The organism is Spirillospora sp. NPDC047418 (assembly GCF_040643275.1).
GTDB lineage: Bacteria > Actinomycetota > Actinomycetes > Streptosporangiales > Streptosporangiaceae > Spirillospora.
On the sequence record NZ_JBEYTW010000008.1, the window covers coordinates 1 to 55913 of the forward strand.

Genomic DNA, 55913 nt, shown 5'->3' on the forward strand with positions numbered 1-55913 from the left:
GTGAGGCCTCTATATCTCATCAAAAAACCCCGGGCTCCCCCCCCCGCCAACACTCAAAGGGGGGCGCCGGCGGGCCCCCCCCCGCGGGGGGGCCCCCCACGCCGGTTCGTGTCGGACGCTAGACCCGGAAGCACTCCTCCGCGGGCTTGCCGGGCCCGTCTCCGCTGGTCACGGAGCACATGAAGCCCGAGCCGGGGGCCATCGCCCCGACGATGAGGTCGAGGTCGTCGTCACCGACGAGCTCGACGACGCCGGTGTCCTCCGGGACAAGATCATCGATCCGGAGCTTGTTCATCTTTCCTTCCCTCCTAGCGTGCGGCACGGGACCCGTACCGCTCTGGTCTCGCTCCGAATGGTCTCCGCGCACCCCGGGCGGGCGCCTGAGTAGTGACTACTCAGACTCGTGTGGCGTACGTCACACCGCAGCCGCCGACCATCATTGTGATGACGGCTTTCACTCCTAGAGCAGGGCCGAGTCCGGGCAAATCTTGCGGGTGCGTAGATGATCGGCAACGGGTACCGGGTGCCGCGCCAGTCTTGATCACGGTTCTGTATCTCTAAATTTCTTAACAGCGCCTGTCCGGAGCCTGTCAGGAACAATCTCCGCTTATGGACTCCGGGGGGCGGGCTGACGAGCAATCGAGGTTGATGCGTACCGGAGTGCGAACTCGGGTGGCGCGTTTGGCCGGTTCGGCGGGCGAGGGCGCACGGCGGTGGTCCTCGCCGATTCTGCTGTCGTTACTGGCGTCGGGCGCGGTCGCTCCGCTGCTGACCTCGGGCGTGGGCGGGGCGGCGGTCGTGTCGGCCGGGGTGGGGGCGGTGACGGCGGTCGGCGGGAATGTGCTGACCGACGTGGTGAAGGCGGGCGTCGCACGGGTAGGGGACGGCGGTGGTTCGGCGCCGCCTTCGCAAGAGGAACTGGCCGCGGAGCTGGAGCGGGGGATCCGGCAGATCCTGGAGGCCGGCGGGGAGCGGGCCGATGGGCTGCGCGCCGAGATCGCCGAAATACTGCGGGCCGTCGGAGCGGTCGGTGTCGCGATCGAGGCCGCCGTCGAATCGGGTGACCGTGAACTGCAGACTCGGCTGGCCGAAGGATTGGCGACGGTCGGTCGGGATTTCAGCGAGTTCGGGTTCGTGCTTTCCGATGTGCACGAGCAGTTGGAGTCGGTCGGCCGGGGCATCGAAGACCAGAGCGGGCAGTTGCGGGAGCAGAGCGTCCGATTGCAGGCCGCGGTGGATCTGGGTTACCGGCAGACGGCCGACATCCGGCGGCTGCTGCAGCTGGTCACGGCGATCGAGCAGCAGACGCGCCCGGGACGGCAGGCTCCGCCCGATCGGGAGGGGCGGGCCGACCCTGGTCCGGGCGGCTGCCCGTACCGAGGGCTGGTGGCCTTCGGCGAGACCGACGCCGGAATCTTCTACGGGCGGGAAGAGGACACCGCCCGCGTCGTGGCCCGGCTGGCGCGGCGGCTGACCGGCCCGGGAATGATGGTGGTCACGGGCGCCTCGGGGGCGGGAAAGTCCTCGCTGCTCCGCGCGGGAGTACTGCCGGCGATCGCACGCGGTGAACTGTCGCCCGAGGTCGCCGAGTGGCCTCGGCGCGTCCTGGCGCAGCCGACGAGAACTCCGCTCGTGCAACTCGCGATGGTGCTGGCCGGCCTCGCGGGGGTCGACGTCGCGACGGTGCTGGACCGGTTGACCGCGCAACCGGAGCGGGCGCACCTGCTGGTGCGCCAGGCCGTCGAGACCGACGCACGCCGCCGCGGACTGCCCGAGACGGCCGTGAGCGGTGCGCGGCTCGTGCTGCTGGTGGACCAGTTCGAGGAGATCTTCACGCTCGACGACGTCCTGGAACGATCCGGGCAGGAGCAGCGGCACGACCACGATGGGGCGGCGGCCGAGCGCGCTGCGTTCATCACCGCGCTGCACGCCGCCGCGACCACCCCGGTCGGGCCGGGGGGCGCGCCGGCGGCGCTGGTCGTGGCGGTGGTGCGGGGGGACTTCATCGACCGCTGCGCCGAGTACCCCGAGCTGGCCGAGGTGCTGCGGGACGGGGCCTACGTGCTGGGGCCGATGTCGGGCGGGAACCTGCGGCGGGCGGTCACGGGACCGGCCGACGCCGTCGGCCTGGAGATCGAGCCCGGTCTCATCGACGCCATCTTCAGCGAAGTGCGCTCGGCCCGCGGCGGATACACGGCCGGGGTACTGCCGCTGCTGTCGCAGGCGATGCTGACGGTCTGGGAGCACCGCGAGGGCGACCGGCTGACCAGCCGCGGATATGCCCGGACCGGCGGCGTCAACCGCGCGGTGGCCACCAGCGCGGAGGAGGCCTTCGGGAGCCTGGAACCCGCCGACCAGGACCTTGCCCAGCGAATCTTCCGTCAGCTGACCGCGGTGTCGGGCGAGGGCCCGCTCACCCGCCGCGCAGCCGGCCGTCCTGCCCTGGACGAGGGCCGCACCCCCGACGAGCGCGCCGGTATCGGCCGCGCTCTGGACGCCTTCGCCCTGCGGCGGCTCATCGTCGTCGACGACACCGGCGTGCAGATCGCCCATGAGGTCCTGCTGCACGCCTGGCCCCGGCTCCGCGGTTGGCTGGAGGCCGACCTGGCCGGCCATGCCCTCTACCACCAGCTGTTGGAGGCCACGCGGGAGTGGGATGCGCACCAGCGGGCCTCGTCCTACCTGTTCCGCGGGGAACGCCTGGCCGCCGTCCGGCACGCCGAGGCCCGATGGCGAAGCGACCCCGGCCGGCACCCGGCCCTGCCGCCGGCCGGCCGCGAGTTCCTGGACGTCTCCATTCACGCCCAGACCCGCACCCGGCGCCGCATCCGAGCCGTCGCCCTGATGCTCGTGGCGGCCACGGCACTGTCGCTGACGGCCACCGGATGGGCGGTCAGTTCCCAGCGGAAGGCCACCGAGCAGCGCGACATCGCGGCCGCGCGGCAGCTGGCCGCACAGAGCCGGCAATCCAGCGGCACCGACCCCGTCAAGGCGGCGCAGTTGGCCGTCGCCGCCCAGAGCGTCCGGAAGACGCCCGAGGGGTGGGCCGCACTACGCAACGTTCTCGGCCAAGCCGCCCGAGACGTCCTGAACGGATACCAGGGTGAGCCGGTCACACTCGCCTCCGACCTCAAGGGACATCTACTCGCAATCGGCAACAATGACGGCACGGTCGCCTTGTGGGACGTGCGGAAGCACCGTCAACAGGGCGTGGTGCAAGCTTTCAATGCCCCCGAGCGCATCGTGGTGGCGCTGAGCCCGGACGGCCGAACGCTTGCCGCTGCAGAATCTACCGACAGTAAATCCAAGATCCGTTTCTGGAACGTGCAGCCCCTCAAAGAACTGGGCGGCCTTCCCATTTCGTCCAAGCTCGAGTCGATGGCCTTCACTTCCGATGGGCAAGGCCTGGCCGTTGACGATGGCAAAGGCGTCGGACTCTGGAAAATGCGAACCGCCAAATCTGACGGCTACGGCTCACCTGCACCCGGCAACTACATTCCCTATACGAAGACCTATTTAACTCAGGTCGCGATCGCCGCCGACGCCACGGCTGCGGCCATCAGTAAAAAGTCCAGCAATGGATCCACCTTGAAACTGTTCGACCTTACCGCCGGCGGAAACGGAAAGGAAGTTGAAATAGAAGGGCATGTAGTAGCATTGAGTCCCCGTGGCGGCAGATATGCCGTAACAGTGCGGTCGGATTCAAACGGTGCATACGCCTATATTCGCGACCTCCATGCCCGCAAGCCGGCGCTTCCCAATTCCATTCCCCTGGGCGGCTATCCCGATGACAGCAAGGTGGGACCATTCAGTGCCGACGGCGAGTCCGTCGTCATCGACAACAAGTTGTGGGATGTCGCGAGCGGTGAACTTGTCGGACCTATCGACATGGGCGTCTGGACATCGTCACGAGTTGCATCATTCGTCGGCGAGGACGCCGTGGCCTCCATCGATGTCGGCGTTGGGCAACCCAAGATTCGACTGTGGAATATTCGCACCCACCAGCCATGGAAACACCCTAAGCATCTGATGGTGGGACTATATACTTTTGGCCTGGATGGGCGAACCGTAATCAGCGGCACCAAGGAAAGTGAGCAAGTACTTCTTCAACTCTGGGACGTGATCGGCAGGAGTAAAGATGAACTCACCAACCCGAAACCGGGTAATACTCAATGTGGATACCCGTACGCGGCAACTGTGGACAAAAAGATCTTCGCACTTGGTTGCGGAGACCGCAGAATCGAAATCTGGAAGCTGGATGCCGGTACCGGTGACCGGTTCGTTCTCGACAGTGGTCTGGACGGCACGATAACAAAGGCAGCCTTCAGTCCAGACGGGCACACCTTGGCAACCGTCACGCAGGAAAAAGGCAAGGTGCAGTTGTGGGATGTGGATAACCGGACTCTGAAAAATGAGTCGCCGCTTTCGAAACCAGATCAGGCAGTGAGAGCCCTTGCCTTCACTGCCGACAGTAAGGCGCTGGTCGTCGGTTTCGGTAAGACCCTCAAGACCTATGACGTCTCGGACGGCGATGAAATCCGCTCACCCGACAACATCCCCTCCGGAGGAGTCACCGCACTCGCCTTCAGTCCCGACGGCAGGACGCTTGCGATCGGCGGCAAGAAGACGATCATTTTGTGGGACACCCGCAAATGGAGGCAAAAGGGCCTACCCATCACCGGACACGCCGGAATGGTGATATCCATGGCCTTCAGTCCCGATGGGAGTACACTGGCCAGCGGTGATGATGGGGGAACACTGCCCGACGAGCTTGCCGAGGGCGCTCAGGTCAAACTGTGGGACACCGCCACTCAGAGTCAGATCGGTGCAACGCTCGCCAGCGTGGGCGACGTAGAGTTTCTGGCCTTCCCCGACTCCAACTCCTTGGTTACCGGAGAAGATAACGAATCCGATGACAGCCTTACCGTGGGACACTGGAACATCGCCGTACCACGGGATCCCGAGGCCGCGGCCTGCGCGATAGCAGGCAGCCCCCTCAGCCGGGACGAATGGCGCCAATACGTTCCAGCCGGTGTCGGCTATCGGGACATTTGCGCACGAAGGTAGCCGCTCGTGAGCGGCAGATCGCCGGTCATGCCGGGGTGTTCACCCTGAACTCTGCGTGCCGAAACAGTTGGCCTCGCCCGTCGGCGATGCGGCCGTGCGGCCGCCGAGGGCGGTGAAGAACAGCAAAGCGACCTCCTCGCCCGCCGAGCGAGTACCCCGCCAGGTGGTAGGGGCCGTGCCGCTGGACGGTGCGCAGGTGCGTCACGTGGTCGCGGGCGGCCTCCTCGACGGAGGCGGGCAGCGGCTCGCCGGCGTCCAGGAAGCCGTTCGCCTGGAGCCCGTAGACCGGCCGGCCGGCCGGCGGGCAGGTGCCGGATCAGCCCGAAGTACGGCCAGGCCAGGCCGCCGGCCGGTGGAAGGCAGAACAGCGGGGGCCGGTCGCCGTCCGCGCGGATCGGCAGGACCGCGCCGAGCCCGAGCCGCCCGTCCTCGGGACCGCCGCGGGCGGCGGCGAGGGCTTCGACGGTCTGGTGGGTGAAGACGGCGCGCGGCGGGATGTCGAGCCCGTCCGCCCGCGCGGTCCAGCTTGCCATTGGGGGTGAGCGGGAATTCGGGCAGGAGCGCGTAGGCCGACGGCACCATGTACGACGGGAGGCGCCGGGCGGCGTACCGCCGCAGCCGCACGGCCAAGTCCGGACCCGGGGCATCGCCGGTCGCGGGGACGATATAGGCGACGATGCGCCGGCCGCCCGCCCGGCCGGCGTACTCCAGCAGCCCGGCCGGGGTCCTACGGACCAGGTCGCCCTTCCAATACATGCGGGCGCCCGGTTCCGCGAACGGGCACGCGACGAACCGCTACGCCGTCATCGCGGGACGGCCCCCTCGGCGCGGCGCAGGAACCGGGGAGAGCCGATCTTGCGGCCGTCCGGCAGCACGGCGAAATGCTCCAACCCCAGGTCGATCCCGACCTCGGCCGTCGTGTCGGGCGGGTCTTGCACGTCGGTGGTCTCCACGACGAACGAGGCGAAGTACCGTCCGGCGGCGTCCTTGATCACGGTCGCGGTCGAGGGCGTGCACGGCAGCCGCCGCGACCACCGCACCGTCACGTCGCCGACCTTGGGCAGCGCGAGTTTGCCGCCTTCGGTGATCTGCCAGCGGGCGTTGGCGGTGAACCGGATCGCCTGCCGGGCGTCCTTGCGGGACTTGAACCTCGGCGCCCCCGTCCGGGGGCGTTTGCCGGCCAGGCCGTCGAAGAACGCCCGGTAGGCCGCCTCCAAGTCCCGCAGCGACTGCTGCAGCACCACCGACGACACCTCGCCCAGCCAGCGGCGCTCCGGCGTCTTCTTCGCCGCCGTCAGCCCCGCCGACAACTCCGCCGCCCGCACAAACGGCAGACCCGCCCGGCGGGCGTCCTCCCGCGCCCGCAACGCGTCGTTGTAGACCACGCGGGCGCAGCCGAACGCCCGTGCCAGGGCCTGCCGCTGCCCGGCGGTGGGGTAGAGACGGAACACATACCGCAACTGCGTGCCGTGATATTATCAATACTTTAAGCTACTGTCGGGTTGGCGGAACGAGGCGCGCAGGTTGGCGTTCGGCTGCCGGGACGTGCTCGCGGGGCCTCCCGCTCTCCGGAGTGGGCGTTGGCGATGGGCGGCGGCGCGGCTCCGGGCCAGTAGTGGGCGTCCGGGAGGGACCGGGCACCGAAGATCGCCTGCCCGACGCGGACGACCGTGGCGCCCTCCTCCACGGCGGTCTCGTAGTCGCCCGACATCCCCATCGACAGCTCTCCCGGGCCGGCGAGCCCGAGGTCGCGGGCCTGGTCGCGGAGGGTGCGCAGCAGGCGGAAGCACTCCCGGACCCGTGCGGTGTCCCGGGTGAAGACGGCGAGGGTCATCAAGCCCCGGACGCGCAGCGCCCCGTAGTCCGGCAGCCGCTTCAGGAAGCCGAGCAGGTCGTCCGGCGGCAGGCCGTACTTGGACTCCTCGGCGGAGGTGTTCACCTGGACGAACACGTCCAGGCCCCGGCCGGCGGCCTGGAGCCGGCGGTCCAGGGCCTCGGCGGCGCGCAGGTTGTCGAGGGCCTGGAACTCGGCGGCGAAGGCGGCGACGTCCTTGGCCTTGTTGGTCTGCAGGTGGCCGATCACCGACCAGGACACGTCCAGGTCGGCGAGGTTCCGCCATTTGCGCTTGGCCTCCTGGACCTTGTTCTCCCCCAGGACCCGGCAGCCCGCCTCGACGGCCACGCGGATCCGCTCCTCGGGGACGGTCTTGCTGACCGGCAGCAACCGCACCTCCGCGCCGGGGCGGCCGGCGCGTTCCGCCGCGGCGTCGATGCGCGCGCGAACCTCGGCGACGCCGCGGGCGAAGTCCGCGACGCTCTCCGCCCGCGGGTACTGGGATGGATCACTCATCAGGTCTTCCTCTCGACGGTGATGAGGGTACGGCGCTTCGAAAAGCAGATGCGGGGGCGGTGCGGGGGTGGCCATGCTGTTGACCATGGGTGTTCATGTCGATGATCCCGTCCGGCTGGGCGAGGTCCGGCTGGCTGATGGACGGTCGCTCGGCTGGGCGGAGTGGGGGCCGCCCGACGGGGTGCCCGTTCTGCTGTGCCCGGGTGCGGCTACGAGCCGGTGGCTCGGCTTCGGCGCGGGTGTCGTCGAGGCGGTCGGTGTGCGTCTGGTCTCGGTGGACCGTCCCGGGCTCGGTGTCTCCACGCCCGCACCCGGGCGGACCTTGTCCGACTTCGCCGGTGACATGCGTCGGTTCTGCGCGCTGCGGGGGCTGGCGAACCCGGCCGTGGTCGCCAACTCGCAGGGCGCGCCGTTCGCCATCGCCTGCGCCGAGGCGGGCGTCGCGTCGGCGATGGCCGTGGTCTCCGGCGCGGACGAGGTCTCCGCGCCGCAGTTCGCGTCCGTCCTGCCGGCGGACCTGCGCGGCCTCGTCGACCGGGCGGCGTCCGACCCGGACGGCGCCGAGGAGTTCTTCGCCGGCTTCACCGCCGAGGCCATGTGGAACATGGTCATGGCCGCGAGCCCCGAATGCGACCTCGCCGTGTATCGGGAGCCGGACTTCGCCGCCGCCTACCGCAGGGCCCTGGACGAGGGCTTCGCCCAAGGCGCCGCCGGTTACGCGCGCGACACGGTCCTCGCGATGGGGAACTGGCCGTTCGACTTCGACAAGATCGGTGTTCCGGTCGACATCTGGTACGGCGAGCACGACACCAGCCATTCACCCGACCACGGAGCACTCCTCGCCACCCGAATGACCACCGCTCAGCGCAACGTGGTGCCGGGGATCGGCGGCGCACTTCTCTGGACGCACGCCGAGCCGATCCTCACGTCCCTCCTCGCGAAGGCCGACCAGTCACCGAAGCCGGTCAGGGGGTTGGGCGGATGAGCATGAGGGCCTTGGCTTCTAGGATCTGGGCGCCCTCGGCGTTGATCGCGGTCCAGGTGTAGTGCTGGAGCAGCTTTCCGGAGGAGGTCTGCTCCGTCTCGCCTGGTGTTAGGTCTACGTGCAGCGTCGTGCCTGCTTTCAGCATCTTCAGGAAGCGCACCTCGCGTAGTTCCAGGAGGGCGATCGCTTGGTCCAGCAGGCCCGACTGCTCGACCAGGCCGCCCATCAGCAGGAGGACGCCCTGTCCCGGCATCGGGGCGGCGGCGTCCTCGGCGCCGGGGTTGAACAGCGGGTGCGTGTAGCCGCCGAGGGCGACCAGGCCGTCGATGAGGGGCTGGGTGATGTCGACCGCGGGGGTGCTGAACGTCTCGGTCATCGGCGGTTCCAGACCGGGCGGCGCTTCTCCACGTAGGCGCGGTAGCCCTCGTCGGCGTCGGCGACCTCCTCGTGGAAGCGGGTGAACAGCTCGCGCTCCAGGCGGAGGCCCTCGGCGAGGGTCACGTCCGGGGCGGCGTTCAGGAGCCGCTTGATGATTCCGGTGACGGCGCGGGAGCGGTTGCCGAGCGCGCCGGTGAGGCGGTCCACCTCGGCGGGCAGCTCCGCCGCCGGGACGCTCGCGAGGGCGAGGCCCCAGTCGGCCATCTCCGGGCCGGTCAGCCAGCGGCCGGCCAGCAGCAGCGCGCGGGCGCGCTGGTCGCCGAGCTTGCGCGGCGCCCGCTGGGACGCCCCGGCGCCGGGCACGATGCCGAAGTCGCTGTGCGTGTCGCCGACCTTCGCCTCGTCGGCCGCGATGACGAAGTCGCAGGCCAGGAGCAGTTCGAAGCCGCCCGCGCGGGCGAGGCCGTTGACCGCGGCGACGCTCGGGAGCGGGCACGCCTCCAGCCGGTCGAGGAATTCATGGAAGCGGCGGATGAAGGGCAGGAACACGCCGGGCGGGTCCGCGAAGCACTCGCCGAGGAAGTCGATGTCCATGCCGACGCAGAACGCCCGGCCCGTCCCGGTGATCACCAGGGAGGTCAGCGTCGTGTCCCGCTCGGCCGCGTCCAGGGCCGCGTTCAGGCCGTCGAGGGCGTCCGGGTCCAGGCTGTTCATCTGGTCGGGGCCGTTCAGGGTGATGGTCATGACCGTTCCGGTCACCTGCGTGTCGACCTGGGTCATCGGTTCTCCTCCGTGTCGGTGAGGTCCCGGGCGAACTCCAGCAGCGCCGCGGCGTAGCGGTCCGGGGAGCGCAGGTGCGGCTGCCCGTGCAGGCCGTCCAGGACGGCGAGCCGTGCGTCGCGCGCCAGTTCCAGCGCGAGCGGGTCCTTGGACGCGAGCATGTCGAACTCGGCGTCGAGCAGCAGGACCGGCACGTCCGCCGCCGCGAGCGGGCCGGACGGGTCGTACCGGAACGCCGCGCGGTAGCCCCACTCGTAGCGGTCGGCGACGCGCATCAGCTCCGTCACGGCCAGGTGCAGCATGTCCTGCGGGACGTCCGCCCCCCAGATGCGCAGGTAGCGTTCGACGGCCCACCCGAACTGGGAGCCCGCGCCGTCGATCGGCGCGCCGGGCGTCCAGTTCGCGAGGAAATCGGCTCGCTCGTCCGCGTCGAACAGCGGGACGCCGCTCAGCACCAGCCCGGCGGCGGGCAGGCGCGCGGCGGTCGCGATCGCGAGGGACGCGCCGGTGTGGACGCCGCCGAGAACGGGGCGTTCCATCCCGATCCCGGCGGCCGCCTGGGCGAGCCGGCCCGCGTAGTCGGGGATCTCGAAACCGGGGCCCGGCGGGGGGTCGGACGCGCCGTAGCCGGGCGTGTCGAACGCCACGGCCCGCGCGGACCGGCCGAGTACGGGCAGCACCTCCTCGTAGACCCGGCACGAGAGGGGCGACTCGTGGAACAGCCCGATCCACGGGCCGGAGTCGCCGTTGATCCGGTAGTGGACCTGGCCCCAGTCGGTGTCGGCGTAGCCGCCCTCGGTCCTCACCGGGCGCTCACCTTGACCAGGAGACGCGCGCCGTCGCCGGCGGCGATCGCGGGGCCGTCGAGACCGGCCGGGATGTTGATCAGCGAGCAGGGTCCGAGGGCGGCGCCGCCGGCGGTGACCGCGCCCTCCGTCAGGACCAGGAACCGCTCGTGCGGGGCGGCCGGGACCGGCCGCGCCCAGCCGGCGGGCAGGTCGACGAGCACCGAGACGCCGGCCGCGGTCGCGTTGCTGCTCAGCACCTTGGACCGCAGGCCGGGGACGCCGGGCTCGGCGAGCCGGGTCACCGTGTCGTCGTGGTCGCGCCAGACCGTGAACCGGCCCTCCTTCCGGCGTACATACCCGCGCGGGCCGATGGGGTCGGACGTACCGGGGCGGACGTGGCGTCCCGCCTCCTCGTCGCGGCGCACCACCCGGGAGACGCGGCCGCTCCCGTCGGGCGCGGACTCGCCCTCCATCATCAGGAGGCACTCGAAGCCCTCGTCGGACGACGCCGAGTGCACCCAGCCGGGAGGACGCCAGAAGTAGTCGCCCGCCTGGAGGTCGCCTTCGGCGGTGAGCGTCACCCGCCCGCCGAGGAACAGGGCCTCCTCCACGCTGTCGTGGTACGCCTCGGACAGGTCGCGGTAGCCGGGGTCGGTCCGGACGTGGTCGATGCGGCGGGACGTCGCCGGGTCGTTCCACAGGGCGCGCATCCAGTACTTCGAGAGCAGTTCACCGACGCGTTCCGGGTCTCCGAGGTTCTCCCGGAACGCCGGTTCCATCGCGTCGTACGCCTCCCGCCCGTTCACCCACGGCATCGCGGGACCGTCGACGATCGTGACCTCAGCCGGCACCCGTACCCCTCTCCGGTGCGAATACATCAGACATAAAGATATCCTGCTTGTATGAGATGATGTCAATGACCATGTACCTGGTAGTAGACGCTTGACAGTCGGTAGGCGATACATCAGATTTATGGCCATGCAGGGAGGGGGAGGCGTGCTCGGCACGAGACCGTTCGAGGAGACCCCGGAACGCGGCGACCTTCGCGACATGGTCGGCTCGCTGCTCGCCCGGGAACTGCCGCCGGAACGCGCGCTCGCGCTCGACCGCGACGGCCGGTTCGCCGCCGACGCCTGGGCGGCGCTCGGCGGGGCCGGGCTGCTCGGCCTCGGCGGGGACGAGTCCGCGGGCGGGACGGGCGGGACCGTCGGCGACGCGGTCGCCGTCACCGAGGAGATCGCCCGCGTCCTGCCCGGCCTGGCCGTCGACTACGTGACCTGCGGCATGGCCATGCGGATGCTGGGCCGCGACATCGCGGCGGGCACGGCCGCCGCCGGCTGGCTGCCCCAGATCGCGTCCGGCGAGATGATCTGCTCGTTCGGGATGAGCGAGCCCGACGTCGGCACCGACCTGCTCAACCTCCGCACGTCCGCCCGCGCCGAGGACGGACGCTGGCTGCTGCGGGGCCAGAAGCTCTGGATCTCCCTCGCCCACAAGGCCGAGATCGTGTTCGTGCTGTGCCGCACCGACCCGCCCGAGGAGGGCCGGCGGTCGCGCGGCCTCAGCGTGATCGCCGTGCCGCTCGGCCAGCCGGGCGTCACCGTCAACCGCGTCCACCTCGCCGGGATGCGCTCCGCGGGGACCTGCGAGATCTACTTCGACGACGCGGTCGCGCCGCTCGACCACCTCGTCGGTGTGCGGGGCCGCGGCATGGCCCTCCTCGCCCAGACCCTCGACGTGGAGCGCGTCCTGGCCGCCGGGATCAGCCTCGGCATCGGACGCGCGGCCCTGGACCTGCACCTCGCCCACCTGCGGGAACGGGAGGCGTTCGGCGGGCCCATCGGCCGCTTCCAGGCGCTGCAGCACGCCGCCGCCGACTCGCTCGCCGACCTGTCGGCGGCCCGGGCGCTGGTGGGCGCCGCCGTCCGCGCCATCGAGGACGGCCGCCCGGCGACGGCGCTGACCGCGATGGCCAAGCTCGTCGCCGGCGAGTCGACGGCCCGCGTCGTCGACCGCGGGATGCGCGCGATGGCCGCGCACGGCCTCGCCGAGGAGTCGGCGATGCAGATGTACTTCCGGGACGCCCGGCTCCAGCTGTTCAGCCCCGTGAGCAACGACATGATCCGCAACATCCTCGGCGAGTCGCTCGGCCTGCCGAGAAGCTACTGAGTCGGGAGGGTTTCCGTGGAGATCACGAGAGAGAACACCGCGCTGCTGGTCGTCGACATGCAGAACAGCTTCACCGAGCCCAAGGGCTCCATGGCGGCGATGGGACTGCCGCACGAGGAGCTCCGCCCCGCGATCGCGGGCTGCCGCACCCTGATCGACGCCGCGCACGCCGCCGGCGTCCCGGTGATCTACACCCGGTACGTCTTCCAGCCCGGCTACGCGGACGGGGGCCTCGTGCCCAACCACATCGTCCCGGCCATCAAGGACGTCAACGCGCTCGCGGCGGGCAGCTGGGACGGGGAGATCTGCGCCGAACTGGCACCGGCCGAGGGCGACATCGTCATCGACAAGTCGCGGCCCAGCGCCTTCTACGGGACCCGCCTGGAGCCGATCCTCACCGGCCTCGGCGTCCGCTCGCTGGTCATCTGCGGGGTGACCACGAACATCTGCGTCGAGACGACCGCGCGGGACGCGGGCCAGCGCGACTACGCCACCCACGTGATCAGCGACGCGACCGCGGAGTTCGACAAGGCCCGGCACGACTACGCGCTGAACGGGATCGGCTTCATCTTCGGCTGGATCAACACGGTGGACGACGCCGTCCGCGCCTGGGCCTGACCCCACGATCCGCCCGCGGCGCGCCCCCCGGTCTTCTCAGCAGCCGGAGCGGGGGGCGCGCCGCGGGTCCTTTCGGCTGCGCCGTGCGCCGGCGGCGGGCGAGTCAGCGGGCGAGGGCGGCGACCAGCGCGCGGGTGGCGGCCCGCTCGCCGGGGGTGCCGAAGATCTTGGCGGCGAACGTGGTCACGCCCAGCTCGGCGAACGCGGCGATCTTCGCGGCGACCGTGCCGGCGTCGCCGATCAGCGCCATCCGGCCGGGCGTCGCGCAGCCCTCGCGGTCGAGCATCGCGCGGTAGGACGGCAGCGTCCCGTACCACTCCAGCTCCGCCTCGGCGCGGGCCAGAGCGGCGGGGGCGTCGCCGGTCACGCAGACCGGCAGCGGGACGACGATCTCCGGTGCGGGCCGCCCGGCCGCGGCGGCGGCCTTCCGGATCGTCGGGACCGTGAGCTCCCGGAGGGTGCGCGGGCCGACCATCCAGGTGATGGTGCCCGCGGCGAGGGCGCCGGTGATCTCCAGCATCCTCGGGCCGAGCGCGGCGACGAGGACGGGCGGCACCGGCGCCCCCGGGATGTCCAGGTCGCCGCGGGCCGTCAGCACCTCGCCCCGGAAACGGACGCGCTGGGTCAGCGCGCCGGTCAGCGCCTCCAGGTACTCGCGCATGTAGCGGGCCGGACGGTCGTACGACATGCCCCAGCACGGTTCGACCACCGACGGGTGGGACGGCCCGATGCCGAGCGCGAGCCGTCCGTCCACGAGCAGGTTGGTGGTCAGCGCCTGCTGGGCGAGCGCCATCGGGTGCCGCGGGTAGACGGGGACGACGGCCGTGCCGACCCGCAGCCCCGGCAGGTCGCGGGCGACCGCGCCGAGCACGCCGAGCGTGTCGGTCCCGAACGCCTGCGTCAGCCAGTAGCTGTCGATGCCGTCCCGCGCCGCCGCGCGCAGGTCGGCGGCGGTCGCGGCGATGTCGTCGACCTGGTCGAAGATGCCGATCTTCACGACCCGCTCCCGGACCGGAACGCGAGCAGGTCGCGGTCGGCGGCGCGCTTGAGGAGCGCCAGGCCGAGCGCCTCGGCGCGGGCCCGCTGGTCCTCGACGGCCGTCCAGAGGGTCTCCAGGCTGTTGGCCAGGATCCCGGGAGGGTGCTGGGCCATCACGTGCGCGATCTCCAGCGCGCGCGGGACGAGGTCCGCCGGCGGGACGACCTCGGTCACCAGGCCCAGCTCGCGGGCCCGTTCCGCGCCCAGCCGGTACGCGCGGCCGCTGGCGACCATGCGGGTGACCTCGGTGAGCGGCAGGCGGCTGAGCAGGCCCACGGCCTCGACGGGGTTCGCCAGGCCCACATCGACGTGGGTGTCGAAGAACGTCGCGTTATCCGAGCAGAGGATCACGTCGGCGTCGTTGACGAAGTGCCATCCGCCGGCGCAGCAGTGGCCGTTGACGGCGACGACGATCGGCTTGAAGACGCGCAGGTCGCGGGACGTGAGCGCGACCCGGCCGTCCTCGTCCAGCGAGGGGCTGGCCACGCCCGTCGCGAGGGTGTCGTCCACGTCGAGGCCGGTGGAGAAGCTGCGGTCGCCCGCGCCGGTCAGCACCGCGACGCGCAGGCCGTCGTCGTCGCGGAACGTCCGCCAGACCTCGCGCAGCTCCCGCACCATCCGGGCGTCGTAGGCGTTGAGGACCTCGGGCCGGTTCATCGTCACGAGCAGGACGCGGCCGTCCCGGGTGACGTCGAGGGTGTTCACGCGTCCGCCGCGATCGGCTTGAGCAGGTAGCCGCGGCGCATGGTGAGGACGGCCGTGCCGTCCTGCTTGCGGACGACGTCGCGGACCCGGCCCACGAACCCGGACCCGCCCGGCGTCGGCTCCAGGGTGCGCACCTCGATGTGCACGGTGATCGTGTCGTTCTCGAACACCGGGGCCTCGTAGCGCACCTCGTCGATGCCGAGGGCCGCGTGGCAGTCCAGGCCCGCCGCCGCCCAGCTCGCGTACATCGTGGGCGAGCTCAGCCCGGCCGCGATGGCGAGCAGGCAGGGGCCGCCGAGGATGCGGCGGCCGAACCCGGTCGCCGCCATGTACTCGTCGTCGGTGTGCAGCGGGCCGTTCTCCCACGTCGCGTTGATGATCGCGGCGAAGTCGCCGGAGGTGAGGGTGCGGCCCGGGGTGCGCAGCGCGGCGCCCGCGGCGAACGCCACCGGCAGGACGGGCTTCCGGTCGGTCAAGGCACTCACGCTCCGTACCCGTCGCGGATGACGCGCTTGAGGATCTTGCCGTTGCTGTTCTTCGGCAGCTCGTCGACGGCCTTCCACACCCGCGGGGCCTTGTAGCCGGCGAGGCGTTCGCGGACGGCCGCCTCCATCGCGGTGAAGTCGACCGCCCGGCCTTCGCGCGGCACGACGAAGGCGCCGACGGTCTCGCCCCACTTCTCGTCGGGGAGGCCGACGACGGCGACCTCGGCGACGAAGTCGAAGCCGTGCAGGACGCTCTCGATCTCGCGGGGGTAGATGTTGGCCGCGCCAGAGATGATCATGTCCTTCTTGCGGTCGACGATGGAGATGAAGCCCTCCTCGTCGCGGACGGCGATGTCGCCGGAGGACAGGTAGCCGTCCGGGAGGATCGCCTCGGCGGTGGCCTCCGGGTCGTCCAGGTAGCCGAGCATGTTGAACGGGGAGTGGCCGAACAGCTCGCCGGGCTCGCCCGGCCCGACCTCCCGGCGGTCCTCGTCGAGCAGCTTGATGTGGGTCATCCACCAGGCGTGCCCGACCGACCCGGGCTTGCGCAGCGCGTCGCCGGGACGCAGGTTCGTCACGACGCCCGCCTCGGTGGAGCCGTAGATCTCGTGCACGCCGACGTGCGGGAACGTCTCCATCACCCACTCCTTCAGCGGCACCGGCAGCGCGGCGGCGTTGAAGTAGAAGGTCTCCAGGCTCGACAGGTCCCACTTGCGCGGCGACTGCTCCATCATCTCGCGCAGCATCACGGCGTGCGTGGGCACCAGGAAGACCGTCTGGAGCCGGTCGCGTTCGATCATGTCGAGGAGCTGTTCGGGGTCCCAGCGGTGCAGCATGGACGTCTGGCCGCCCATGAACGGGCCCGCGTAGGCGAAGGCGAAGCCCGCGCCGAGCGCCATCGGGGCGACGGCGGCGGTGCGCTTGCCGGGGCCGACGCCGAAGTCGACCGCGCAGCCGAACATGGTGAGGACCCGGGACCGGTGGGTGAGTAGCGCGCCCTTCGGCCGGCCGGTCGTGCCCGACGTGTACTGCACGCAGAACGGGTCCGTCTCGCTGACCTCGACGCGCGGGTCGACCGCCCGTGCCCCCGCGAGGGTCCGCTCGTACGGACGGCCCCAGTCCTGGGAGCCGAGGGAGAGGGCGAGCGCCAGGTCCTCGGCCAGGTCGGGCACGTTGTCCTGGAACGCCGCATCGGCGATCAGGCCGGACGCGCCGGAGCGTTCGATCAGCGAGCCGTGCTCGGTGGCGGTGCCGCGCGGGTTGAGCGGGACCATCGCGACCCCGGCCTTGGCGGCGCCCGCCGCGACCTCCACGTACTCGAGCTGGTTGCCGAGCAGGACGGCGACGCGGTCACCGGCGGTGAAGCCGGCCTCCATCAGCAGGCTCGCGACGCGGTTGCTGCGGTCGTCGAGCTCGGCGAACGTCATCCGCCGGTCCCCGTCGATCAGCGCGGTGGCGCTCGGCGTGCTGATCGCGAACTCGCGGATTCCGCTGGCGATGTTCATCTGTGCCATGGCTGGCCCCGCCTCTTTCCCTTGCGACTCGCGTTCCCAAGTTGTCGTCAGATCTATCTCTCGACCACGGTTGACTACGTTCGCCCTGCCCGATTCTCGTGCAGGCAGGGTACGCCATTTATATGTCTGATCTATTTCGGAGTGGTGATCGGCCCGCGACCGGACGTGGCCAGCGTGCGGCGCGCGAGCCGGATCACCGCCGCGTCGATCAGCCGGCCCTCGGCGTCCAGCGCGACGCCCGACCCGGCCCCGGCGGCCGCCTCGTACCGGGCCAGGACGTCCGCCGCCCGCGCGACCTCCGGCGCCGACGGGGTGAACACCTCGTGGACGACCGGGAGCTGCGCGGGGTGGATGCACGCCCGTCCCGCGAACCCCTGCCGCCGGACGCGCTCGGTGGACTCGGCGAGCGCCGCGGGATCGGCGGTGATCGCCGACACCGGGCCGACCGGCGGGTGAAGCCCGGCCGCGGCGCTGGCCATGACGACCATGCTCCGGGCGAACGCCAGCTCCGCCTCGTCCGGGCCCGGGTCGAGCCCCGCGTCGGCGGCCAGGTCCACCTCGCCGATCTGGAGCCGGTGCACCCTGGGCGCCCGGGCGATGTCCCGGACGTCCAGGATCGCCCCCGCCGTCTCCAGCAGCGGCATGAGCGCCGTCGTCACGTCGCCGAGCCCGGCCAGCAGCCCGGCGACGGCCGCGACGTGCGCCGCGTCCTCGGCCTTGGCGAGGACGAGCCCGGTCAGCGCGGGCAGCCCGGCGAGCGCCCGCACGTCCTGCTCCCCCGCCGCGCCGCCGTTGACCCGCACCCACAGCTCGGCGCCGCCGGTGTCCAGGCCCGAGCGCAGCCAGGCGGCGACCGCGCGCCGCGCCGCGTCCCTGCCGTCCGGCGGGACCGCGTCCTCGAGGTCGACGATCAGCGCGTCGGCGCCGCGCGCCAGCGCCTTGCCGAGCTTGTCCGGGGCGTTGCCCGGGACGTAGAGGTAGCTGCGCGGCAGCCGCGCCGGGGCGGTCACCGCACGACCGTCTCGCCGCGCAGCAGGGACTTGGCCACGACCGTCCGCAGGACGTCGTTGGTGCCCTCCCCGATGCTCATCAGGATCGCGTCGCGGTAGAGCCGCTCCACCTCGTACTCGGTGGAGTAGCCGTAGCCGCCGTGGACCTTCATCGCCTCGATCGACGCCTGCAGCGCGACCTCCGAGCAGAAGATCTTCGCCATGCCCGTCTGCCCGTCGGCGCGCCCCCGGCGGACCGCGTCCGCCGCGAAGTAGGCCATCAGCCGGGCGGCCTGGAGCTGGGTCGCCACGCTCGCGAGCTGCAGCTGCACGGCTTGGAACTCGCCGATGGACTGCCCGAACGCCCGGCGCTGACCGGCGTAGGCCAGGGCCTCGTCGTGGGCGCGCTGGGCGATGCCGACCGAACGGGCGGCGATGTTGACCCGGCCCCACTCCAGCGCGGACAGCGCGTGCTGCATGCCCTTGCCCTCGACGCCGCCGAGCAGGTTCTCCCTCGGCACCCGCACGTTGTCCAGGACGATCTCGCAGGACTCCGTGCCCTTGTAGCCGAGCTTCGGGATGTCCTTGGTGATCTGGTAGCCCTCGGTGCCCGCGTCCACGAGCAGGATGCTCATGCCCTTGTGCGCGGGGGACGCGGAGGGGTCGGTCTTCACCAGCACCGGCAGCGGGTCCGCGTACCGCGCGTTGGTGATCCACATCTTCGCCCCGTTGACGACGTAGTGGTCGCCCTCCAGCCGGGCCGTCGTGCGGATGCCCTGCAGGTCGGTGCCCGCGTCCGGCTCGGTGAGGCCGATGCCGGTGCGGCGCTCACCGGACGCGAGGCCGGGCAGGTACTTGTTCTTCTGCTCCTCGGTGCCGCGCATGGCGATCATGCGGCAGGCCAGCGAGTGGCTGCCGAGGATGCCAGCGATGCCCATCCAGCCGCGCGCGATCTCCTCGAAGACCAGCGCGAACGAGACGGGGTCGAGGTCGAGGCCGCCGTACTCCTCCGGGACGGTGATCCCGAACAGCCCCATGTCCCGCATGCCCTTGACGATCTCGGTGGGGTAGCGGCCGGACTGCTCCCAGTCGCGCGCCACCGGGATGATCTCGTTGTCGACGAAGTCGCGCAGGACGGCGCGGAACTCGCGCTGGTCCTCGTTGAGCTGGAAATCCATTCAGTTGCCTCTCTCGGTCTCGGGGGACGGCGCCTCGTGCGGGACGAACACCGGCAGGGCGCGCCCGTCGTCCAGGTCGACCCAGGCGACCCGGACCGGGTCGTCAATGCGCCATGCGTCCGGCTCCCGCTCCTGGAGGCGGGTGAGGAGGACGACGCCCTCGTCCAGCCGGACCCGTGCGATCACGTACGGGACGGCGAGGTCCGGGCGCGGCGCGCGGTGCACCACCGTGCAGGCGTCCACGACGCCCGTGCCGGCGGACGCGGCCCAGTCCAGTTCGTCCGACCCGCAGTGAATACAGAGCGCACGCGGCGGGTGCTGCGCACCCGGCCGGTCCTCCCGGACGCAGCGCGCACAGGTCTGCAGGACGAGGCGGTGCTCCCGCGTCGCCTCCCACCACGGGCCCGTGATCTCGTCGGGCGCCGGGACGTCGGGCTTGAAGCCGTCGAGGCCGGTCATCCGTCCACCCCCAGGATCACCGTGGCGTGCGTCGACAGGATCCCGCCCGTGCCGTGCGCGACGGCGAGCCGCGCGCCGTCGACCTGCCGGTCTCCGGCCTCGCCGCGCAGCTGCCGCACCGCCTCGACCAGCAGCAGGATCCCGAACTGGCCCGGGTGGCAGTAGGACAGGCCGCCGCCCGAGGTGTTGAGCGGGAAGTCGCCGCCCGGCCTGATCCGGCCGCCGGCGATCCAGTCGAGGGCCTCGCCGCGCCCGCAGAAGCCGAGCCCCTCCAGCGTCAGCGCGACCGTGATCGTGAACGAGTCGTACACCTGCACGACGTCGATGTCGGCCGGGGTGACGCCGGCGCGGGCGAACGCGTCCGCGCCGGAACCGGTCGCGCCGGTGACGGTCGGGTCGGCCACCGCGGTCATCGAGGTGTTGGTCGTCCGCTCGCCGTATCCGAGGACCTCGACGGGCGTGCGGCGCAGGTCGCGGGCGCGCTCCAGCGAGGTGAGGACGACCGCGCCGCCGCCGTCGGTGACGAGGCAGGAGTCCAGCGCGGTGAGCGGGCTGGAGATCATCGCCGAGCCGAGCACGTCGTCCGCGGTGAGCGGGCCCTTGCCGTAGCGGAACGCGGCCGGGTTCAGCAGCGCCCACTCCCGCGCGGCCACCGCGACCTCCGCGAGCTGCTCGCGCGTCTTGCCGTACGCGTGCAGGTACCGCTGCGCCGCCATCGCGTAGTACGACAGCGGGAACAGCGGCCCGTACGGCGTCTCGAACTGCGCTTCGGGCGTGTGGTCCTCGACGACGCCGCCGAGCGAGCGGGACCGCGCCGACCGCTGGTTGGACGCGAAGCTGATCACGATGGTCTCGGCCTGGCCCGCCTGGATCGCCTGCGCGGCGCGGGCGACGAACATCTCGAACGCGGAGCCGCCCGCGTAGGTCGAGTCCGTCCACGTCGGCTCGATGCCGAAGTAGTCGGCGAGCTGGGTCGCCGAGAACCGGGCGACGCCGGTCGTGGCGATGCCGTCGACGTCGCGCAGGGTGAGGCCCGCGTCGTCCAGCGCCCGCGAGACCGCCTGCGCCTGGAGCCCGAGGATCGACCGGTTCGTCACGCCGAGGTCGCACTCGGCGGCGCCGGCGATCGCGACACCCGTGCTCATCGTGCCCCCTCTCCCCCCGGCCCGTCGGCCGTACCGAGCAGGACGCGGGCGCTCGCCGGTGCCACGGCGACGCGGTCGATCTCGCCGCCTGCGCCGACGACGACCACCCGCAGGTCGAGGTCGAGGCGGCCGTCCCCGGCCTCGGTGACCGTGCCCTCGCAGCGGACGGTCTCCTCCGCGAACACCAGCGCCTTGAAGGTGAACTCCAGCGTGCGGACGAAGCACCGCGGGCCGAGCCAGTCCTGGATCTGCTCGACGAGGAGGGCGCCGAACACCTGGCCGTCCACGACGACGCCGGGCAGCTTGGACGCCCGGATGAAGTCGAGGTCGTAGTGCAGCCGGTACCAGTCCCAGGTGGCCCCCGCGTAGGCGATCATCTCCGGGAAGGTGATCGTCCGTTCCAGCGGGGGCACCGTCTCCCCGACCTGGTGTACTGCCGTCGCGGCGGTCATGCCTCCACCTCCAGCGATACGTAGATGATGGTCTCCTCGTTCTCCGCGAGCAGGTCCCCGTCCTGCTGGGTGTACGTCGCCCGCGAGGTGATGATCAGCATCTCCGCGCCCGCCCGGTTCCGCTTGCCGACCACCTCGGTGATCTCCCAGGTGGCGGTGACGATGTCGGACGGGAGGACGCGGCGGTGGAACACGTAGCGGTTGCCGCCGCGCACCTGCCGGGTGCCGGGCAGGTCGATGCCCCAGGTATGGCCCGCGTGGCCGTCCGGGTCGATCGGCAGGTTCGCGTACTGGTTCGTCTCGCAGATCAGCGTCGGCGGCGCGGTCACGTCCGCCAGGCCCTGCGCCCGCGCGTACTCCGGGTCGGAGTAGAGCGGGTTGTGGTCGCCGATGGCCAGGCCGAAGTAGCGGCCGGCCGCGGCGCCGAGCGGCTCGGGCGCGGTGTAGACCTTCGTGCGGCCGGCGAGGGCGCGCATCTCGTCGGTGAGCAGCGTCATGACGCCTCCTTCACGGTCGGCGCGCCCTCCGGGTACAGCGCGGTCGGGAACACCTCGAGGAGGAACTCCGGACGCAGCAGCCCCGCGCAGATCGCTCCGGTCGACGCGGGCCAGGGCGGCGACAGCAGCCGCTCCCGGACGGGCGCGACCGCGCGGTACTGCCGCAGCGCCGACTCGACGCAGAACTCGATGGTGGACAGCAGGTCCGCCGGGCCGAGGCCCGCGTACTCCAGCAGGTGCAGGACGGAGCCGTAGGTGGCCTCCGCCTGCGCCCCGATGTCGTCCGGGTGCAGCGCCTCCTGCGTCTCCATGTCGAGCGCCGCGAACCCCGCCATGAACAGGGTCCGCCCCGCGCGGACGCCCGGCGCGTAGGTCAGCGTGTCGTACCGGGACCAGCCCGGGTTCACGAGTTCGAGCGGGTGCCGCGACGCGGTGACGTCGATCGCGACGAGCGACTCGGGGTGGTGCAGCCGGCTCATCAGGATGCCGCCGGCCCCCGGGTACACGCCCGCGCCGCCGAGCCGCTCCTTCCGGACGCGGTGGGTCTTGCGGTAGACCTCGCGCGTGGCGGGCGTCGAGTAGTCGTAGGTCGTCACCGCGTTGTCGAGCGACAGGCCCGCCTTGCGCAGCAGCGCGTCCGCCCGGTCGAGGCAGTAGGCGTACTGGCCGGCGAAGTCGCCGGGGCTGACGATGTCGCCCGACTCGTCCAGCGGGACCATGGTCGGCAGGTGCACGGTGCCGTCGTGGCCCTCCCGGACCGGCGAGGGGACCCACGTCCCGGCCTCACGCCGCTCGCTGGCCGCGAGCAGCTCGGCGCCGCCGCCGCGGACGGCGTGCAGCTCGACCTCCAGCAGCGCGGCCGACCGGACGAGCCGCTCCACGACCACCGTCGTCACCGTGGGCTCGTGCTCGCCGAAGACCTCCCTGCGGACCGCCGCGGCGGCCTCGTAGTCGGCCAGCCCGGCGATCGTGACGTTCTCCGTCACGTGCACGACGTCACCGGGGCCGTACCCGGCCGCCTCGATGATCGTCATGGTCTTCCGGTAGGCGGTGCGCGCCTGCTCGGCCATCGTCCCCGAGACGGTCATCTTCCCGACCGCCTCGTCGAACGCGGCGGACGTATGCCCGGACGACCACGCGCCCCCGTCCTCCGACAGACCGAGGCAGAACGTGAATCCCTCATAGGGGAACCACGGGAAGACGGCGGGCTTGATCGCTTGCAGTGTCATTGGTCCTCCTGCCGGTTGAACTGGGCGAGGCCGGCGGCGGCCCCCATGACGGCGGCGGCGTCCGGCTGCGCGCCGAGCGACTCGACGGTCCGCGCGAACCCCTCCGCCTCCGCCGCCGGGACGCCGGCGGAGCCCGCGAACTTGGCGAGCAGTGCCGCACGGCTCAGCGGGCGGTCGCCGCCGCCCGCGCTGCGCGGGACCGAACCCGTCACCTCGCGGCCGTCGGCGAGGGTGATCGTGACGCGGCCTGGTGCGTCGGCGGCGTTGACGCCGGGCGGCGCGGCGACGTCCCAGCGGACGCGCGCGGCGAGCCGGGTCACCGCGGGCCGGGCGATCGAGCCCGGCGCGAAGGTGTCCAGCGCCAGTCCCCCGTCGGTGATCAGCGCCGCGACCGTCCACGGCAGCGAGAACTTCGCCGCGTACGGGGTCGCGGGCCGGGTCAGGTCGCGGGAGGTGTCGCAGACGGTCGGCTCCGAGTCCGGGTGGACGACGGCGTGGACGCTCGCGATCTCCTCCGGGACGAGCCGCTCGCGCGCCATCGCGTCCAGGACCGCGTCGATCGTGGCGTGCGACAGCTGGCATGCCGCGTACGGCTTGATCCCGATCCGGGTGGTCTCCCAGCGCTCCCCGAGCCCGGCCACGATGGACGCCGGGTCCGCGGGCCTGCCGGAGAGGGCGTCGAACACGCCGTGCGGGCCGTCGAAGACGGTCTCCGGCCCGGTCGCGCCCGCCGCCGCGAGCCGCGCCGCGATGATCCCGGACTGCGACGCGAACCCGGGGTGCAACTGCTTGGTGGACGCGCCCGTGCCGAGGAAGGCGAGCAGGCCGCCCGCCTGGCTGCCCGCGATGCCGAGCGCGCCGGCGGTCCGCTCCTCGTCCAGGCCGAGAAGCCGCGCGGTGATCAGCGCGGACGAGAAGACCCCCGCGACCATGGTCGCGTGCAGGCCGCGGGCGTGGAAGCCGTGCGGCGCGGCGGCCGCGACGCGGCAGGCCGTCTCGTACCCGGCGACCGCCGCCGTCAGGATCTCCCGGCCGGAGGCGCCGGTCTGCTGGCCGACGGCGAACGCGGCGGGCAGCACGACCGCGGTCGCGTGCACCAGCCCGCCCGCGTGCGTGTCGTCGAAGTCCAGGGCGTGCACGAGCGTGCCGTTCGCGAGGGCGGCGGCGGGTGCCGACAGCCGCTCCCCGGTGCCGAGCACCGCCGCCTCCGGCGGGCCGCCGAGCCCCCGCGCCACCTCGATCGCGGGGGCCGCCGCGCCCGTCCGAAGGGCACCGAGCGCGGTGCCGAACCCGTCGAGCAGGTGCCGCGTCGCGGCGGCGTCCACCTCCCCGGGCACCTCGGCCAGGCCGAGCGCCCAGGCGGCCAGTTCCCGTGCGATCACCGTGACGCCGCCTCGGGCTCGGGGCCGGTGGACGGCGCGCTCCGCGCGGCGGGCGGGTCGCCGAACGCTCCCCCGGCCCGCAGCCGCTCCACCGCGGCGTCGTCGTACCCGGCGATCTCCCGGACGACCAGGTCGAAGTCCTCGTTGCGGTGCGGCGCCCTGCGGTACTCGACCGGCTCGGAGCCCACCCGGACCGGCGAGGCGAGCTGCTCCACCGTCCCGAACCGCGGGTGCTCGGTCGTGACCCGCAGCCCGCGGGCCTTCGTGTGCTCCTCCCGCATGGCCTGCTCGACGTCGTTGATGGGGCCGCAGGGGATGGCCGCCGCGTACAGGTCAGCCAGCCACTCGGCCACGGTGCGCCGCTGGAAGATCTCCTCCAGGAGCGGGATCAGCGTGTCCTTGTTGTGCCGCCGGTCGGCGAACGAGCCGAACCCCGACGCGGGCTCCGCCCACTCGGGATGACCCACGACGGAGGCCAGCCGCGTCCAGAACTTCTCCTTCGCGCAGCCGACGATGAACCAGCCGTCGCTCGCCTCGAACGCCTGGAACGGCACCAGCGACGGGTGCGCGGAGTGGCTCGTCCGCTCCGGGGTGAACCCGGCGTTCAGGTGCCAGACCGCCGGATAGGTGAGCAGCCCGATCGCCGTGTCGTACAGGCTGACGTCGCAGTCCATGCCGACGCCGTCGCGGCGCGCCGCGTGCAGCCCGGCCAGCAGCGAGATCGCCGCGACGAACCCGCCGGAGTAGTCGACCATCGACAGCCCCGACTTGGTGGGCGGGCCGTCCGGCTCGCCGGTCAGGTCCATCCACCCGGCGAGGCCCTGCAGGACGTAGTCGTAGCCCGGCTCCTTGCTGCGCGGCCCGGTCATGCCGAACCCGGTGAGCGAGCAGCACACGATCGCCGGGTTCAGGTGCTTGAGGTCGTCGTAGGTGATGCCGATCTTCTTCGGGACGTCGCCGCGCAGGTTGGAGTAGACGACGTCGGACACCTTCACCAGGTCCTCGAAGACCTGGCGGCCCGCGTCCGTCGACAGGTCGAGGGACAGGCTGCGCTTGTTGCGGTTGAACGTCTCGAAGAACAGGGAGTCCTCGCCCTCGCCGTACGGGGGGACGTAGCGGCCGACGTCGCCGCCGGACCGGGGCTCCTCGATCTTGATCACCTCGGCGCCGAGGTCGGCGAGGTGCATGCTGCCGAACGGGCCGGCGCCGTACTGCTCGACGGCGATGATGCGGACGTCTTCCAGAGGTTTCACGAAGCGCTCCCTGTGAGATCTGGCAGCAGCGAGATGAGTTCGTCCTGCGCCGCGCGCGTCTCGGCGACGCCGAGACCGTGGGTCGGCGGGCTGAGCTTCACCGAGTCGGCGAGGCCCTCGTAGGCGGCGATGCGCTCGGCGACCTCCGCGCGCCCGCCCGCCATCGTCAGCGCGTCGATCATCTCGGCAGAGACCGTCTCGGCGAGGTGCTCGGCGCCGGTGCCGTTGCGGAACGCGCCGATCACGGCCTGCTGCTGCTCGGCCAGCCCGTGGAAGTCGAAGAAGTCGGCGTAGGTGCGGACGCTCGCGTAGAAGCCGACCAGCCCGGAGACGCGGCGGCGCGCGGTGGCGCGGTCGTCCGACACCGAGCAGCACGCGGAGACGACGACGTCGACGTCCGCGCGCTTCTTGCCCGGGGTCCGGGAGATCCCGGTCTCCAGCTCCGGCAGCACCCGCTCGGCGAGGTAGCGCGGCGAGCACAGCTCGTGGCTGATCCAGCCGTCGCCGATCTCGCCGGCCAGCCGGGTCATGGCCGGGCCCATCGCGGCGATGTGGACGGGGATGCCGGTGCGGCGGACGGCGAACGGGCGCTGGTAGCCGCGGATCCGCATCGGCTCCTCCTCGCCCGGAAGGTCGATCGGGTCGCCGGTGGTGCAGGTCTCCCAGAAGTGGCGGACGTTGCGGACGACCTCGCGCATGTGCCGGACGGGCTTGCCGAACGGCACGTTGTGCCAGTCCTCGTTGAGCCGCTGCACACCGGAGCCGAGGCCGAGGACGAACCGCCCCTCGGACAGGTCGTCCAGGTCCAGCGCCTCCAGCGCGGTGATCATGGGGCTGCGGGTGAACGCCAGCGCGATCCCGGTGCCGATCCGCGCCCGCTCGGTCGCGGCGGCGAGCGCCGCCGCGGCGACCGTGGCGCTGCGGTGCAGCTCGGGCACCCAGATGACCTCGGCGCCGCCCGCCTCCGCGCGGCGGGCCGCGTCGGTCAGCTCCGCGAGCGTCTCCCCCCACGGCGCGAAGGTGATCTTCATGCGCGCTCCCGCTCGGTGTCGAGGGTGAGCGGCTTCTTCGCCTCGGGGAACAGGTCGTTCAGCGGCTCGGCGCCCCGCTTGTAGACGTAGAAGGTGCGGCGGAACGTGCAGACCTCGTCGCCGTCCTGGTTCAGGGTGCGGGTGCGGATGGTGACGATGCCGGCGTGCGGGCGGCTCGACGACTCGCGCTTCTCCAGCACGATCGACTCGCTGAACAGCGTGTCGCCGGCGAAGACCGGGTGGGGGAGCTGGATGTCCTCCCAGCCGAGGTTGGCGAACGCGTTCTGCGTGGTGTCGATGACACTCTGCCCGACGGCGATCGCGACGGTGAAGGTGGACACGACCAGCTGCTTGCCGAACTCGGACTTCGCGGCGTACTCGCGGTTGAAGTGCATCTGGTTCGTGTTCATCGTCAGCAGCGTGAACCAGGTGTTGTCGCTCTCGGTGACCGTGCGACCCAGGGGGTGCCGGTAGACGTCGCCCACCTGGAAGTCCTCGTAGAACCGTCCGTTCCACCCGTCCTTGAGCGTCATGGCCGTCCTCTCGCATCGCACTGGGAGTCGCTAAAGTCAGACATATCGATTCTAGGGTACGGCCAGCCTGGATGTCCAAGCCGGGACGGCCTCCCGTTCCGGCTCTCGCCACGGGCCGTACCTGCACTTTTACGATGACAACCGCGCCGGTCGCGGCCAACCTCGGTCACTTTGGGGCAGGGTGGGCGCGCGGGGGAGTTGACTCCCGCGGGGGTCCCGCTGATACTCCATCATGTTGATACATCAGATATATATCGGGCGGGGTCTCGCCCGAAAGGAGGGCGGGCCGGTGCCGACGCTGGAGACCATGAGCCTCGACGTGACGGGCCGGGTGGCGCGCATCACGTTCACCCGGCCCGAGTCGATGAACAGCCTGACCGAGCGCGTCTTCGACGAGCTGGAGGCCGCCATCGACGCGGCCGAGGCCGACCCGGGCGTCCGCGTCCTCGTCATCGGCGGGACGGGCCGCGCGTTCAGCGTCGGCCTCGACCTCGCCCTGCTGGACGAGGCGTTCGCCGACCCCGCCGTGTGGGAGCGCCTCGCCAAGCGGCTCGCCGCGCTCACCCTGCGGCTGGAGGGCCTGTCGATGCCGGTGATCGCCGCCGTCAACGGCCTCGCCCGCGCCGGCGGCTTCGAACTGCTACTGGCCTGCGACCTGGTCCTCATCGCGGACTCCGCGCGCATCGCCGACGCGCACGCCGAGTTCGGCGTCATCCCCGCGGGCGGCTCCACCGCGCGGCTGCCCCGCATCGTCGGCCGCCAGCGCGCCAGGGAGATCTTCCTCACCGGACGGTGGATTCCCGCCGCCGAGGCCGTCGAACTGGGGATCGCCCTGGCATCCGTCCCCGCGGACGAACTGGACGCCGCCGTGGCCGACCTGGCCGGCCGCCTGGCCACCCGGTCCCGCGCCTGCATGGCCGCCATGAAGCGCCAGTTCGCCGCAGTGGAGGCACTCCCCCTGGCAGAGGCGGTGGTCCCCGAGATCGAGGAGTTCATCTCCTACACGACGCCGCCGGACTCCGACGGCCAGGAAGGCTTCCGCGCCTACCGCGAGAACCGCCCCCCGACCTGGGCCTGACCACCCCGCGCCCGACCCACTCTGCGCCCGGCCACCGGAACCCGCGCGGGCGCCGGAACCCGCGCGGGCGGCGGGAGGGCGTCAGGACTCGCGGTAGGCGCCGCGGATGTGGCGCAGGTGGGCGCGCATGGCGGTGGAGGCCGCCTCGCCGTCGCCGGCTTCGAGAAGGTCGATGATCTGGCCGTGCTGGTCGTCGACCTGGGCCCAGAACTCGGCCGGGGAGTCGGCGTTCAGGAAGCGCGTCCGCAGGACGTGGAAGACCGGCTGCGTCATCATCGTGAGCAGCCCGTTCCCGGTCGCCTCCATGATGATCCCGTGGAAGTGCCGGTGCTCCTGGAACTTCACGCTGCGGCCCCGGGAGCGCTTCTCCCGCTCCATCGCGGCGCGCAGCGCGTCGAGGTGGCGCTGCTCGCGGCGCTCGGCCGCGATGGCGGTGGCGGGGACCTCCAGTAGTTCGCGGGCCTCCAGGATCGCCGACAGCGGCAGCGCCGCCGAGCCCGACATCAGCCCGATGCCGGCCTCCAGGAACTCGCTGATCTGGTCGGGCTCGATGCGCGAGACGAAGGTGCCGCCGGTGGTGCCGCGGACCGTCTTCACCAGGCCCTGCGAGGCCAGCACGCGCAGCGCCTCGCGGACCGTGCTGCGGCTCACCCCGAAGTTGCCGCCGATCTCGCCCTCCGGGGGAAGGCGGTCGCCGGGGGCCAGCGATCCGTCCAGGATCAGTTCGCGCAACTGGTCCGCGACCTGCTGGTAGGCGGGGCGCAGCCGGCTGACCGGGAGCGCGGTCGCCGTCCCCGTGCCGGAACGGCCGGAGGTGCTGCCTTTGGTGCTGGACACGTCGCTGTCCCCCTGGTCTGGCTTCGAGGTGCTGGTACTTGGGTGCGGGAACTCCGTGCCGCCGGGACTCACAGCACGCTTGAGCATACATCGGACATCACGCGATGCCGCGCCCGGCGGGAGCGGTGCTCGGGCCGGGGGCGCCGGCCCGGCCGGCGCTCTTCGCCCTGGCGGGTGCGGTGGAGAAAACCTCCGACACCTTACCGGAGACCGGCCGGTGGGCCGGTGACGGTGCAAGGTGTCCTGCCCCACGTTCCGATCCGCTGGCTTTGATACCCTTGCCGGTAATACATCAGACTTTAGCGGGCCGGTTCCGGTTGCGAAGCGGTGGCGGCGATGGGGGTCGGGGACGTGTTCGACGGTATCGACATCGTGGTCCTGCCGGTGGCCGGCACCGGTCCGCTGCTCGATCTGTACGTGGGCGCGATGGGCTTCGAGGTCATCGAGCAGGGGCCGGTGCGGGAGCCCGCGCTGTGGCGGCGGCTGTGGGACCTGCCGGCGCCGCCCGCGGCGTCGGTGCTGCTCGGCAAGCCCGGGAGCAGGGGCGGATGGATCAGGCTCGTGGACGTGCCCGGCCTGCCGCGCCCCGACGCCGCCGGCGTCCCCGACCGCCCCGGGCCCTACGCCCTCGACTTCTACCTGCGCCACCCGGACGCCACCGAGGACGCGATCGCCGAGCTGGGATGGACGTTCGTCAGCGACCCCATCGACTACCTCCTGCCGGGCACCGAGTACCCGGTCAGGGAGCGGCTGCTGGATCAGACCCGCTCGGGCCTGCGCCACGCGTTCGTCCAGTACCGGGAGGGCCGGACGCGGTGCGTCCTCGGGGAGCGGCCCGAGGTGGACGTCAGCGAGGTCAACGCGGTCGTGTTCGCCACCGCAGACCTTCCGGGGGCGCGGGCGTTCGTGACGGACGTCCTCGGCGGCCGCGTCTACTTCGACGGCCGCTTCGACGGCCCCGCGGTGGAGCGGCTGCTCGGGCTGGCGCCCGGTGACGGCTTCGACGCGGTCATCGCCCGCGGACCGGCGTCGCGCAACGCCCGGCTGGAGTTCCTCCAGCACGTCGCCCCCGCGGCGCCCCGGCCGCCGCACGCCGGTCCGCGGGTCGTCGCGGGCTGCGCGATGGACGACCTCGACGCGCTCGCGGCGCGCCTGGCCGGGGGCGAGCACGGCGTCTCGACCGGTGTCGTCGAGACGGCCGAGGGCCCCCAGCTCGGGCTGCGCTCCCGCTACGGCGCGGCCTTCCAGTTCTGGCAGCGCTGAGGACCGGCCGGTCACGGGAGGCGGTGTCACAGCAATCGGGCGATCTCGTCGAGCATGACCTCGGTCGACCCGCCGCCGATGGCGAGGAAGCGGGCGTCCCGGGCGATGCGCTCGACCGCCGACCCCGTGACGAACCCGTTGCCGCCGTTGAACTGGACGCACTTGTACGCCAGCTCGTTGACGATCTCCGGCACCGAGGACTTCAGCACGGCCGCGTGCGTGCGGGGATCCTGGCCGCCGTCGGCCAGCGCCGCCGCGTGGTACAGCAGGGTCTTCACCGACGCCAGGCGCGCCGTCAGCCGGGCCACCTCGTGCCGGAGGGCCTGCAGGTCCCAGAGCCGCCCGCCGTAGCCGGGCCGCGCGTGCAGCCAGGCGACCGTCTCGGCGAGGGCGGCCTCGCCCAGGCCGACGGCCTGCGCGGCCAGGCCGATCCGCTCGTGGTCGAGGCCCGCCATCATCCAGCGGAAGCCCTCCCCCTCCGCGCCGAGGCGGTTGCGGACGGGGACGCGGCAGCCGTCCAGCACCAGCTCACCGGTGTCGCACGAACGCCAGCCGGTCTTCTCGAACGTCCGCCCGTTGGACAGGCCGGGCGTGCCGCGCTCCACGGCGAACAGGGAGAGCCCGTGCCGTCCCGGCTCGCCGGTCCGGGCGACGACGAAGAACAGGCCGGCGATGTTCGCGTTCGTGATGAAGGTCTTGCGGCCGTCGAGGACGTAGGAGTCCCCGTCCCTGCGTGCGCGGACGGCGAGCCGGGTCAGGTCGGAGCTCGCGTCGGGCTCGGTGACGGCGAGCGCGCAGATCGTCCGGCCGGACAGGATGCCGGGGAGGAACCGGCGCCGCTGCTCCGCGTCGCCCGCGCGGGACACGTGCAGCGCGGAGTAGTCGGTGTGCACCGAGATCGAGGTGGCCACGCCCCCGAACGTGGAGCGTCCCAGCTCCTCGTTGAAGACGACCGCGCCGCGCGTCCCCGCGCCGCCCCCGCCGTGCTCGGCCGGGAACGACAGGCCGAGGAAGCCGAGCGAGCCGAACTCGGTGAACACCTCGTCCGGGACCCGCAGCTCCGACTCCCACTTCGGTGCGCGCGGGACGACGCGGTCCCGCACGAACCGGCGCAGGACGTCGCGCAGCGCGCGGTGCTCCTCGTCGAGGAACGTGTCATCGAGCCGGAGGGAGTCGATGACACGGTTGCTAGCGGACATGGGCCCGGGGCGCGCTCGCCGCGAACGTCGTCATCGCGCCGACCAGCGTCGCGTCCCGGCCGGGAGCGGCGACCCACTGCAGGCCGAACGGGAGGCCGTCCCGGTCGGTGCCGAGCGGCTGCGTCCCGCAGGGCAGCGCGGCCAGGTTCGCCAGGACGTTGTACCGCAGATGCGCGGCGGCCATGGTCACCTCCGTTCCGCCGACCGGGACCATCCCGTCGGCGACGGCGTCCGCCTTCGGCGCGACGCAGGGCATCGTGGGCATCGCCAGCAGGTCGACGCCGGACAGCGCGGCGAGCGCCTCGCCGCGCAGCAGGTGCCGCACCCGCTGCGCCCGGACGTAGGCGCCGGCGGGGACCTGTTCGGCGAGGTCGAGCATGGCGCGCACGTCGGCGCCGAACAGCGCGCCGGCGCCGGGCCCGCGCCGCTCGCGGTGGTAGTCGAGGCACTCCCCGAGGATGATCGTCATGCCCGCGGCGACGGCGGCCCAGCCGTGCGGGATCTCCACGTCGACGACCTCGCCGCCCAGGTCGCGGACGGTGCGCAGGGCCCGCTCGACCGCCGCGCCGATCTCGGGGTCGATGGGCTCGTCCAGCGTGCCGGCCGGGACGCCGACCCGCAGTCCCGCGAACCCGGCGGGCCGGGCCGCGCCGCCCGCCGCGGAGATGATCCCCAGGGCGGCCGCCGACAGCGCGATGTCGGCGGCGGTCGCGGCGATCAGCCCCACCCGGTCCAGCGACCAGGCGAGCGGCAGCACGCCGTCGCCGGGGAGCCGCCCGGGGGACGGGACGAACCCGGCCGTCCCGCAGTAGGACGCGGGGATCCGCACCGATCCGGCGGTGTCGCTGCCGAGGGCGAGCCGTACGTGCCCCGCGGCGACGGCCGCCGCGGAACCGCCGGACGAGCCGCCCGGGATCCGCGCGGTGTCGCGGGGGTTGCGGGTCGGCGGCGTGGTGCCGCCGAACGCGTACTCGTGCGTGGTGGTCTTGCCGACGATCACCGCCCCGGCGGCACGGAGTCGCGTGACGCACCCGGCGTCGGCGGCGGGGACGCGCCGCCGGGGGCCGCTCAGGTGCCGGGACCCGCCGGCGGTCGGCAGCCCGGCCACGTCGATCAGATCCTTCACCCCGACCGGGAGGCCCCGCAGCGGCCCGCGTCCGCCGTTGCGCTCCGCCTCGGCGCGGGCGCCCTCGGCGTCCACGAGCGCCCAGGCGCGGATCTCCCCGTCCGTGGCGGCGATCCGCTCCAGCGCCCGCTCGACCGCCTCGACCCGCTCGACCCGCTCGGCCGGATCGGGATCCTGCGCGGCGGGGACGGGCAGGGCGGTGTCGTCCGGCGGGTCGCCCTGGTAACACGCGCCCGGCAGGCTCGCCTCCCCCAGCGCGATGCCGTAGAGCCGTTCGAGATCGGCGTTGAGCGGGCCGCCCGAGAGCGGAGCCCCGGTCCCCGAACCCATCACGCCCCCAGGTAGGCCGAACGGACCACTTCGTCGTTGGTCAGCTCCTCGATGTCCCCCTCGACCACCACCTCGCCCTGCCGCAGCAGGTAGCCGCGGTCGGCCAACTCGAAGGCGAGCGGCGCGTTCTGCTCGATGAGCAGGATCGACAGCCCGCCCTTGCGCAGCGCGGCGAGCGCGTCGAACACCTCGCCGGTGATCTTGGGGGAGAGCCCCATGGACGGCTCGTCCAGGATCAGGATCTCCGGCTCGGCCATCAGCGCGCGGCCCACCGCGACCATCTGCTGCTCGCCCCCGGACATCGTCGACGTCTCCTGCCCGGCGCGCTTGCGCAGCACCGGGAACAGGTCCATGACCTTCTCCAGGCGCTCCTCGACCACCGCCTTCGGCACCTTGCCGTGGTAGCAGCCGAGTTCCAGGTTCGTCTGGACGGTCTGCTCCACGAACAGGTGCCGGCCCTCCAGGACGCTGCCGATGCCCCGCGCGACCGCCTCGTGCGGCTGCCGCGGCATCGGCTCGCCGTTCACCCGGATCGTGCCCCCGGCCGGCCGGTACAGGCCGCCGGCGAGCCGCGCGAGGGTCGTCTTGCCCGCGCCGTTCGGCCCAATGACGCAGACCGCCTCGCCGCGGTCCACGTGCAGGTCCACGCCCTTCAGCGCGCTGATCGCCCCGTACCGGTAGACGACGCCGCTCAGTTCGAGCAGCGGACCGTCCTGCGCCCGTGCCATCAGTCCTCCTCGCTCGTCGGGACGGGGGCGGCGACGTCCGCCGTCCGGTGGTGCCGGCCGCCCAGGTACGCCTCCAGGACGGCGGGGTCCTGGGTGACCTCGTCCGGCGTGCCGCGCGCGATCACCTTCCCGAAGTCGAGCACCGTGCAGTTCTGGCAGACCGCGTGGACGAGGTCCATGTGGTGCTCGACGAGGATCACCGTGACCCCCGAGTCGCGCATCTCGCGCAGCATGTCCGCGAGGTCGCCGCGCTCCTGCGGGCTGAGCCCGGCGGCGGGCTCGTCCAGCAGGACCACCGCGGGGTCGGCCACCAGCACGCGGGCCAGCTCGACCCGCCGCTGCAGCCCGTAGGACAGCGCGGCGCCCGGCTCGCCGGCGAGCCCGGCCAGATCCAGCCGGCCGAGCACCTCCTCGACCCGCTCCCTGGCCTGCGCCGGAGCGGTCGTCGTCCGCGCCGCGACCAGCAGGTTCTCCCGGACCGACATGCTGCCGAACAGCCGGACCGTCTGGAACGTCCGCACCAGCCGCGCCCGCTTCACCAGCCGGTGGCTCGGCCAGCGCGTCACGTCCTCGCCGCCGATGAGCACCGCGCCGCTGGAGGGACGCTGCAGCCCGCTCAGCACGTTCAGCAGCGTCGTCTTCCCGGCGCCGTTCGGGCCGATGATCCCGTGGATCTCGCCCTTGGCGGCGGTGAAGCTCACGCCCGCGACGGCCGTCAGCCCGCCGAAGCGGCGGGTGATGTCGCGCGCCTCCGCGGTTCCCGGAGTCCTCACTTGGACACCTCCGTGATCGTCGCCCCCGAGCCGGGCCTGAGCCGGGTGAACCGGGCCAGCAGCGCGCGGGCGATCCGGGTCAGGCCGGACAGCCCGTCCGGCAGCACGGCCATGAAGACGACCACGACGACGCCGAGCACGGTCAGCGCCCAGGAGCCGCTGCCGGGCACCTCCGCGATCAGCCAGGTCACCAGCGCCGCGCCGAACACCGCGCCGTAGATGTTGCCGAGGCCGCCGAGGATCACCATGACGAACAGCTGGATCGAGATCGCCGTGGAGAACAGCGACGGGTCGATGGCGGTCTGCAGCGGCGCGTTGACGCCGCCCGCCAGCGCGCCGATCGCGGCGGAGATCGCGAAGATCTGCACCTTGCGCGCGGTGATGTTCACCCCGACCGCCCGCGCGGCGACCTCGTCGTCGCGCAGCGCGGCCAGTTCCCGGCCCATCCGGGCGGCCAGCAGCCACCGCGACCCGAGCAGGACGAGGACGAGCGTGACCGCGACCAGCAGGTACTGGTCGCGCGGATCCAGGAGCTTGTGCCCGAAGATCTCCGGGAACGGGATCGGCGCGTACCCGTTCGCGCCGCCGAGCGGGCCCGGCAGCATCAGGAACGCGTGGATGGCGGTACCGACGGCGAGCGTCGCCATCGCGAGGTAGTGGCCGTGCAGCCGCAGCGCGATGTAGCCGACGAGCACGCCGACGACCAGTGCCAGCACGACGCCGAGGACCAGCGCGGGCAGGAACGCCATCTCCCGGTCGAGCATCAGGTAGGACGTCCCGTACGCGCCGATGGCCATGAACCCGGCCTGGCCGAGCGCGAGCTGCCCCGCGCCGCCGATGGTCAGGGTCAGCCCGACCGCGGCGATCGCGGCGACGCCGATGTTCACGCCGAGGGCCAGGTCGGTCACGCTCGGGTTGGTGAACGCGTAGCCGAGCAGGATGACGGCGGCGACCACGGTGGGAGCCAGGTGCCGCCCGGCCCGGAGGGCGAAGGCTTTGTCAGGCAAGGCGCTGCCTCCTCAGGCCGAACAGGCCGTTCGGCATCACTAGCAGGACGATGATGAGGGCGATCAGCACGATCGGGTCGACATAGCTGTTGGAGATGACCGCGGCGAGCTCGCTCTCGAACACGCCGAGCAGCACGGCGCCCACGATGACGCCCCGCGTGCTGGCGAGCCCGCCGAGCACCGCGCCGGTGAAGCCCTTCAGCGTCAGCGCGGTACCGAGCGTCCCGCCGGCGAGCGTGATCGGCGCGACCAGCACCCCGGCGAGCGCGGCCAGCCCGAAGGCCAGCGCGAACGCGATGGCGCGCATCCGCGAGACGTTGATGCCGACGGCCTGGGCGGCGAGCTGGTCGGTCGCCGCGGCGACCATGCCGCGGCCGGTCCTGGACCGGCCGAGCAGCAGCGACAGGCCGATCGCGACGGCGATGACCACCGTCCAGATCAGCAGGTCCTGGTAGCCGATCCGCATTTCGCCGATCTCCAGGACGCCGCGGTGGACGGGCGGGAACGGCTTGCCGTCCGGACCCCAGACGAGGTGGCCGCCGTTGGCGAACACGAGCATGATCCCGACGGTCGCGGCGATCGTCGCGATGTGCCCGTTGTTCTGCGTCGGCAGGATCACGAGCGCGTCGTAGGCGATGCCGAGCAGCAGCCCGGCGATCAGCACCAGCAGCGCGACGAGCAGGATCGTGTCCAGTCCCTGCCTGACCAGGGTCAGGCCCAGCAGGCCACCGATGATCACCTTGTCGCCCTGGGCGAAGTCGAGTACCCCCGTCATCCGGTAGACGAGGTGGAAGCCGAGGGCGACGAGCGCGTAGATGGCGCCGAGCGTGAGACCGGAGACGAGAAGGTCGATGATGCGCACGGGCGGATTCCTTAGGGGCGAGGGCGGTGGCCGGGCCGTCGTCCGGCCCGGCCACCGTCATCTGCTGGTCGAGGTCAGCCCTTGTCCGGGACCGCGTACTGGCCGTTCTTGAACGTGACCGGCTTGAAGGCGTCGGCGTTCGGGCCGCCGCGCCAGTCGGCGGTGTAGGCCAGCTTTCCGACGATGCTCTCGAAGTTGAGCGACTCGATCACCTTGGAGAGCTCCTCGCCCGTGTAGGACGGGGCCTTCTCGATGGCCGCGGCGGTCAGCTGCACCGCCACGTAGGCGTAGGTGCTCAGCACCGAGGGGGCCTCACCGAACTTGGCCTTGTACGCGTCGAGGAACTTCTTGGTCTTCTCGTCGGGGTTCCCGTAGTCGACGGCCGTCAGCGAGACGACCTTGTCGGCCGCGTTCCCGCCCGCGGTCTCCGGGACGAAGTCGGAGGAGTACGCGAGGTCTCCGATGATGAGGCCCTTGTAGCCCGTCGCGGCCACGCTCTTCAGCACCAGGGCGTCGCTGGACCCGCCGGCGCCGTACAGGAAGATCGCGCCGGGGTTCGCCGCGGCCGCCTTGCCCGCCTGCGCGGTGAAGTCGAACTTGCCCGGGTCGAAGCCCTCGGAGTTGACGATGTCGATCCCGGCGGCCTTGGCGGCGTTGCTGATGTCGGTGTTGCCCGCCTGGCCGTACGGGTTGTTCGCCCAGATGATCGCGGCGTTCTTGGCGCCCTGCTCCTTGGCGTAGTTGACCATGGCCTCGGAGTTGGCCTTGCCCGGCAGCGGCACCTCGAAGACGTGCTTGGTGCCGTTGGCGACCTCGGGCTGCGCGACGAGGAGGATCTGCGTGACGCCGTACTGGTCGGCGAGCGGGGCCACCGCCTTGGCGTTCGCGGAGATGCCCGGCCCGATCACGACCGGCACCTTGGTCTCGGTGGCGAGCTTCTTGAACCCGGCGGTGGTCAGGTTCACCGAGCCCTGGTCGTCCACCTCCTCCAGCTTGAGCTTGCGGCCCTTCACGCCGCCGGCCGCGTTGATCTCCTCCACGGCCAGCTGCATGCCCTTGGCCTCCTGCTGGCCGACCGCGCCGAGCGCACCGGTGGTGGAGTTCACGACGCCGATGGTGTAGGTGTCGCCCGATCCATCTGATGTATCCGATCCGGATGACCCGCAGGCCGTCACGGAAACGGCCAGAGCGGTCATTACCGCGATGGCCGCGTGGCGACGCATGGCTGCTCTCATGATCTCTCCTCGATGATCCCCTTGGTCGGGCGATGCAAGCACCCCCACCCACACCAGGGGGTGAATACGTCAGAGTTTGCACGATGGGATCCGGTTACGACAAGCCCCCGATGCCGGTGTTTTTACTGGTAGGCCGGATCCGTACGGGGTGGCGCAGGCTCGGTCCAGCGGCCCGCCTTCGGCTAGTGTGAGAATACATCAGTCTTTTACACACGAGTCTGAAGGAGGCCGGTGTGCGTCCGACACCCTCGGCGGCGGAGCTGGACGAGCTGCGCGAGACCGTCCTGCGGATCTGCCGCGAGTACGGGCACGAGTACTACGTCCGCGCGTCCGACACCGGCGACAACGCGCGCGAGCTGTGGCGCGCGCTCGGCGGGATCGGCGCGCTCGGCGCCGGCGTCTCCACCGAGCACGGCGGGGCCGGCGCGGGCGTCGAGGCGCTCGCCGCGGTCGCCGAGGCGATCGCCGAGGCGGGCGTGCCGCTGATGCTCATCGCGCTGTCCCCCGCCGTCTGCGCGACCATGATCGACGGGTTCGGCTCGCCCGCCCAGAAAGCCGCGTGGCTGCCGGGCCTCGCGGACGGCTCCCGGGTGCTCGGCTTCGCCATCACCGAGCCCGACGCCGGCTCCAACACCCACAACATCCGCATGCGGGCCCGCCGCGACGGCGGCGGCTGGCTGCTGTCCGGCCAGAAGTACTACGTCTCGCACGTCGACAACGCCGACGCGCTCCTCACCGTCGCCCGCGTCGAGGACGAGCTCAAGGTCTTCCTCGTCCCCACCGACGCGGCGGGCCTGACCACCAGCCCCATCGAGGTCGAGATCCTTTCCCCCGAGCGGCAGTACAGCGTCTTCTACGACGACGTCCGCGTGGACGACTCCGCGCTGGTCGGGCCGGACGCCGGCATGGCCGTCCTGTACGCGGGCCTCAACCCCGAGCGCATCGTCAGCGCCGCCCTCCTGAACGGCATCGCCCGCTACGCGCTCGCCATCGCCGTGGCCTACGCCCGCGAACGGACCGTCTGGGACGTCCCCATCGGCGCGCACCAGGCGGTCTCCCACCCGCTGGCCCGCGCCGAGACGGCCCTGACCGCCTCGCGCCTGCTGACCGCGTCCGCCGCCCGCGCCTTCGACCGCGGCGAATCCGGCGGCGTGGAGGCGGCCATGGCCAAGTACACCGCCTCCGAGGCCGCCTCCACCGCGCTCGACGCCGCCATGCAGACCCTCGGCGGCAACGGCATGTCCCGCGAGTACGGGCTGGCGACGCTGCACGGGCTGGTCCGCCTCTTCCGGATCGCCCCGGTCAGCTCGGAGATGCTGCTGAACCACATCGCGCACAAGCGGCTGTCGCTGCCGAGGTCCTACTGATGCGCGTCCGGCGCGACGGCGCCCTGGTCAGGGCGACGCTGTCCCGTCCTCCGGTGAACGCCCTGGACTCGGCCGCCTACCGGTGGCTCGCCGAGACGTGCGGGGCCATGCGCCCGGACGAGTGCCTGCTGCTCGACGCCACCGGCGACGTCTTCAGCGCCGGCCACGACCGCGGCGAGCCGGCCGCGGGCGACGCCCTGACCGCCGGTACCGCCGCCCTGACCGCCGTGCTGCGCTGCCCCGCCCCGGTGGTCGTCGCCGCGCAGGGGCCCGCGATCGGCGCCGGCGCCCTGCTGCTCGCCGCCGCCGACGTGCCCGTCATCGCCTCCTCCGCCTGGCTGCGGCTCCCCGAACTCGACATCGGCGTGACGATCGGCCAGGCGATCCTGCGCCGCCTCCTGCCGCCCGCCATGGCGAGCCGCGCCTTCCTGACCTCCGAGAAGATCCCCGCCGCGAGCCTCGGTACCGCCGTCGTCTGCGCGCCGGAGGACCTGCCCCGGGTGGCGGCGGACGCGGCCCGGGCCGTCCTCCGCAAATCCCCGGCCCTGGTCTCCCTCGCCCGCCGGACCTGGGCCGAACGAGAAGAGGCCGCGACCGCCTACGAGGCCGAACTGGCCGCCTTCCTGTCCACCACCTGACGCCATCACAATCGGTGATCATGCGATCACTAGACTGAGAGGTGATGCGCACCTCGAACGACGCGGACGGCCCGGACGGCGCCACGAGGCGGGCCGATCGCGCGGCCCCGCTCTCGTGGCCCGCCGTGATCCTGTGGCTCACCGGGATCACGGCGGTCCTGGCGGCGACCGGTGTCATCCTCAGCAGGGAGACGGGCTTCGCGCCGTTCCTCGTCTTCCTGCCCATCCTGATCGCCGGGCGGGGCACCGCCCGCCAGACCGCGGTCGCCGCCGCGTGGGCGACCCTGGTCATCGTCGGCTCCCTGATCCGCAGCCCCCTGGACACCCCGGCGGCCAACGCGAGCGTGCTCGTCTTCGCCGTCGCGCTGAACGGCCTGAGCATCACCCAGGCGCTGCAGCGCGTCCGCAACGAGGGGAAGATCATCCGGCTGCGGTCGGCCGCCGCCGCGCTGCAACGCCAGGTCCTGCGCCCCTTCCCCCTCGTCACGGGCGAGCTCCTCGTGCACGGCCTGTACGAACCCCTTGAGGAGGACAGCCAGGTCGGGGGCGACATCTACGAGGTCGTGGCGACCCCGTACGGCAGCCGGGTGCTCATCGGCGACGTCCAGGGCAAGGGCCTGCCCGCCATCAGCACGGCCTTCGCCGTGCTCAACTCCTTCCGGGAGGCGGCCCTGGCGCAGCCCACCCTCACCGCCGTCGTGGACGCACTGGAGAGTTCGGTGCAGCACCACAACTCGTTCGCCGCGCAGGCGGGCGACGCGGACCGGTTCGTCACCGCCCTGGTCCTGGACATCGGCCCCGACACGAAGATCCAGGCGATCGACTGCGGGCACGTCCCGCCCTACCTCCTGGAGCACGACCGCGCCGGTCAGGTCCCCCTGGGCGAGGCGTCCGTCCCGCTCGGGCTGGCCTCGCTCACGCCCGAACCACGCGCCGTCACATGGTTCGACTTCCCTTACGGCTCCACGCTCCTCCTGTGCACCGACGGCGTCACCGAGGCCCGCAGCCCGTCCGGCGCCTTCTTTCCCCTGGCCGAGCACGTGGCCGCCTGGAGCGACCTCCCGCCGGAGGACATGGCCCCGGCCATCCGCCGCGAACTCCAGGAGCACACCCAGGGCAGCCAGACCGACGACACGGCCGTCCTACTCCTCCGCCGCAAACCCCGCTAGCCGCACCGAACGCGTTGACCTGCGGCGTGTTGTTGTTATGAGCGGCCGGATAACAACAACACGCCGCAGGTCAACGGAGTTCAGAGGAGTTCGACGGTGTCGTGGTGGACGTCGCGGGTGCGGCCTCGGGTGTCGAAGAGGAGGCGGGCGTGGCGGGTCAGGGTCGCGGCGTCGTAGGCGGCGTGGTCGGCGAGGACGATCGCGAGGTCGGCGTCCCGTAGCGCGGAGGTCAGGTCGCCGCCCGCGTGCGGGACCTGGACTCCGTCCACGTCCCAGGACGCGACGAAGGGGTCGTGGAAGGCCAGGTCGGCGCCCAGGTGGGCCAGCCGCCGCGCGACGGGGCGGGCTGGGGATTCGCGTTGGTCGGCGATGTCGGCTTTGTAGGTGACTCCCAGGAGGAGGACTTTGGCGCCTTTGAGTGCGCGTCCTTCGCGGTTGAGGAGTTGCTGGGCGCGTTCGGCGACGTAGCGGGGCATGCGGTCGTTGATCTCTTGGGCGAGTTCGACGAAGCGGAAGGGGTAGCCGAGGGAGCGGACTTTGTAGGACAGGTAGTTGGGGTCGATGGGGATGCAGTGGCCGCCGACGCCGGGGCCGGGGCGGAAGGCCTGGAAGCCGAAGGGTTTGGTGGCGGCGCAGTCGATGGCGTCCCACAGGTCGATGCCCAGTTCGTTGCAGAACACCGCCATCTCGTTGACCAGGGCGATGTTGACGTGCCGGTAGGTGTTCTCCAGGAGTTTGGCCATCTCGGCCTCGCGGGTGCCCTTGGCCTCCACGACCCGGTCGACGAACTTGCCGTAGAACGCCGAGGCGGCCGACGCGCACGCCGGAGTCAGCCCGCCGACGATCTTGGGGGTGTTGCGCACCCCGTACACCGGATTGCCCGGGTCGACGCGTTCGGGGGAGAACGCCAGGTGGAAGTCGGCTCCGGCGCTCATGCCCGAGGTTTCCAGGAGGGGGCGCACCAGCTCGTCGGTGGTGCCGGGGTAGGTGGTGGATTCCAGGACGACCAGGGCACCCGGTTCCAGGTGACGCGCGACCGTTTCGGCGGCGTCGCGCACGGCGGTGAGGTCGGGGCCACCGCCGGGTGACAGGGGTGTGGGGACGCAGATGGCGATGGTGCGGGCGCCGTCCAGGACGTCCTCGCGCAGGCTCGGGGTGAACCCGGCCGCGAGCATGTTCTGGACGTGGGCGGGTGAGACGTCGCCGATGTGGGAGAGGCCCGCCTTGAGGCCGTCGACCACGCGCGCGGCATGGTCGAGGCCGCCGACGCGCAGGCCGGCCCGGCACGCCTCCCTTGCTAGCGCAAGACCCACATAGCCGAGGCCGATGACCACCAGGTCCATGTCACCCGCCGGCCGGCGCGGTGCGAAGGACGCTCATCGGCACTCCTCGGGTCGTCGGCCCTGGACCGAATAGAGCGCATAGGACCGGGCTCGGAAGCCGGGGTGGGCGAGCAGTTCGCGGACGTCGGACAGTTGCCGGTCGGTCATTCCGGCGCGGACGAACTTCTCCCGCAGGTGCCGGGTGTGGTGGCTGACGAGCTGAAGTCCGGGCGAGTCGGCATTCCACACCTCGGAACGGCGGTGGGAGGTGACGCCGCTCAGTCCTGCTCGGGTCATCGCGTCGGCCGCCTTGCGTCCCCAGGCGATGTCGACCTCCTCGTCGTCCATGATCTGTGCCTTGGCGTCCAGGAACGTCCGGTAGAGCCGGTGCGCGGCGGGATCGGGCACTCGCAGGGCGGGCGCGTCGGTGGCGTCGAACTCGTCCACCTGGAGCACGCCGCCCGGTTTGAGGGCCCGGACCAGCCGGTCGAGGACGGCGAGGCGTCCGGGCAGCAGCCGCAGCACCAGGCGGGCGTGGACGAGATCGAACTCCCCCTCGGGAAGCGGGTCGCGGACGATGTCGTGCCGGACGAATTCGAGACCCGCGACGGCCGACCCCCGGACGGGCCTGATGTCGGTGGCCAGCACCAGGCCCGTCGGGGCGGCCCGCCGGGCCAGCCATGCCGCGATGGCGCCGTCCCCGGCGCCGACCTCCAGGCACCGCCATCCCGGTCCGATGCCGGTCCGGGCGAGGCGTCCGGTGGTGAAGGGGTCGAAGGCCAGGCCCAGCAGGCGGTGCTGCTCGGCGTTGTGGTCGTCGCGTCCGCCGAAGACGGGCGGGGGCCGGAGCCCGGACGTCGCGTTCACCTGCGGTTCCTCACATCCAGGCGTTCGGCCGCCGCACGGGGCCCGCGGCGTCCGCTGGGACGGCGGGGACGGCGGTCTCGGCGGCGATGCGGGTCAGGGCGGAGACGTTGACCTTCCCGGTCGGGCCGAGCGGGAGTTCCGGCAGCGTCAGGAAGCGTTCGGGCAGCCCGCGCCGGTCCAGGCCGCGGTCGAGCAGGTACGCGATCATGGCGGCCGGGGTGGGCGGGAGGGCGCCGGGGCGCGGGGCGAGGCAGGCGCACATCCGCTCGCCGAGGTCGCGGTCGCTCACCGGGACGCAGTGCACGTCGGCGATGTCGGGGTGGCCGATGAGCGTGCGCTCCACCTCCGCCGGGGAGATCCCGATACCGCCGCGGATGACGACGCGCTTGAGCCGGTCGAGCACCCACAGCGTGCCGTCGCCGTCCAGGCGGCCGAGGTCGCCGGTGCGCACCCAGCCGCCGGGGGCCCGGTACCGGGCGTCCAGGTCCGGGGCCGCGACGTAGCACAGCGGGGTCATCGGCCCGAGCGCCCAGATCTCCCCCGCCCGGCCCGGGGGCAGGGCCCGCCCCTCCGGGTCGCGGACGCTGATCCGCGCCACCTCGGGATCGGGGACGCCGGCCAGCCCCGGTTCCCAGCGGGCCGGGTCGTGGCCGGTGTGGCAGTTGACCCCGTCGCTGGAGCCGTAGATGTTGATCGGCGGCATGCCGAACCGGCGGACGCAGGCGTCCCGGACGTGCTCGTGCACCGGCCCCGCGCTGGAGACGACGGCGCGGAGCGACGACAGGTCCGCGCCGGCGTCGCATTCGCCCATGCGCCACAGCATCGTGGGAACGGCGAACAGGTGGGTGGGGCGGAGCCGCTCGACCGCTTCGAGCGCGACGGCGGCGTCGAAGCGCGGCAGCAGCACCAGCGTGCCGCCGTGGCGCGCCACGATCACCGAGGTCGCGAGCGATCCGTACGACGACGCGAGCGACACCAGCACCAAGGCTCGCATCGGGTCGGGCCCGCGTTTCAGGGCGGCCACGTAGTTGCCGCGCCCGCCTCCCATGGCGTTGTGGGAGTAGGCCACCATCTTCGGTTCCGACTCCGACCCGGAGGAGATCAGGATGCGGGCCGGTGCCTCCGGGTCGACGGCTTCGGGCCGCCAGGCCCGCACGGCGTCGTCGTCGGCTTCGTCGAGGGAGTGGATTCCGTCCGCCGGAGGGGTGCTCGGCGTCCAGCGTTGCAGGTCGTCCGGTCCGGCTGCCGTTGCGGCCTTGTCCGGAGCGGTGATGAGCGCGGCGGCGCGGGACCGCGCGAGGAGACGGGCGATGTCGCGCCGCCCGTGCGTGTGCGGGATCGGCAGGGCCACGGCGCCGATCGCCGCGATCGCCAGCTCGGCGACGACGGCGTCGCGTCCGTTCGGCAGCAGGACGGCGATGATGTCGGCGGATCCCCGGCCCGCGGCCCGCAACGCGGCGGCCGCCCGGCGGACACGCCCGTCGAGCGCGGCGTAGTCGAGGACGCCCGCGCCGTCGATCACGGCCTCGCGTTCGGGCGTGGCGAGGACGTGGTCGCGGAACAGCGCGTAGAGGTCCCGGCCGGGGCAGAGCCCGGCGGCGGTCCAGGCCGCGCGCGTCTCGGCGGGAACCCGGTCGACCAGGGTGACGCCGTTGGCGGATCTCCAGGTGGAAGCGGCGGCGGTGTGCATGGGGCCTCTCTTCAGGAGTGGAAGGGCTGCGGGGTGAAGGTCCACGGGCTGCGGCTGTAGGCGGCAGCACCGTCGCTCTCGAAGACCGCCTCGTACGCGGGGTCGGCAGCCATCGCCGCAAGGTCCGTGACCACAGGCGCGGTCGGCGCGGTATCCGCAGGCGGGTGGTCGGCGTGCGCGGCCGGAAGGTCGGGGTGGGTGTCGTGTAGGAGGCGGGCGGCGTCGGCCAGGGCGGTCTCGACGCGGATGCCGGTGCCGGTGCGGGCGCGGGCGAGCAGGCCCGCGAGGACCCCTTCGGCGCTGATGAGCGCGCCGAGGACGTCGATGACGGTCATCAGCGTCGGCGCCGGAGGCCGCCCGCGCTCCGCGAGCAGGGCCGCGACTCCCGTGTACGCCTGGACGAGGTAGTCGGTGCCCATGGGCTGCGGCTCGGGGTGGGCCTCGGCCCAGCCTCCGGCGTGCGCGTAGACGAGGCCGGGCCGGACGGCGGCCAGGTCACCGGCGTCCAGCTCGAACAGGCCCGCGCGGCCGGGCGGCCAGTTCTGCAGGAAGACGTCCGACGAGGCGATGAGCCCGAGCGCCGTCTCGCGTCCCGCGCGGGTCTTCAGGTCGGCCTCGACGGCGCCCTTGCCCCGGTTCAGGGCGAGGAACCGGGCGGAGCAGTCGCCCGCCAGGGGCGGGACGCCGCGCATCGGGTCGCCGCCCGGCGGCTCCAGCCGGACGATCTCGGCGCCGAGCAGCCCGAGCAGGTGCCCGGCGAGCGGCCCCTGGATCCGGTTGGTGGCCTCGGCGACGCGCAGGCCGCCGAGAGGGGCGTGGCCACCTGCGGGACGGCACGCCGGCATCCGGCCGTCCGGCCCGGCGGTCGCCTGGAGCCGCCAGGGGGACGCGGGCGGCGGCAGCGGCCATGCGGCGTCCTCGCTCACCTCCACGATGCTGACGCCGGCGGCACGGGCAGCGGCACGGATGTCCAGGTAGGAGAGCGTCCCGGCGGCGGCCTGCAACGCGGGCGGAAGCGCGCAGGTCGCGGTGGCGAACCGCTGCTGGAAGGGCGGCCAGCCCGCGACGATCGCGGGCCGTCCGGCGCCGAGCGCCGTCCAGAAGGCCAGCCAGTTCTCGGCCGCGAACGTCTCGATCTCGAACCGGACTCCGTCGGCCGACCGGAACGGCGGCGTCCGCTCGGCGGCCTCGGGCGGGCACCGTCCGGCGCCCGGGTCCGACGTGGCGACGGCGACGTACTGGTTGAGCGCCAGCGCGGCGGCCTGGGCAACGGACGTCGCCGCGCGGACGGGCGTCCCGCCGCGCAGCACGGCCAGCATCCCGGCGGCGATCGCCTGGACCGCGAGGACACCGGCGCACACCGAGGCGAAGTCGACCGGCAGTGCGCGCGGCCCGCCGGTGGCGCGCCCGTGGACGTGCATGATGCCGCAGGCGGCCTGCACGTCCCGCTCCCCGGCCATGGGCACCGCCACCGGCCCGGACCAGCCGATACGGCACTCCGGCAACGCGCGATCCCCGGACACGAAGGGCGCGTGGACGACGCCCAGCCACCCGGCGGGCGCGTCCGGCGGAGCCGCGCCACCGGTCTCGACCAGGCAGCCGAGCGCACGCAGCCGGGCGGCGGCGACGCGGATCGCGCGGGAGTCGCCGAGCGCGCGCACGACCGTCCCGTCCAGGGGGCGGGCCACGAGGTCGACCGGGGTGCGGGGCGTGGCGGTCCTCATGTCCATTTCCCCGTCCCGTGGGTCTCGGGTGGCAGGCCCAGGCGCTCGCGGAGGGCCGCGCGCCGCACCTTGCCGGTCGCCGTGCGCGGTATCCGCTCCCACGTCGTGACGACGGGCTCGGCGAGTTCCGGCAGGTCGGCGACGGCGCTGCGCCACCGGCCCGGGTCGAGGCGACCGTCCTCGACGACGAGCACGGGCTGCGCGGGACGGCCCGGGATGCTCAGCACGACGCATTCGACGACGCCGGGCACCCGGTCCTCGATGACGTCCTCGACCTCGACGCAGCTGGCCTTCGGGAGGGAGTCGGCCTCCCGGTCCAGCAGGAGCAGGCGCCCGCTCCGGGTGAGGACGCCGAGGTCGCCGGTGATGAACCACTGTCCGGCGCGCTTGCGCAGGTAGCGTTCGCGCTCGGCGACGTAGTCCAGGCACAGCGCCCTGGTGCTGCACGCCAGCAGGCCGACCGTGCCGCGCGGGACGGGACGCAGCGTGTAGCGGTCGATGACGCGCAGCCGGGTGCGGCCGGGCACGGGACGGCCGAGGTCGCGGGTGGTCGGATGCCGGTCGTGCTCGGCGCGCATGGCGCGCCGGGTGAGGAACCGGAAGGTCAGCGGTCCCGTCTCGCTCTGCCCCCAGCCCTGCAGCCAGACCGGGCGCGGATGCCGGGTGGCGCCGAGGAACGTCCGGACGGTCGGCGGGTGCACCGCGTCGAACGTGCTGATGTAGAGGCGGACGCGGTCGAACACCCCCGACCGCGCGTGGGAGCGCCAGCGCGCGAACGTCGAGGGCTGCGCCTCCACGACGGTCGGCCGGTGCTCCGCCAGCAGCGGGCGGGCCTCGGCCCAGTCCGCCGACGTGACCACCAGCATCTTCGCGGGGCCGAGGGCCGCGGCGGCGACCGTCCAGGCGAGCGCGCGCCCGTGCGCGAAGGAGAAGGCGGCGGCCACCACGTCGTCCGGGCGGCTCGCGAGCACGGGCCACCGGTGAGCCTCGAAGTCGGCGAGGCGCCGCAGCAGCGTGCGGGTGGAGTGGACGACGAGCTTCGGAACCCCGGTCGTGCCCGAGGTGTGCAGGATGACGAGGGGGTCGTCGGCGGGCGGGCGCCAGGGAGCGGCCTCGGGGTGGCCGCGCACGTCGTCGAGCGACAGCACGGGCGGCCCGCCGGCCTCTCCCGCGCCGCCGCCGGGGCCGAGCACGAGCCTCGGGACGGCCACCGACGCCGCCGCCGACCGTGCCGCGTCCGCGACCAGCAGTGCCGGGTCGAGCCGTTCGAGCAGGACGTCCAGCACGTCCGGCTCCAGGTGCGCCGACAGCGGCGCGGGCACCGCGCCCAGGCGGGCGGCCGCGCAGCACAGCAGCACCATGTCCCAGTGGTCGCGCTTGCTGATCGCGACGCGGTCGCCGGGTCTCACTCCCGCCGCGGCGAGCCATCCCGCGGCGTCCCGCACGAGCCCGGCGAGGGCGGGCAGGTCCAGGACGGTGCCGCCGCCGGGGGCGATGTCCAGCGGACGGCTGAGGTGCACGGTGGTGGAGTGACCGCGGCGGGCCACGTCCTCGAACAGCGTGCCCAGTTCGATGCGCCTGCCGAAGGGGGTCATCCGTTCACCTCTCGCTCTTCGCCGGAGCGCTCTTCGCCGGCGAGAACGGCCGGACGTTCGCCGACGACGACAGGTGGGCCCGGACCCGTTCGGCGGCCAGGGCGGCGGAGGTGACCGCGCCCTCGCTGCACGGGCGCAGCGGCACCCAGTCCCCCGCGTACTCGACCGCTCCGGCGGGGCGGTCGGCGAAGGCGCCGCGCAGCCGCAGGGCGCGCGGCGTCGCCTCGGGCAGCCCGTGCCGGAACCGGTGCACCAGGACGTGGGGCGGAACGGCGGCGTCCAGGCCGGGGACGACATGCCGGGCACGGGCGACCAGCCGCTCGGCGACCGTCCGGTCGGGCGCGCCGAAGAGTTCGCGGCAGCCGCGCGGCGACGGGATGAGCGAGATCAGCGCGCGCCCGCGCGGCGCCCGCCCGGGATGCTTGCGATGGTCGAGGGTGACGACGTTGAGCAGCGGGTCGGCGGTCGCGGGGATGAGCGTCGCGAAGCTCGCCCGCGCCGGCTCCGGCGGCGCGTCCAGGACGAGGCTGACCCGCAGCATCGGCGTGTACCCGCACTCGGCGAGGAACTCCCGCGCGGCGGGCCGGGGCTCGTCGTACAGTCCGGCCGCGACCGGGGCCGGGACGGCGAGCACCACCGCCCGCGCGGTGACGGTGCCGCACGGCGACTCCACCCGGACCACGCCGCCGTCGGCGGTCACGCGGGTGACGGGGTGGTCGGTGCTGACGTCCAGTCGGTCGGCGAGGGCGCGGGCCAGGGTGTCCATGCCGTCGCGGTAGGTGTGCCAGGTGTGGGAGCCGCCGGACGCGGCCAGGTGCGCCGCGAACGGGGCGGCGGCCGAGCGTCCGGGGTCCCAGCCGAAGAAGCCGCTGGCCAGCGGGTGGACGAGGTGGTCGTACAGGTCCGGGTGGTAGGGCCGGACCAGGTCGGCCACCGTCTCCTCGGTGAGGCCGGCCCGTTCGGGGCGGTCGGGGTCGAGGTCGCCGGCCCGCGCCAGCCGTGCCAGCCGCGCCCGCAGCCGCATCAGGTCGGCGCGGGCGCGCAGGCCCAGGCCCGCCCCGGTCAGCAGGCCCAGCGGGCGGCCCGCGTTCGGGCGGGCGCGGCCGTCCCGCCACACGGCCAGGGCGTCGCGGACGTTCGGCACGGGGGCCGGGTCGCGGTCCAGCCCGAGGTCGGCGATCAGCTCCCAGGTCGCCGGGTAGCCGGCGGGGCCGGGGAACATCTCGGCGCCGGTGTCGATCAGGCAGCCGTGCTCCCGGACGGTCCGCATCCGCCCGCCGACGGCACCGGCGGCCTCCAGCACCCGGACCGTGCGCCCCTGCCGGGCCAGCGCGTACGCGGTGGCCAGCCCGGCCGGGCCGGCCCCGACCACGGCGACGTCCAGCGGCGGGGCGCTCACGCCGCCGCCCCGGCGACGAGGGCGGCCGCGACCAGCAGGACCACCGTCACGCGGTGCGCGTGGATCGCGATCCGGCGGACCCGCAGGATGTCGCCGCGGAAGCCGATCACCAGGTGGGCGAGCCGCATGGCGACGAGCGGCAGCATGGCCACGGCGAACCACCACGGCGCGATCCCCGTGGCCGACGCGGCGGCGATGAGCACGATCTGGGCGGACGTCATGACGGCGATGAACAGCCGGTGCGCGGGGGCGGAGACCAGGGTGGCGACGGTGATGCGCCCGGCCGCCCGGTCGCCGTCGGCGTCGTTGGTGTTGGAGTACAGCCCGAACAGCATCGGCCCGGATCCGAACAGGACCGCCTGCACGACGACGAACCCGGTCGCCCCGCCGGTCAGCAGCGCGTACGGCACCAGCGTCCAGCCGATCCCGAGGCCGATGAGGAACAGTTCCTGGAACCCCCGGTAGCTGATCTTCAGCCCCCACGAGTACTGGACGGACGCGGCCACGCACACCGCCGCCAGGACGATCGCCCACGCCGGGCGGTAGGGGGCCGCCGCGACCACGGCCGCCCACAGCGCCGACCCGGCGACGGCGGCCGCCCGGGAGAAGCGCAGCGCCTGCGGCTCGGTGAGCGTCCCGGCGACGAGGGGTTTGCGGGCGAGCCGGCGGCGCGCCGCGTCGGAGCCGTAGTTGGCCGCGTCGCTGCCGTCGCGGTGGCCGGTGATGTCGTCGAAGCCGACCATGGCGGCCACGACGACGACCTCGGCGACCAGCGTCAGCGCGAGCAGGCCGAACGTCCGCGGTTCCCAGCGCGCGGCGGGCGCCAGCAGCGCCCACACGACCACGAGCCCGAGGTAGTAGTCGTAGATGTCGAGTTTGGCCAGGCGTGCGTAGGCGGCAAGGGTGCCACGCCCGGACACGCCGGGCACGCGAACAACGGTCTGATGGCTCATGCGTGATCCCGGTGTGAGTCAGCGGGGCGGGCGTCGGCGGGGCGGGCGCCAGTGGGGCGGGTCTCGGCGGGGTGGGTTTCGGCGAAGGTGCGGACGGTGTCGGCGATGTGCTCGACCTGCGCGTCGGTCAGGTTCGGGTAGAGCGGCAGCGAGATGTTGCGGCGGGCGGCGTCCGCCGCGTTCGGCCAGGACCCGCCGGGCGGGGCGCAGGGGGCGAACGCCGGCTGGGCGGGCAGCGGTCGCGGGTAGTACACGTGGGCGGCGATGCCGTGTCCGGCCAGGTGGGCGCGCAGCGCGTCCCGCTGCTCGGTGAGGACGGTGTACACGTAGTGGAACCGGCCGTCGCCGCCGTCCGGGGGCGTCACGAGGCCGCGGTCGGCGAGCGGCGCGAGACGCTCGGTGTAGTGGGCGAAGATCTCCGCGCGGCGCGCGAGCCGGTCGTCCAGGCCGGGCAGCCGGTGCAGCTGGAAGGCGGCCATCACCTCGTCGAAGCGGCTGTTGTGGCCGATCCGGTGGTGGACGAACCGCTGGACGCCGTCCTGCCCGTGGTTGCGGAGCATCCGCACGTCCCTGGCGAGGGCGGGGTCGTCGGTGATGACCACGCCGCCCTCGCCGGGCATGCCGAAGGTCTTGACCTGCACGAACGAGTAGAGCCCGGCGTCTCCCCAGCGGCCCGCGGGACGGCCCCGCAGCGTCCCGCCCTGGGCGAGCGCGGAGTCCTCGACCAGGCGGAGGCCGTGCCGGTCGGCCAGCGCGCGGAACGCGGGCATGTCCGCCATCACCGAGAACATGTGGGCGGCCACCAGCGCCTTGGTGCGCGGCGTGATCAGCGACTCGGCGGCGGCCGGATCCATGGTGAGCCGCACGGGGTCGATGTCGGCGAACACGGGGACGGCGCCGGTGTCGAGGACGGTCGCGGCCGGCGGCGGGCAGCCGAACGCGGGCACGATGACCTCGTCGCCCGGCCCGACGCCCATGGCCGCCAGGATCAGGGTCAGGGCGGACGTCCCGCTCGAGCAGGCAACGGCGGCGCGGGCGCCGACGCGGCCCGCGAGTTCCCGCTCCAGGCGCGCGGTCCGCCAGCCGAGGATGAACCTCTGGTCGGGTCCGGTGCCGATGGCGCGCACGGTCTCCAGGAGCAGTTCCCGGTCGTCCTCGAACAGCTCCGGGGAGAAGAACGGGATGGTCGCGATGGGCGGGGCGGTCATCGCGTCCTCCCGGTGCGGAAGCCCTCGATCTCGTCGCAGACGCGGTCGACGTCCGCCTCGCGCAGGTCGGGGTGGAGCGGGAGCGCGAGGGCGGCGGCGCAGGCGGCCTCCGCGCGGGGGAAGTCGCCGGGCCGGTGGCCGAGGTGGGCGAAGCACGGCTGCAGATGCAGCGGGACCGGATAGTAGATCTCCGTGCCGATGCCGAGGGCGGCCAGGTGCGCGGCCAGGGCGTCCCGGTCGTCGACCTGGAGGAGGTACACGTAGACGACGCGGTTGCTCCCGGGGAGCGGCGGGCGCGCTCCGGGAACGCCGCGGACGCCGGGGAGGCCGCGCAGCCGGGCGTCGTAGCGGCCGGCCAGCTCCGCGCGCCGGGCGATGCCGGCGTCGAGGGTCGCGAGCTTGGCCAGCAGGACGGCCGCCTGGACGTCGTCCATCTTGCTGTTGCGCCCCGGCAGCACCGTCGCGTTGGAGATGCCGGGGAAGTTGTCGAGCGTGCGGCCGCCGCGCCCGTGGTGGCGGAGCATCCGGGCCTTCTCGGCGACCGCCGCGTCGCCGGTCAGCACCGCCCCGCCGTCGCCGATGCCGCCGAGCGTCTTCGCGGGGAAGAACGACAGCACCCCGCCGGCGCCGAGCAGCCCGGCGTGGACGCCGTCCATGCGCATGCCGATGGCCTCGGCGCTGTCCTCGACGAGCGTCAGGTCGTGGCGCCGCGCCACGTCCCGGACGCCGCGCAGGTCGGCCATGCGGTCGAACAGGTGGACCGGCATGACCATGGTTGTGCGCGGGGTGACGGCGGCGTCCACCGATGCCGGATCGACGCCGTACCCGTCCTCCTCGATGTCGGCGAAGACCGGAAGGCCCCCGGCGAGCGCCACGGCACTGGCCGTCGCGATGAACGAGTAGGCGGGGACGATCACCTCGTCGCCCGGCCGCAGCCCGGCGGCGCGCAGCAGCAGGATCAGCGCGTCGGTGCCGGAGTTGACCGCCACGACGTGGCGGGCGCCGGTCCAGGCGGCGAGCCGGTCCTCCAGTTCCCCGACCTTCGCGCCGTGCGAGAACTTCCCGTTGTCCAGGACGTCGGTGACATGCCTGCTGATCTCACTCCAATTCTCTTCGAAACTCGCTGCCTGACTGAAGAACGGAATAGGAGGCGCGGCGGCCGGCGCTGCCGCGGACGGCGTTTTCTGCACGATTCCTTCTGCGACCTTTGCTGGTGGAGGGCGTGGGGAACCGTCCGGGGAAGACCGGGAGGCCCGCGGAGCGGTGCCCGCGGAACTTCCCCGGACGGCGTTCCTACCGGAGGGCCCGGTCAGCGACCGAGCAGCGGGATGTCGTTCCGGCCGAGGTGGTAGTCGCGGACGGCGTCGACCAGTTCGGCGACCGAGAGCTTGCCGCTCCCGTCGGTGTCGAGGTCACGGAAGGCGCGGTCGGCGACCTCGCCCTCCAGGCCGATCGCGGCGAACCAGCCGTGCATCTCCGCCGGGGAGATCTCGCCGTCGCCGCTGCGGTCCAGGACGCCGACGATCGCCTCGATGGTGGGCCGCACGACCGCGGCGAACCCGGCGTCGCCCTTGCCGATGATCTCCTGCTCGGCGGCCGCCAGGAACTGGTTGCGGGTGAGCCGGTCGGCGCCGGCGGCCGCGGCCAGCTTGTCGAACATGCCGAGGTAGGCCTGCTTGAGCTGGTCCGCCTTGGGCGTCCCCTGCGCGCCGAGCCGGGAGATGATCTCGTCCGCCTCGCGCTCGAAGTCCTCCCGCTCGATGGCGCCGTTGCCGTTGCGGTCCCACAGCCGGAACCGCTCTTCGAGGCGGTTGGACTGGGTGGTGGCCATGACCATGTGCATTTCCTCCTGCCGTTGGGGCTGAATGCACTACCTATTTTTCCGCCCGTCCACCGCCTCGAACATGCAATTAAGGTAAGGCTTGGATATCTCGCGAACGAAGGCTGTATGGCGATAATCGACCGACATTCGGGCAGGCGTCATCGCCATTTCTCACAATTCAGTCAGCGGCCGATGAATCGGCCGGAATTCAGTGCGGTGACGGGCCCTGGCGGAACGCCAGCCGCGTCCCCGGCGCCAGGCCGAGCTCGGTCCCGGTGCGCGGCGGCTCGGCCCGGACGAGCACGTTGTAGTGGTTCGGCAGATGGCAGCCGTCGAAGCCGAGCAGGACGCCGATGCGCTGCCCGCCGATCCACAGCTCGTCGCCGCGGTCGAGCACGCCCGCCGCGCCGATCTCCGCGAAGCCGAGGAACGCGACGCGGTCGATCCGCGCGCCGGGGGCGGTCTCACCGTGGTCGGTCGCCACCAGCTCGTGCACCTCGCCCGCGCGGACGCACCGGCTGGCGAACGGTTCCAGCCGCATGCCCCGGTCCGTCCGGCGATGGGCGAGGACCTTCACGACCATCGCGGGGACCACGCTCTTCGGGCCGTCCTCGGCCGGGTTCATCGCGTGCCCCTTCCCGGCACCGGCGCGGCGGGCCGGTGCGGGGCCCGTCCGGGATCCTCCAGGCGGTAGGCGTCCCGCACGAAGCGCAGGGCCGCCAGGCCGCCGTCGCACTCCCCGGACCCTCGGACATACCGGGCGAAGGCGTCCAGAATCTCCACGTACTCGTGCCAGAGGGAGCCCTTGAAGCCGGGGTGGCCGGCGAGCATGTCGGCGCGGACTGTCCGCCCGTCGGCCAGCCGCACCTCGATGTCCTTGCGTTCACCGGGGTGGGACCAGTCGAGCAGGATCCGGGCGCGCCCGTCTCCCGCGCGCAGGCGGACGTCGGCCTGCCGGTCGACGCCGCCCGCGTCCCGCGTGATCCGCGCGGACGTCACCTCGGCCGGACCGAGCAGGAGCCGGACGAGGTCGTAGGCGTTGGGTCCGTTGTCGGCGACGCATCCGCCGCCGCAGCGCCGCATGTCGAGGTACCAGCCGTCCGGGCCCGCGTGGTCCTCGATGCGTTCGAGATAGCGGACGGTGACCTCATCGACCGGCGAACCGGCGCACTCTGCCCGCAGCCGGGCGACCGCCTGGTTGTAGCGGCGGTGGAAGGCCGTGAACAGCGGGACGTCCCGCCGCTCCGCCAGCTGGCGGAGCGCGATCCCCTGCGCGGTGTCGAGGGCGAGGGGCTTCTCCACGCAGACGGCCACGCCGTGTTCGAGCGCGTCCGCGCAGACCTGCGCGTGCACGTCGTTGGGCACCGTGACCACCACCGCGTCCAGCCACGTCTCACGGAGCAGCCGGCGATGATCGGTGTAGCCGGGCACCGGGTGGGCGGCCGACACCGCCGGGTCGCTGTCGCAGACGGCGACCAGCCGCATCGCGGGCGAGTCGCGCAGCGCGGCGAGGTAGAAGCGGGAGATCACCCCGAGGCCGATGACGGCGACCCGCAGCGGCGCCGTCACGAGCGCTCCAGCAGGGCGGGCGCGGGGACGCCGTGGCGCGCGGCGACGTCGCACAACTCCCGGTACAGCTCCCCGCCGACGGGGACGCCGTGGCGCCGGCGCTCCCGCGCGCGCCAGTGCTCGTGCCAGCCCGGGTAGCGGACCGGTTCGGCCGGGTCGGTGGGCGGGCAGCCGAGCAGGGCGCCGAACAGCGCGCCCGCGTCGGCGTCGGCACCGGCGCGCAGCGCGCCGGGCGCGATCGCGACGGCGCAGAAGCCGATGTCGTCGTCCCGGCCGCCGGGCCCGCCGTCGCCGCGCAGCGCGTCCGGATGCGCGCCGAGGCCGGCGCCGGACACCACGGCGGACAGGACCTCCACCGCGATGCCGAGCCCGAACCCCTTGTACTGCCCGGCCTCGCCGCCGAGCCACAGCAGGTGCGCCCGTCCCGCGTCGAAGGCGGCCGGATCGGTGACCGCCGCGCCGTCGTCGCCGCTCAGCACCCCCGCGGGGATCGGCCGCCCCTCGCGGGCCGCCTGCCGGACGCGCCCGGTCGGCGCGGCGGTCGTGCTCATGTCCAGGACGAACGGCGGGTGCTGCCCGGCCGGTGCGGCGACGCTCAGCGGATTGGTGCCGAGCATCGCCAGCGCGCCGCCGGGCGGCCGGGCGATGCGCTGCCCGCCGCAGTTGGCGGTGACCAGCCCGATCATGGCGTGCTCCACGGCGCGCAGCGCGTGGTACCCGGCGCAGCCGAAGTGGGTCGCGCCGCGGACGCCGACCATCCCGATCCCGAACGTCGCGGCGCGTTCGCAGGCGAGGTCCATCGCGGCCCCGCCCAGCCACAGGCCGAGGGCGCCGCGGGCGTCCAGGAGCACCGCCGCTCCCCGGTCGGCGACCCGGCGCGGCTCCGCCTCCGGGTCGACCCGCCCCTCCTCGAACAGCGGCAGGTAGAGGCGGGCGAGGTTGGTGAGCCCGTGGGAGGTCATGCCGGTGAGGTCGCCGTAGCACAACGCCCGCGCCGCCGCCCGCGCCCGGTCGGCCGGCATCCCGAGCGAGGCGAACACGGCAGCGGCGAACCCGACCAGATCGGCGTAGCCCACCCGGCCCGGAGAGTCGGTGGACGGGAGCGGCGGGACGGGAAGCGGGAGCGG

54 protein-coding genes (1 of these 54 running past the window's edge) are annotated in these 55913 nt (G+C 73.0%); 9 read left to right on the forward strand and 45 right to left on the reverse strand.

The features are described from left to right. Nucleotides 1-118 precede the first annotated feature (118 nt). Nucleotides 119-295, reverse strand: a complete 177-nt coding sequence (locus tag ABZ806_RS06810; protein WP_346042344.1) for a hypothetical protein — start codon at nucleotides 293-295, stop codon at nucleotides 119-121. A gap of 377 nt (nucleotides 296-672) precedes the next feature. Here ABZ806_RS06810 and ABZ806_RS06815 point away from each other — a divergent pair, with 377 nt between their 5' ends. After that, on the forward strand, nucleotides 673-5067 hold the full coding sequence (locus tag ABZ806_RS06815) for an nSTAND1 domain-containing NTPase (protein WP_500215882.1): 4395 nt from the start codon (nucleotides 673-675) through the stop codon (nucleotides 5065-5067). Nucleotides 5068-5092: 25 nt separating this feature from the next. Here the strand turns inward: ABZ806_RS06815 and ABZ806_RS06820 are convergent, their stop codons facing one another. The 4 genes from ABZ806_RS06820 to ABZ806_RS06835 are packed head-to-tail and all read right to left on the reverse strand — an operon-like array spanning nucleotide 5093 to nucleotide 7417. After that, on the reverse strand, nucleotides 5093-5326 hold the full coding sequence (locus ABZ806_RS06820) for a thioesterase domain-containing protein (protein ID WP_500216034.1): 234 nt from the start codon (nucleotides 5324-5326) through the stop codon (nucleotides 5093-5095). Continuing rightward, a complete protein-coding gene (locus ABZ806_RS06825; protein ID WP_500215883.1) occupies nucleotides 5269-5823 on the reverse strand; it encodes an AMP-binding enzyme in 555 nt (184 codons plus the stop codon). Before ABZ806_RS06825 ends, ABZ806_RS06820 begins: the two co-directional genes overlap by 58 nt. Nucleotides 5824-5870: 47 nt before the next feature. Next, a complete protein-coding gene (locus ABZ806_RS06830; RefSeq protein ID WP_500215884.1) occupies nucleotides 5871-6518 on the reverse strand; it encodes an RNA-guided endonuclease InsQ/TnpB family protein in 648 nt (215 codons plus the stop codon). A 35-nt stretch (nucleotides 6519-6553) separates the two neighbouring features. Then, on the reverse strand, nucleotides 6554-7417 hold the full coding sequence (locus ABZ806_RS06835) for a YggS family pyridoxal phosphate-dependent enzyme (protein WP_500215885.1): 864 nt from the start codon (nucleotides 7415-7417) through the stop codon (nucleotides 6554-6556). A gap of 85 nt (nucleotides 7418-7502) precedes the next feature. On the opposite strand from ABZ806_RS06835, the gene ABZ806_RS06840 reads away from it, so the two are divergent. Further along, nucleotides 7503-8402, forward strand: coding sequence for an alpha/beta fold hydrolase (locus tag ABZ806_RS06840; RefSeq protein WP_500215886.1), 900 nt, complete (start codon nucleotides 7503-7505; stop codon nucleotides 8400-8402). On the opposite strand, the gene ABZ806_RS06845 is transcribed toward ABZ806_RS06840, so the two are convergent. Genes ABZ806_RS06845 through ABZ806_RS06860 form a run of 4 tightly spaced genes read right to left on the reverse strand, consistent with a single transcriptional unit; the run spans nucleotide 8383 to nucleotide 11199 of the window. Beyond that, nucleotides 8383-8778, reverse strand: coding sequence for a hypothetical protein (locus ABZ806_RS06845; protein ID WP_500215887.1), 396 nt, complete (start codon nucleotides 8776-8778; stop codon nucleotides 8383-8385). The two genes, ABZ806_RS06840 and ABZ806_RS06845, sit on opposite strands and share 20 nt — an antisense overlap. Further along, a complete protein-coding gene (locus ABZ806_RS06850; protein WP_500215888.1) occupies nucleotides 8775-9560 on the reverse strand; it encodes an enoyl-CoA hydratase/isomerase family protein in 786 nt (261 codons plus the stop codon). The genes ABZ806_RS06845 and ABZ806_RS06850 overlap by 4 nt, the downstream gene beginning before the upstream one ends. Continuing rightward, nucleotides 9557-10366: an alpha/beta fold hydrolase gene (locus ABZ806_RS06855; protein ID WP_500215889.1), complete on the reverse strand. Its 810-nt coding sequence runs from the start codon at nucleotides 10364-10366 to the stop codon at nucleotides 9557-9559. Before ABZ806_RS06855 ends, ABZ806_RS06850 begins: the two co-directional genes overlap by 4 nt. Further along, nucleotides 10363-11199, reverse strand: a complete 837-nt coding sequence (locus ABZ806_RS06860; protein WP_500215890.1) for a cupin domain-containing protein — start codon at nucleotides 11197-11199, stop codon at nucleotides 10363-10365. Before ABZ806_RS06860 ends, ABZ806_RS06855 begins: the two co-directional genes overlap by 4 nt. A 145-nt stretch (nucleotides 11200-11344) precedes the next feature. On the opposite strand from ABZ806_RS06860, the gene ABZ806_RS06865 reads away from it, so the two are divergent. After that, on the forward strand, nucleotides 11345-12517 hold the full coding sequence (locus tag ABZ806_RS06865) for an acyl-CoA dehydrogenase family protein (RefSeq protein ID WP_500215891.1): 1173 nt from the start codon (nucleotides 11345-11347) through the stop codon (nucleotides 12515-12517). Nucleotides 12518-12532: 15 nt separating this feature from the next. Next, complete coding sequence (locus ABZ806_RS06870) at nucleotides 12533-13135, forward strand: cysteine hydrolase family protein (protein ID WP_500215892.1); 603 nt, start codon at nucleotides 12533-12535, stop codon at nucleotides 13133-13135. 103 nt (nucleotides 13136-13238) lie between these two features. Here ABZ806_RS06870 and ABZ806_RS06875 read toward each other — a convergent pair whose 3' ends face one another. The 15 genes from ABZ806_RS06875 to ABZ806_RS06945 form a co-directional block, all read right to left on the reverse strand. Continuing rightward, nucleotides 13239-14132: a TIGR03564 family F420-dependent LLM class oxidoreductase gene (locus ABZ806_RS06875; protein ID WP_500215893.1), complete on the reverse strand. Its 894-nt coding sequence runs from the start codon at nucleotides 14130-14132 to the stop codon at nucleotides 13239-13241. Further along, complete coding sequence (locus ABZ806_RS06880; protein ID WP_500215894.1) at nucleotides 14129-14878, reverse strand: enoyl-CoA hydratase/isomerase family protein; 750 nt, start codon at nucleotides 14876-14878, stop codon at nucleotides 14129-14131. The genes ABZ806_RS06875 and ABZ806_RS06880 overlap by 4 nt, the downstream gene beginning before the upstream one ends. Beyond that, nucleotides 14875-15354, reverse strand: a complete 480-nt coding sequence (locus ABZ806_RS06885; RefSeq protein ID WP_500215895.1) for a MaoC family dehydratase — start codon at nucleotides 15352-15354, stop codon at nucleotides 14875-14877. The genes ABZ806_RS06880 and ABZ806_RS06885 overlap by 4 nt, the downstream gene beginning before the upstream one ends. 5 nt (nucleotides 15355-15359) lie before the next feature. Continuing rightward, nucleotides 15360-16877 (reverse strand): class I adenylate-forming enzyme family protein, encoded by a 1518-nt coding sequence (locus ABZ806_RS06890; protein WP_500215896.1) that lies wholly within the window; start codon nucleotides 16875-16877, stop codon nucleotides 15360-15362. Between the two features lie 131 nt (nucleotides 16878-17008). Then, entirely contained in the window at nucleotides 17009-17887 is an 879-nt protein-coding gene (locus ABZ806_RS06895) for an HpcH/HpaI aldolase/citrate lyase family protein (RefSeq protein ID WP_500215897.1), read from the reverse strand. Beyond that, nucleotides 17884-19044 (reverse strand): acyl-CoA dehydrogenase family protein, encoded by a 1161-nt coding sequence (locus tag ABZ806_RS06900; RefSeq protein WP_500215898.1) that lies wholly within the window; start codon nucleotides 19042-19044, stop codon nucleotides 17884-17886. The genes ABZ806_RS06895 and ABZ806_RS06900 overlap by 4 nt, the downstream gene beginning before the upstream one ends. Beyond that, nucleotides 19045-19503, reverse strand: coding sequence for a Zn-ribbon domain-containing OB-fold protein (locus ABZ806_RS06905; RefSeq protein WP_500215899.1), 459 nt, complete (start codon nucleotides 19501-19503; stop codon nucleotides 19045-19047). It abuts the gene before it with no gap. Further along, on the reverse strand, nucleotides 19500-20648 hold the full coding sequence (locus tag ABZ806_RS06910) for an acetyl-CoA acetyltransferase (protein WP_500215900.1): 1149 nt from the start codon (nucleotides 20646-20648) through the stop codon (nucleotides 19500-19502). The genes ABZ806_RS06905 and ABZ806_RS06910 overlap by 4 nt, the downstream gene beginning before the upstream one ends. Next, nucleotides 20645-21100 (reverse strand): MaoC/PaaZ C-terminal domain-containing protein, encoded by a 456-nt coding sequence (locus tag ABZ806_RS06915; RefSeq protein ID WP_500215901.1) that lies wholly within the window; start codon nucleotides 21098-21100, stop codon nucleotides 20645-20647. Before ABZ806_RS06915 ends, ABZ806_RS06910 begins: the two co-directional genes overlap by 4 nt. Beyond that, complete coding sequence (locus tag ABZ806_RS06920) at nucleotides 21097-21597, reverse strand: FAS1-like dehydratase domain-containing protein (protein ID WP_500215902.1); 501 nt, start codon at nucleotides 21595-21597, stop codon at nucleotides 21097-21099. The genes ABZ806_RS06915 and ABZ806_RS06920 overlap by 4 nt, the downstream gene beginning before the upstream one ends. Continuing rightward, entirely contained in the window at nucleotides 21594-22826 is a 1233-nt protein-coding gene (locus ABZ806_RS06925; RefSeq protein ID WP_500215903.1) for a Rid family hydrolase, read from the reverse strand. The genes ABZ806_RS06920 and ABZ806_RS06925 overlap by 4 nt, the downstream gene beginning before the upstream one ends. Further along, nucleotides 22823-24208: an MmgE/PrpD family protein gene (locus ABZ806_RS06930; protein ID WP_500215904.1), complete on the reverse strand. Its 1386-nt coding sequence runs from the start codon at nucleotides 24206-24208 to the stop codon at nucleotides 22823-22825. Before ABZ806_RS06930 ends, ABZ806_RS06925 begins: the two co-directional genes overlap by 4 nt. Next, nucleotides 24205-25461 (reverse strand): CaiB/BaiF CoA transferase family protein, encoded by a 1257-nt coding sequence (locus ABZ806_RS06935; RefSeq protein ID WP_500215905.1) that lies wholly within the window; start codon nucleotides 25459-25461, stop codon nucleotides 24205-24207. The genes ABZ806_RS06930 and ABZ806_RS06935 overlap by 4 nt, the downstream gene beginning before the upstream one ends. Further along, nucleotides 25458-26492 (reverse strand): LLM class flavin-dependent oxidoreductase, encoded by a 1035-nt coding sequence (locus ABZ806_RS06940; protein ID WP_500215906.1) that lies wholly within the window; start codon nucleotides 26490-26492, stop codon nucleotides 25458-25460. The genes ABZ806_RS06935 and ABZ806_RS06940 overlap by 4 nt, the downstream gene beginning before the upstream one ends. After that, nucleotides 26489-27025, reverse strand: a complete 537-nt coding sequence (locus tag ABZ806_RS06945) for a MaoC family dehydratase (RefSeq protein ID WP_500215907.1) — start codon at nucleotides 27023-27025, stop codon at nucleotides 26489-26491. Before ABZ806_RS06945 ends, ABZ806_RS06940 begins: the two co-directional genes overlap by 4 nt. Nucleotides 27026-27314: 289 nt before the next feature. On the opposite strand from ABZ806_RS06945, the gene ABZ806_RS06950 reads away from it, so the two are divergent. Next, nucleotides 27315-28103: an enoyl-CoA hydratase/isomerase family protein gene (locus ABZ806_RS06950; RefSeq protein WP_500215908.1), complete on the forward strand. Its 789-nt coding sequence runs from the start codon at nucleotides 27315-27317 to the stop codon at nucleotides 28101-28103. A gap of 81 nt (nucleotides 28104-28184) precedes the next feature. Here ABZ806_RS06950 and ABZ806_RS06955 read toward each other — a convergent pair whose 3' ends face one another. After that, complete coding sequence (locus ABZ806_RS06955) at nucleotides 28185-28940, reverse strand: FadR/GntR family transcriptional regulator (protein WP_500215909.1); 756 nt, start codon at nucleotides 28938-28940, stop codon at nucleotides 28185-28187. 336 nt (nucleotides 28941-29276) lie between these two features. Between ABZ806_RS06955 and ABZ806_RS06960 the strand changes: the two genes are divergently transcribed. Beyond that, nucleotides 29277-30203: a hypothetical protein gene (locus tag ABZ806_RS06960; RefSeq protein ID WP_500215910.1), complete on the forward strand. Its 927-nt coding sequence runs from the start codon at nucleotides 29277-29279 to the stop codon at nucleotides 30201-30203. Nucleotides 30204-30229: 26 nt separating this feature from the next. Here ABZ806_RS06960 and ABZ806_RS06965 read toward each other — a convergent pair whose 3' ends face one another. From ABZ806_RS06965 to ABZ806_RS06995, 7 genes are all read right to left on the reverse strand, one after another. Next, nucleotides 30230-31402, reverse strand: a complete 1173-nt coding sequence (locus ABZ806_RS06965) for an acyl-CoA dehydrogenase family protein (protein WP_500215911.1) — start codon at nucleotides 31400-31402, stop codon at nucleotides 30230-30232. Next, complete coding sequence (locus tag ABZ806_RS06970) at nucleotides 31392-32858, reverse strand: amidase (RefSeq protein ID WP_500215912.1); 1467 nt, start codon at nucleotides 32856-32858, stop codon at nucleotides 31392-31394. Before ABZ806_RS06970 ends, ABZ806_RS06965 begins: the two co-directional genes overlap by 11 nt. After that, on the reverse strand, nucleotides 32858-33586 hold the full coding sequence (locus ABZ806_RS06975; RefSeq protein ID WP_500215913.1) for an ABC transporter ATP-binding protein: 729 nt from the start codon (nucleotides 33584-33586) through the stop codon (nucleotides 32858-32860). The genes ABZ806_RS06970 and ABZ806_RS06975 overlap by 1 nt, the downstream gene beginning before the upstream one ends. Next, nucleotides 33586-34359, reverse strand: coding sequence for an ABC transporter ATP-binding protein (locus tag ABZ806_RS06980; RefSeq protein ID WP_500215914.1), 774 nt, complete (start codon nucleotides 34357-34359; stop codon nucleotides 33586-33588). Before ABZ806_RS06980 ends, ABZ806_RS06975 begins: the two co-directional genes overlap by 1 nt. Beyond that, nucleotides 34356-35366, reverse strand: coding sequence for a branched-chain amino acid ABC transporter permease (locus ABZ806_RS06985; protein WP_500215915.1), 1011 nt, complete (start codon nucleotides 35364-35366; stop codon nucleotides 34356-34358). The genes ABZ806_RS06980 and ABZ806_RS06985 overlap by 4 nt, the downstream gene beginning before the upstream one ends. Then, on the reverse strand, nucleotides 35359-36228 hold the full coding sequence (locus tag ABZ806_RS06990; RefSeq protein WP_500215916.1) for a branched-chain amino acid ABC transporter permease: 870 nt from the start codon (nucleotides 36226-36228) through the stop codon (nucleotides 35359-35361). The genes ABZ806_RS06985 and ABZ806_RS06990 overlap by 8 nt, the downstream gene beginning before the upstream one ends. A 74-nt stretch (nucleotides 36229-36302) precedes the next feature. Further along, nucleotides 36303-37463 (reverse strand): ABC transporter substrate-binding protein, encoded by a 1161-nt coding sequence (locus tag ABZ806_RS06995; protein WP_500215917.1) that lies wholly within the window; start codon nucleotides 37461-37463, stop codon nucleotides 36303-36305. A 233-nt stretch (nucleotides 37464-37696) separates the two neighbouring features. Here ABZ806_RS06995 and ABZ806_RS07000 point away from each other — a divergent pair, with 233 nt between their 5' ends. From ABZ806_RS07000 to ABZ806_RS07010, 3 genes are read left to right on the forward strand one after another with little or no spacing between them, the layout of a single operon-like run. Continuing rightward, a complete protein-coding gene (locus ABZ806_RS07000; RefSeq protein ID WP_500215918.1) occupies nucleotides 37697-38830 on the forward strand; it encodes an acyl-CoA dehydrogenase family protein in 1134 nt (377 codons plus the stop codon). Continuing rightward, on the forward strand, nucleotides 38830-39468 hold the full coding sequence (locus ABZ806_RS07005) for an enoyl-CoA hydratase/isomerase family protein (protein ID WP_500215919.1): 639 nt from the start codon (nucleotides 38830-38832) through the stop codon (nucleotides 39466-39468). Before ABZ806_RS07000 ends, ABZ806_RS07005 begins: the two co-directional genes overlap by 1 nt. A gap of 44 nt (nucleotides 39469-39512) precedes the next feature. Further along, entirely contained in the window at nucleotides 39513-40637 is a 1125-nt protein-coding gene (locus ABZ806_RS07010) for a PP2C family protein-serine/threonine phosphatase (RefSeq protein ID WP_500215920.1), read from the forward strand. Nucleotides 40638-40717: 80 nt separating this feature from the next. Here the strand turns inward: ABZ806_RS07010 and ABZ806_RS07015 are convergent, their stop codons facing one another. The 13 genes from ABZ806_RS07015 to ABZ806_RS07075 form a co-directional block, all read right to left on the reverse strand. Further along, a complete protein-coding gene (locus tag ABZ806_RS07015) occupies nucleotides 40718-41980 on the reverse strand; it encodes a nucleotide sugar dehydrogenase (RefSeq protein ID WP_500215921.1) in 1263 nt (420 codons plus the stop codon). Between the two features lie 33 nt (nucleotides 41981-42013). Further along, on the reverse strand, nucleotides 42014-42826 hold the full coding sequence (locus ABZ806_RS07020) for a class I SAM-dependent methyltransferase (protein WP_500215922.1): 813 nt from the start codon (nucleotides 42824-42826) through the stop codon (nucleotides 42014-42016). A 10-nt stretch (nucleotides 42827-42836) separates the two neighbouring features. Beyond that, the gene (locus tag ABZ806_RS07025; RefSeq protein WP_500215923.1) at nucleotides 42837-44516 is read right to left on the reverse strand and encodes a class I adenylate-forming enzyme family protein; all 1680 of its coding nucleotides are present in this window, start codon (nucleotides 44514-44516) and stop codon (nucleotides 42837-42839) included. A gap of 11 nt (nucleotides 44517-44527) precedes the next feature. Continuing rightward, a complete protein-coding gene (locus tag ABZ806_RS07030) occupies nucleotides 44528-46240 on the reverse strand; it encodes a CoA transferase (protein ID WP_500215924.1) in 1713 nt (570 codons plus the stop codon). Then, nucleotides 46237-47835 (reverse strand): class I adenylate-forming enzyme family protein, encoded by a 1599-nt coding sequence (locus tag ABZ806_RS07035; RefSeq protein WP_500215925.1) that lies wholly within the window; start codon nucleotides 47833-47835, stop codon nucleotides 46237-46239. The genes ABZ806_RS07030 and ABZ806_RS07035 overlap by 4 nt, the downstream gene beginning before the upstream one ends. 4 nt (nucleotides 47836-47839) lie before the next feature. Next, nucleotides 47840-49234: a protoporphyrinogen/coproporphyrinogen oxidase gene (locus ABZ806_RS07040; RefSeq protein ID WP_500215926.1), complete on the reverse strand. Its 1395-nt coding sequence runs from the start codon at nucleotides 49232-49234 to the stop codon at nucleotides 47840-47842. Next, nucleotides 49231-50187, reverse strand: coding sequence for a UbiA family prenyltransferase (locus tag ABZ806_RS07045; protein WP_500215927.1), 957 nt, complete (start codon nucleotides 50185-50187; stop codon nucleotides 49231-49233). The genes ABZ806_RS07040 and ABZ806_RS07045 overlap by 4 nt, the downstream gene beginning before the upstream one ends. Next, a complete protein-coding gene (locus ABZ806_RS07050) occupies nucleotides 50184-51395 on the reverse strand; it encodes a DegT/DnrJ/EryC1/StrS family aminotransferase (protein ID WP_500215928.1) in 1212 nt (403 codons plus the stop codon). Before ABZ806_RS07050 ends, ABZ806_RS07045 begins: the two co-directional genes overlap by 4 nt. Next, nucleotides 51392-52585 carry a DegT/DnrJ/EryC1/StrS family aminotransferase gene (locus ABZ806_RS07055; protein WP_500215929.1) on the reverse strand — a complete coding sequence of 398 codons (1194 nt, stop codon included), beginning with the start codon at nucleotides 52583-52585 and terminating at the stop codon, nucleotides 51392-51394. Before ABZ806_RS07055 ends, ABZ806_RS07050 begins: the two co-directional genes overlap by 4 nt. Before the next feature lie 119 nt (nucleotides 52586-52704). Further along, nucleotides 52705-53232, reverse strand: coding sequence for an EF-hand domain-containing protein (locus ABZ806_RS07060; RefSeq protein WP_500215930.1), 528 nt, complete (start codon nucleotides 53230-53232; stop codon nucleotides 52705-52707). Between the two features lie 193 nt (nucleotides 53233-53425). After that, on the reverse strand, nucleotides 53426-53842 hold the full coding sequence (locus tag ABZ806_RS07065; RefSeq protein WP_500215931.1) for a DUF6917 domain-containing protein: 417 nt from the start codon (nucleotides 53840-53842) through the stop codon (nucleotides 53426-53428). Continuing rightward, the gene (locus tag ABZ806_RS07070; protein WP_500215932.1) at nucleotides 53839-54786 is read right to left on the reverse strand and encodes a Gfo/Idh/MocA family protein; all 948 of its coding nucleotides are present in this window, start codon (nucleotides 54784-54786) and stop codon (nucleotides 53839-53841) included. Before ABZ806_RS07070 ends, ABZ806_RS07065 begins: the two co-directional genes overlap by 4 nt. Then, nucleotides 54783-55913: the 3' portion of an Ldh family oxidoreductase gene (locus ABZ806_RS07075; RefSeq protein ID WP_500215933.1), read on the reverse strand. It continues 48 nt past the right edge of the window; the window shows 1131 of its 1179 coding nt (coding positions 49-1179); its start codon lies off the right edge, out of view; its stop codon occupies nucleotides 54783-54785. The genes ABZ806_RS07070 and ABZ806_RS07075 overlap by 4 nt, the downstream gene beginning before the upstream one ends.

What these genes read in the sequence shown, in the direction of transcription:
- ABZ806_RS06965 (WP_500215911.1), bottom strand. Translation starts at nt 31,402, where the DNA reads ATGTCCGCTAGCAACCGTGTCATCGACTCCCTCCGGCTCGATGACACG.
- ABZ806_RS06810 (WP_346042344.1), bottom strand. Translation starts at nt 295, where the DNA reads ATGAACAAGCTCCGGATCGATGATCTTGTCCCGGAGGACACCGGCGTC.
- ABZ806_RS07060 (WP_500215930.1), bottom strand. Translation starts at nt 53,232, where the DNA reads ATGGTCATGGCCACCACCCAGTCCAACCGCCTCGAAGAGCGGTTCCGG.
- ABZ806_RS07045 (WP_500215927.1), bottom strand. Translation starts at nt 50,187, where the DNA reads ATGAGCCATCAGACCGTTGTTCGCGTGCCCGGCGTGTCCGGGCGTGGC.
- ABZ806_RS07050 (WP_500215928.1), bottom strand. Translation starts at nt 51,395, where the DNA reads ATGACCGCCCCGCCCATCGCGACCATCCCGTTCTTCTCCCCGGAGCTG.
- ABZ806_RS07065 (WP_500215931.1), bottom strand. Translation starts at nt 53,842, where the DNA reads ATGAACCCGGCCGAGGACGGCCCGAAGAGCGTGGTCCCCGCGATGGTC.
- ABZ806_RS06995 (WP_500215917.1), bottom strand. Translation starts at nt 37,463, where the DNA reads ATGAGAGCAGCCATGCGTCGCCACGCGGCCATCGCGGTAATGACCGCT.
- ABZ806_RS06835 (WP_500215885.1), bottom strand. Translation starts at nt 7,417, where the DNA reads ATGAGTGATCCATCCCAGTACCCGCGGGCGGAGAGCGTCGCGGACTTC.
- ABZ806_RS06905 (WP_500215899.1), bottom strand. Translation starts at nt 19,503, where the DNA reads ATGACCGGCCTCGACGGCTTCAAGCCCGACGTCCCGGCGCCCGACGAG.
- ABZ806_RS06945 (WP_500215907.1), bottom strand. Translation starts at nt 27,025, where the DNA reads ATGACGCTCAAGGACGGGTGGAACGGACGGTTCTACGAGGACTTCCAG.
- ABZ806_RS06825 (WP_500215883.1), bottom strand. Translation starts at nt 5,823, where the DNA reads ATGTATTGGAAGGGCGACCTGGTCCGTAGGACCCCGGCCGGGCTGCTG.
- ABZ806_RS06915 (WP_500215901.1), bottom strand. Translation starts at nt 21,100, where the DNA reads ATGACCGCCGCGACGGCAGTACACCAGGTCGGGGAGACGGTGCCCCCG.
- ABZ806_RS06910 (WP_500215900.1), bottom strand. Translation starts at nt 20,648, where the DNA reads ATGAGCACGGGTGTCGCGATCGCCGGCGCCGCCGAGTGCGACCTCGGC.
- ABZ806_RS06960 (WP_500215910.1), top strand. Translation starts at nt 29,277, where the DNA reads ATGGGGGTCGGGGACGTGTTCGACGGTATCGACATCGTGGTCCTGCCG.
- ABZ806_RS06850 (WP_500215888.1), bottom strand. Translation starts at nt 9,560, where the DNA reads ATGACCCAGGTCGACACGCAGGTGACCGGAACGGTCATGACCATCACC.
- ABZ806_RS07005 (WP_500215919.1), top strand. Translation starts at nt 38,830, where the DNA reads ATGCGCGTCCGGCGCGACGGCGCCCTGGTCAGGGCGACGCTGTCCCGT.
- ABZ806_RS06900 (WP_500215898.1), bottom strand. Translation starts at nt 19,044, where the DNA reads ATGGATTTCCAGCTCAACGAGGACCAGCGCGAGTTCCGCGCCGTCCTG.
- ABZ806_RS07030 (WP_500215924.1), bottom strand. Translation starts at nt 46,240, where the DNA reads ATGAGGACCGCCACGCCCCGCACCCCGGTCGACCTCGTGGCCCGCCCC.
- ABZ806_RS07010 (WP_500215920.1), top strand. Translation starts at nt 39,513, where the DNA reads ATGCGCACCTCGAACGACGCGGACGGCCCGGACGGCGCCACGAGGCGG.
- ABZ806_RS06940 (WP_500215906.1), bottom strand. Translation starts at nt 26,492, where the DNA reads ATGAAGATCACCTTCGCGCCGTGGGGGGAGACGCTCGCGGAGCTGACC.
- ABZ806_RS07025 (WP_500215923.1), bottom strand. Translation starts at nt 44,516, where the DNA reads ATGCACACCGCCGCCGCTTCCACCTGGAGATCCGCCAACGGCGTCACC.
- ABZ806_RS06970 (WP_500215912.1), bottom strand. Translation starts at nt 32,858, where the DNA reads ATGGGTTCGGGGACCGGGGCTCCGCTCTCGGGCGGCCCGCTCAACGCC.
- ABZ806_RS06925 (WP_500215903.1), bottom strand. Translation starts at nt 22,826, where the DNA reads ATGACACTGCAAGCGATCAAGCCCGCCGTCTTCCCGTGGTTCCCCTAT.
- ABZ806_RS06840 (WP_500215886.1), top strand. Translation starts at nt 7,503, where the DNA reads ATGGGTGTTCATGTCGATGATCCCGTCCGGCTGGGCGAGGTCCGGCTG.
- ABZ806_RS07015 (WP_500215921.1), bottom strand. Translation starts at nt 41,980, where the DNA reads ATGGACCTGGTGGTCATCGGCCTCGGCTATGTGGGTCTTGCGCTAGCA.
- ABZ806_RS06975 (WP_500215913.1), bottom strand. Translation starts at nt 33,586, where the DNA reads ATGGCACGGGCGCAGGACGGTCCGCTGCTCGAACTGAGCGGCGTCGTC.
- ABZ806_RS06845 (WP_500215887.1), bottom strand. Translation starts at nt 8,778, where the DNA reads ATGACCGAGACGTTCAGCACCCCCGCGGTCGACATCACCCAGCCCCTC.
- ABZ806_RS06920 (WP_500215902.1), bottom strand. Translation starts at nt 21,597, where the DNA reads ATGACGCTGCTCACCGACGAGATGCGCGCCCTCGCCGGCCGCACGAAG.
- ABZ806_RS06890 (WP_500215896.1), bottom strand. Translation starts at nt 16,877, where the DNA reads ATGGCACAGATGAACATCGCCAGCGGAATCCGCGAGTTCGCGATCAGC.
- ABZ806_RS07035 (WP_500215925.1), bottom strand. Translation starts at nt 47,835, where the DNA reads ATGACCCCCTTCGGCAGGCGCATCGAACTGGGCACGCTGTTCGAGGAC.